The organism is Micromonospora sp. NPDC005215, from assembly GCF_040607915.1.
In the GTDB taxonomy this organism is placed as follows: Bacteria; Actinomycetota; Actinomycetes; order Mycobacteriales; family Micromonosporaceae; genus Micromonospora.
Map to the genome: position 1 here is coordinate 1 of NZ_JBEXHQ010000053.1, position 52,404 is coordinate 52,404.

The 52,404-nt window shown below is 70.7% G+C and carries 43 protein-coding genes and 1 pseudogene; 20 read left to right on the forward strand and 24 right to left on the reverse strand.

Annotation, left to right across the window (positions count from 1 at the left end; all coding sequences use genetic code 11):
* Both ABZU25_RS28940 and ABZU25_RS28945 read right to left on the reverse strand, forming a co-directional pair.
* Window positions 1-326, reverse strand: a 326-nt coding sequence (locus tag ABZU25_RS28940; protein WP_355032522.1) for a C39 family peptidase, incomplete at its 3' end; no start/stop codon positions are given.
* A 931-nt stretch (window positions 327-1,257) separates the two neighbouring features.
* The gene (locus ABZU25_RS28945) at window positions 1,258-3,141 is read right to left on the reverse strand and encodes a Xaa-Pro dipeptidyl-peptidase (protein WP_355032523.1); all 1,884 of its coding nucleotides are present in this window, start codon (window positions 3,139-3,141) and stop codon (window positions 1,258-1,260) included.
* Window positions 3,142-3,471: 330 nt separating this feature from the next.
* On the opposite strand from ABZU25_RS28945, the gene ABZU25_RS28950 reads away from it, so the two are divergent.
* Together ABZU25_RS28950 and ABZU25_RS28955 are read left to right on the forward strand one after the other, a co-directional pair.
* Window positions 3,472-6,816 (forward strand): S8 family peptidase, encoded by a 3,345-nt coding sequence (locus ABZU25_RS28950; RefSeq protein ID WP_355032524.1) that lies wholly within the window; start codon window positions 3,472-3,474, stop codon window positions 6,814-6,816.
* A 142-nt stretch (window positions 6,817-6,958) separates the two neighbouring features.
* Entirely contained in the window at window positions 6,959-7,615 is a 657-nt protein-coding gene (locus ABZU25_RS28955) for a DUF998 domain-containing protein (RefSeq protein ID WP_355032525.1), read from the forward strand.
* 3 nt (window positions 7,616-7,618) lie between these two features.
* On the opposite strand, the gene ABZU25_RS28960 is transcribed toward ABZU25_RS28955, so the two are convergent.
* The 5 genes from ABZU25_RS28960 to ABZU25_RS28980 form a co-directional block, all read right to left on the reverse strand.
* A complete protein-coding gene (locus tag ABZU25_RS28960; protein ID WP_355032526.1) occupies window positions 7,619-8,119 on the reverse strand; it encodes a DUF2231 domain-containing protein in 501 nt (166 codons plus the stop codon).
* 154 nt (window positions 8,120-8,273) lie between these two features.
* Window positions 8,274-9,533, reverse strand: coding sequence for an SGNH/GDSL hydrolase family protein (locus ABZU25_RS28965; RefSeq protein ID WP_355032527.1), 1,260 nt, complete (start codon window positions 9,531-9,533; stop codon window positions 8,274-8,276).
* Between the two features lie 25 nt (window positions 9,534-9,558).
* On the reverse strand, window positions 9,559-10,308 hold the full coding sequence (locus ABZU25_RS28970; RefSeq protein WP_355032528.1) for a hypothetical protein: 750 nt from the start codon (window positions 10,306-10,308) through the stop codon (window positions 9,559-9,561).
* A gap of 42 nt (window positions 10,309-10,350) precedes the next feature.
* Window positions 10,351-11,397, reverse strand: coding sequence for an SEC-C metal-binding domain-containing protein (locus ABZU25_RS28975; RefSeq protein ID WP_355032529.1), 1,047 nt, complete (start codon window positions 11,395-11,397; stop codon window positions 10,351-10,353).
* A gap of 73 nt (window positions 11,398-11,470) precedes the next feature.
* Window positions 11,471-12,301, reverse strand: coding sequence for an NAD(P)H-binding protein (locus ABZU25_RS28980; protein ID WP_355032530.1), 831 nt, complete (start codon window positions 12,299-12,301; stop codon window positions 11,471-11,473).
* Window positions 12,302-12,404: 103 nt separating this feature from the next.
* Here ABZU25_RS28980 and ABZU25_RS28985 point away from each other — a divergent pair, with 103 nt between their 5' ends.
* Window positions 12,405-13,331: an AraC family transcriptional regulator gene (locus ABZU25_RS28985; protein WP_355032531.1), complete on the forward strand. Its 927-nt coding sequence runs from the start codon at window positions 12,405-12,407 to the stop codon at window positions 13,329-13,331.
* A 79-nt stretch (window positions 13,332-13,410) separates the two neighbouring features.
* A complete protein-coding gene (locus ABZU25_RS28990; protein WP_355032532.1) occupies window positions 13,411-15,480 on the forward strand; it encodes a phosphocholine-specific phospholipase C in 2,070 nt (689 codons plus the stop codon).
* A gap of 154 nt (window positions 15,481-15,634) precedes the next feature.
* On the opposite strand, the gene ABZU25_RS28995 is transcribed toward ABZU25_RS28990, so the two are convergent.
* The 7 genes from ABZU25_RS28995 to ABZU25_RS29025 all read right to left on the reverse strand — a co-directional run bounded on the left by ABZU25_RS28995 (window position 15,635) and on the right by ABZU25_RS29025 (window position 22,556).
* Window positions 15,635-16,471 carry an aldo/keto reductase gene (locus ABZU25_RS28995; protein WP_355032533.1) on the reverse strand — a complete coding sequence of 279 codons (837 nt, stop codon included), beginning with the start codon at window positions 16,469-16,471 and terminating at the stop codon, window positions 15,635-15,637.
* 10 nt (window positions 16,472-16,481) lie between these two features.
* Entirely contained in the window at window positions 16,482-18,296 is a 1,815-nt protein-coding gene (locus tag ABZU25_RS29000; RefSeq protein ID WP_355032534.1) for a glycoside hydrolase family 15 protein, read from the reverse strand.
* A 31-nt stretch (window positions 18,297-18,327) separates the two neighbouring features.
* Complete coding sequence (locus ABZU25_RS29005; RefSeq protein WP_355032535.1) at window positions 18,328-18,804, reverse strand: hypothetical protein; 477 nt, start codon at window positions 18,802-18,804, stop codon at window positions 18,328-18,330.
* Between the two features lie 227 nt (window positions 18,805-19,031).
* Window positions 19,032-20,939: a DUF2075 domain-containing protein gene (locus ABZU25_RS29010; RefSeq protein WP_355032536.1), complete on the reverse strand. Its 1,908-nt coding sequence runs from the start codon at window positions 20,937-20,939 to the stop codon at window positions 19,032-19,034.
* 140 nt (window positions 20,940-21,079) lie between these two features.
* Window positions 21,080-21,415: a nucleotide pyrophosphohydrolase gene (locus tag ABZU25_RS29015; protein ID WP_355032537.1), complete on the reverse strand. Its 336-nt coding sequence runs from the start codon at window positions 21,413-21,415 to the stop codon at window positions 21,080-21,082.
* A gap of 54 nt (window positions 21,416-21,469) precedes the next feature.
* Window positions 21,470-21,676, reverse strand: coding sequence for a DUF397 domain-containing protein (locus ABZU25_RS29020; RefSeq protein WP_355032538.1), 207 nt, complete (start codon window positions 21,674-21,676; stop codon window positions 21,470-21,472).
* Complete coding sequence (locus tag ABZU25_RS29025) at window positions 21,669-22,556, reverse strand: helix-turn-helix transcriptional regulator (protein ID WP_355032539.1); 888 nt, start codon at window positions 22,554-22,556, stop codon at window positions 21,669-21,671. The genes ABZU25_RS29020 and ABZU25_RS29025 overlap by 8 nt, the downstream gene beginning before the upstream one ends.
* Before the next feature lie 232 nt (window positions 22,557-22,788).
* On the opposite strand from ABZU25_RS29025, the gene ABZU25_RS29030 reads away from it, so the two are divergent.
* The 4 genes from ABZU25_RS29030 (at window position 22,789) to ABZU25_RS29045 (ending at window position 30,280) form a co-directional block, all read left to right on the forward strand.
* The gene (locus ABZU25_RS29030) at window positions 22,789-23,097 is read left to right on the forward strand and encodes a DivIVA domain-containing protein (RefSeq protein ID WP_355032540.1); all 309 of its coding nucleotides are present in this window, start codon (window positions 22,789-22,791) and stop codon (window positions 23,095-23,097) included.
* Complete coding sequence (locus ABZU25_RS29035; RefSeq protein ID WP_355032541.1) at window positions 23,094-23,345, forward strand: hypothetical protein; 252 nt, start codon at window positions 23,094-23,096, stop codon at window positions 23,343-23,345. The genes ABZU25_RS29030 and ABZU25_RS29035 overlap by 4 nt, the downstream gene beginning before the upstream one ends.
* A 442-nt stretch (window positions 23,346-23,787) precedes the next feature.
* On the forward strand, window positions 23,788-24,204 hold the full coding sequence (locus ABZU25_RS29040; protein ID WP_355032542.1) for a DUF2267 domain-containing protein: 417 nt from the start codon (window positions 23,788-23,790) through the stop codon (window positions 24,202-24,204).
* A 103-nt stretch (window positions 24,205-24,307) separates the two neighbouring features.
* Window positions 24,308-30,280 carry a DUF4011 domain-containing protein gene (locus ABZU25_RS29045; protein ID WP_355032543.1) on the forward strand — a complete coding sequence of 1,991 codons (5,973 nt, stop codon included), beginning with the start codon at window positions 24,308-24,310 and terminating at the stop codon, window positions 30,278-30,280.
* Between the two features lie 14 nt (window positions 30,281-30,294).
* On the opposite strand, the gene ABZU25_RS29050 is transcribed toward ABZU25_RS29045, so the two are convergent.
* The gene (locus ABZU25_RS29050; protein ID WP_355032544.1) at window positions 30,295-30,702 is read right to left on the reverse strand and encodes a hypothetical protein; all 408 of its coding nucleotides are present in this window, start codon (window positions 30,700-30,702) and stop codon (window positions 30,295-30,297) included.
* A gap of 154 nt (window positions 30,703-30,856) precedes the next feature.
* Between ABZU25_RS29050 and ABZU25_RS29055 the strand changes: the two genes are divergently transcribed.
* Window positions 30,857-31,324 carry a hypothetical protein gene (locus ABZU25_RS29055; protein ID WP_355032545.1) on the forward strand — a complete coding sequence of 156 codons (468 nt, stop codon included), beginning with the start codon at window positions 30,857-30,859 and terminating at the stop codon, window positions 31,322-31,324.
* A 34-nt stretch (window positions 31,325-31,358) separates the two neighbouring features.
* Here the strand turns inward: ABZU25_RS29055 and ABZU25_RS29060 are convergent, their stop codons facing one another.
* From ABZU25_RS29060 to ABZU25_RS29075, 4 genes are read right to left on the reverse strand one after another with little or no spacing between them, the layout of a single operon-like run.
* Complete coding sequence (locus tag ABZU25_RS29060; protein ID WP_355032546.1) at window positions 31,359-31,643, reverse strand: hypothetical protein; 285 nt, start codon at window positions 31,641-31,643, stop codon at window positions 31,359-31,361.
* Window positions 31,643-32,788, reverse strand: coding sequence for a WXG100 family type VII secretion target (locus ABZU25_RS29065; protein WP_355032547.1), 1,146 nt, complete (start codon window positions 32,786-32,788; stop codon window positions 31,643-31,645). Before ABZU25_RS29065 ends, ABZU25_RS29060 begins: the two co-directional genes overlap by 1 nt.
* On the reverse strand, window positions 32,785-33,105 hold the full coding sequence (locus tag ABZU25_RS29070; RefSeq protein WP_355032548.1) for a type VII secretion target: 321 nt from the start codon (window positions 33,103-33,105) through the stop codon (window positions 32,785-32,787). The genes ABZU25_RS29065 and ABZU25_RS29070 overlap by 4 nt, the downstream gene beginning before the upstream one ends.
* Window positions 33,092-33,490, reverse strand: a complete 399-nt coding sequence (locus tag ABZU25_RS29075; RefSeq protein WP_355032549.1) for a YbaB/EbfC family DNA-binding protein — start codon at window positions 33,488-33,490, stop codon at window positions 33,092-33,094. Before ABZU25_RS29075 ends, ABZU25_RS29070 begins: the two co-directional genes overlap by 14 nt.
* Before the next feature lie 170 nt (window positions 33,491-33,660).
* Between ABZU25_RS29075 and ABZU25_RS29080 the strand changes: the two genes are divergently transcribed.
* The 3 genes from ABZU25_RS29080 (at window position 33,661) to ABZU25_RS29090 (ending at window position 38,964) form a co-directional block, all read left to right on the forward strand.
* Entirely contained in the window at window positions 33,661-35,595 is a 1,935-nt protein-coding gene (locus tag ABZU25_RS29080) for a Na+/H+ antiporter NhaA (protein ID WP_355032550.1), read from the forward strand.
* 286 nt (window positions 35,596-35,881) lie between these two features.
* Window positions 35,882-37,099, forward strand: a complete 1,218-nt coding sequence (locus tag ABZU25_RS29085) for an MFS transporter (RefSeq protein ID WP_355032551.1) — start codon at window positions 35,882-35,884, stop codon at window positions 37,097-37,099.
* 74 nt (window positions 37,100-37,173) lie between these two features.
* Window positions 37,174-38,964, forward strand: coding sequence for a gamma-glutamyltransferase family protein (locus ABZU25_RS29090; RefSeq protein WP_355032552.1), 1,791 nt, complete (start codon window positions 37,174-37,176; stop codon window positions 38,962-38,964).
* A 9-nt stretch (window positions 38,965-38,973) separates the two neighbouring features.
* On the opposite strand, the gene ABZU25_RS29095 is transcribed toward ABZU25_RS29090, so the two are convergent.
* The 4 genes from ABZU25_RS29095 to ABZU25_RS29110 are packed head-to-tail and all read right to left on the reverse strand — an operon-like array spanning window position 38,974 to window position 42,216.
* Window positions 38,974-39,600, reverse strand: coding sequence for a response regulator transcription factor (locus tag ABZU25_RS29095; RefSeq protein WP_355032553.1), 627 nt, complete (start codon window positions 39,598-39,600; stop codon window positions 38,974-38,976).
* Window positions 39,597-40,835 carry a histidine kinase gene (locus tag ABZU25_RS29100; protein WP_355032554.1) on the reverse strand — a complete coding sequence of 413 codons (1,239 nt, stop codon included), beginning with the start codon at window positions 40,833-40,835 and terminating at the stop codon, window positions 39,597-39,599. Before ABZU25_RS29100 ends, ABZU25_RS29095 begins: the two co-directional genes overlap by 4 nt.
* A gap of 5 nt (window positions 40,836-40,840) precedes the next feature.
* Window positions 40,841-41,293: an ABA4-like family protein gene (locus tag ABZU25_RS29105; protein ID WP_355032555.1), complete on the reverse strand. Its 453-nt coding sequence runs from the start codon at window positions 41,291-41,293 to the stop codon at window positions 40,841-40,843.
* Window positions 41,290-42,216 (reverse strand): hypothetical protein, encoded by a 927-nt coding sequence (locus tag ABZU25_RS29110; RefSeq protein WP_355032556.1) that lies wholly within the window; start codon window positions 42,214-42,216, stop codon window positions 41,290-41,292. Before ABZU25_RS29110 ends, ABZU25_RS29105 begins: the two co-directional genes overlap by 4 nt.
* 167 nt (window positions 42,217-42,383) lie before the next feature.
* On the opposite strand from ABZU25_RS29110, the gene ABZU25_RS29115 reads away from it, so the two are divergent.
* Entirely contained in the window at window positions 42,384-43,133 is a 750-nt protein-coding gene (locus ABZU25_RS29115; RefSeq protein WP_355032557.1) for a glyoxalase, read from the forward strand.
* A gap of 205 nt (window positions 43,134-43,338) precedes the next feature.
* A complete protein-coding gene (locus ABZU25_RS29120) occupies window positions 43,339-44,511 on the forward strand; it encodes a beta-propeller fold lactonase family protein (RefSeq protein WP_355032558.1) in 1,173 nt (390 codons plus the stop codon).
* A gap of 63 nt (window positions 44,512-44,574) precedes the next feature.
* Here ABZU25_RS29120 and ABZU25_RS29125 read toward each other — a convergent pair whose 3' ends face one another.
* Window positions 44,575-44,919, reverse strand: a complete 345-nt coding sequence (locus ABZU25_RS29125; protein WP_355032559.1) for a DUF1330 domain-containing protein — start codon at window positions 44,917-44,919, stop codon at window positions 44,575-44,577.
* Window positions 44,920-45,039: 120 nt separating this feature from the next.
* On the opposite strand from ABZU25_RS29125, the gene ABZU25_RS29130 reads away from it, so the two are divergent.
* The 6 genes and pseudogenes from ABZU25_RS29130 (at window position 45,040) to ABZU25_RS29155 (ending at window position 52,197) form a co-directional block, all read left to right on the forward strand.
* A complete protein-coding gene (locus tag ABZU25_RS29130) occupies window positions 45,040-45,852 on the forward strand; it encodes a helix-turn-helix transcriptional regulator (RefSeq protein ID WP_355032560.1) in 813 nt (270 codons plus the stop codon).
* Between the two features lie 62 nt (window positions 45,853-45,914).
* Window positions 45,915-46,589, forward strand: a pseudogene (locus tag ABZU25_RS29135) (CDP-alcohol phosphatidyltransferase family protein); the annotation flags it as partial.
* Between the two features lie 222 nt (window positions 46,590-46,811).
* Window positions 46,812-48,467: a sulfatase-like hydrolase/transferase gene (locus ABZU25_RS29140; protein ID WP_355032561.1), complete on the forward strand. Its 1,656-nt coding sequence runs from the start codon at window positions 46,812-46,814 to the stop codon at window positions 48,465-48,467.
* 34 nt (window positions 48,468-48,501) lie between these two features.
* Window positions 48,502-49,296, forward strand: coding sequence for an FkbM family methyltransferase (locus tag ABZU25_RS29145; RefSeq protein ID WP_355032562.1), 795 nt, complete (start codon window positions 48,502-48,504; stop codon window positions 49,294-49,296).
* A 121-nt stretch (window positions 49,297-49,417) separates the two neighbouring features.
* Window positions 49,418-50,182: an ABC transporter ATP-binding protein gene (locus ABZU25_RS29150; protein WP_355032563.1), complete on the forward strand. Its 765-nt coding sequence runs from the start codon at window positions 49,418-49,420 to the stop codon at window positions 50,180-50,182.
* The gene (locus tag ABZU25_RS29155) at window positions 50,179-52,197 is read left to right on the forward strand and encodes a hypothetical protein (protein WP_355032564.1); all 2,019 of its coding nucleotides are present in this window, start codon (window positions 50,179-50,181) and stop codon (window positions 52,195-52,197) included. Before ABZU25_RS29150 ends, ABZU25_RS29155 begins: the two co-directional genes overlap by 4 nt.
* The last annotated feature ends 207 nt before the right edge of the window (window positions 52,198-52,404 follow it).

Sequence of the window (52,404 nt, forward strand, 5' to 3'; positions counted from 1 at the left end):
AGCACCGGGGTGATGTCGTTGATCGAGTTCGTGCCGGCCTCGGTGGTGCCCATCTCCTTGGCCATGTCATCGACGTTGATGTTCTTACCCTGCACGCTCAGGGCGTTACGGGTCGCGGCGGGGCCGCAGTAGTAGAAGTTCGGCTGCGCCTCGTAGCGCACACCCAACTCCCGCTCACCATGACCCTTGCGGTCGGACTGGGTCTGCGAGGTCGGCTTCGCCTCCGACGCGGCGTACGCGGCGGTGACGGGTCCGGCGATGGCACCACCGGTGAACGCGAGCCCAGCAGCGGTCAGAGCGGTCTTACGGATCAGATCGGTACGCATGATGGCGTGCTCCTCTGCATCGGGGGAAACGCACACAGCACTCAACAAGGGGGGTGCGTGGCCATGCGGGGAAGTTCGAGGGGATCAGCCCGGCGGCCCTGCGGGGTCCTGCTCGGGGTGTCCCGGAGGGTGGTGCAACGGTCCGGGGCAGCGAATCATTCCGCCAGCGTTTCTTCCGAACCGGGCCGGCCGGTGATGTAACCGCGGCGACCCGGCGGGTGTTCCCAGGGGGCCGACGGCCACGGGGTGGTGACCGCGGTGACCTGGGGGTTGCCGCACGCCACGACCCGAGGTCGCGGCGGCATGCCAGGTATAACGACCCCGCCCCACCCACGATTCCGCGACCGGGGTAACCCCGACCACGGGACACGGGATGCGAAACCGGACACCCACCCCACCCGAAACCCGTGAACCGGACAGCACGCCCAGCAACCCACACCGAACACGATCCAAGATCTGAGCAACATCAGGGATAGTGCTGCCTCAGATCGCAGCGAGGCAGCACTTTCCCTGATGTTGCGCGGATCTTGGGACCGGGGTGGCGATACCGGACGCCGCCACCGGCACACCCCGGCTGACACAACCCCCACGATCGCGCTCGATCCAGGAACCAGGTCCCTCACCGTGCGGACGAGACCACTACAACCAGGATCGAACACGATCATGCAGGGAGGCTGCCTGTCGCCGCGACCGGCGACGAGTGCCCAGCGGCGACGAGTGCCCAGCGGCGACGAGTGCCCAGCGGCGACGAGTGCCCAGCGGCGACGAGTGCCCAGCGGTGCGGGCGTGCGGGTGTGCGGGTGTGCGGGTGTGCGGGTGTGCGGATGTGCGAGTGCCCAGCGGTGCGGTGTGCGGGGCGTACAGGTGCTCAGTCGCGCGGGTGGGGCAGCCCGAACGCGTCGGGCTGCCCCACCTGGATGCGGGGACGGGATCAGAACCCGAGGACGCCCCGCCCGCCGACCACCGGCAGCCGCAGTTCGCTGTCGTTCGGCGCTACCCGCAGCTCGGTGCCGCCCAACGGCAGGAGGGTGTACTCCTGGTCGCTGGAGAACACGACCACGCCGATCCGGTGCCCGGCCGGGAAGATGTAGTCCTTCGGCTCCAGGGTCCACCGGTAGTCGGCCAACGTGCCCTGCCGCACCGGCGACGTGCGGGCGGCGCTCTTGCGGTTCTGCGGGTCCATCCAGCCCCGGGTCACCACTGTCGGCGCGGCGGTCGACCCGGTCGGGCCGTAGTCGACCAGGTACGCGGTGAGGTTGGCGTCCGGCTTGTTGTCGATCGCCATCCGCAGCCGCATCTCCGGGCGTCCGGAGATGCGGACGTTCTGGGTCAGCGCGGGGGAGCGGTAGGCGAGCCGGTTCGCGCTCGCCGTGTCGGGGTTGGCGACCAGGGTGTCCGGGTGGATGGTCCGGCCCTCGTCGACGAAGCTCTGCTCGATTTTCGCCTTCGGCGGCTTGCCCGTGGTGAGCGCGCCCGGGGCGGTGGCGTCGGTGGCGGCGAACCGCAGGCCGACCGCGCGTGCGGCCGGGTCGGGCCAGTTGGCGTACGTGGTGTAGGCGCGGTCCTCGCGCTGGAGCACCGCGGTCGGCTCGTCCATGATGCCGTTGCGCACGTTCCACAGCCAGAAGTCGAACCAGCGGTTCTCGGTCTGCTTGTAGGTCCACGTCTGGCCGCTCGGCAGGGTCACCGACGCGCTGTTGCCCGGGCCACCGTGCCCGCCCTGGTGCAGCCAGATCTTGCGCGGTACGTCGCGCTTGGCGAGCTGGTCCCACCAGCCGGCGAAGTGCTCGGTCTTCACGTTCCAGTCGTTGAGGCCGTGCACCACGAAGACGCTGGCCTTGACGTTGCCGGCGTCGAGGTAGTCGCGGTCCCGCCAGAACGCCGAGTAGTCGCCGGTGACCCGGTCCTGCTCCGCGGTGATCGTCGCCAGCTCGTCGGCGCAGGGTCCCTCGGCCCGGGCCTGCCCGGCGGTGTACTGGGCCAGGATGTCGAGGTCCTCACCCTGGTACGTACCGGGCGCGACGACCAGACCGTTGGCCCGGTAGTAGTCGTACCAGCTGCTGATCGCGGAGACCGGCACGATGGTCTTGAGTCCCTTGACCCCGGTGGTGGCCACCTGGTTGGGCAGCGTCCCGTTGTAGGAGACGCCGGTCATGCCGACCGCCCCGGTGGTCCAGCCGGCGGTGATCGGGGCGCCGTTCGCGTCGTACCCCTTCGCCCGGCCGTTGAGCCAGTCGATGACCGCCTTGGTGCCGAGCGTCTCGGCCTGGTCGCCGCTGGTGGGGCAGCCGTCCGAGTCGCCGGTGCCGACGCTCTGACCGAGCACCACCGCGTACCCGCGGGGCACGTAGTAGTCGTCCAGCGAGCCGGGCAGGTTGGCCTTGGCCTGGGCCCGCTGGACGCCGGCGTCGAGCGCCCGCCGCCCGGAGTGGTCGGTCAGACCGTTCTGCGGCAGGTCGTCGACAAGCACGCTCGGGTACGGCACGTCACCCCAGGTGCCCTTGCGGTACGGGCTGTGCTCGAAGATGACAGGCACCTTGAAGCCCTGCGTGGCGGTCTCCCGGGGGCGGGAGATGTCGATCGCCACCCGGTCGAGCCGACCGTCGTGATCGGTGTCGACCGGGGTCTGGACGAACACCCGCTCCTCGATCGCGTCGGCGAGCGAGAACACCGGTTGGGTCATGCCGTCGCTGACCACGATGCCGGTGGGCGTGGTGGTCGTGGGCGGGGCCGCAGTCGCGGTGGGGGCTGCGGTCAGGACCAGGGCGCCGGACACACCGACGCTCAGTAGGGCCAGATGGCGGGGTCGACGCATGCGCGTCTCCCTTCGGTTGGGCTGGTCGCCGGGTGTCGGCAGGGGCCTATCTCGAAGATCCATTCGTGGCCATGCTAGGTCCGGGCTCGGGTCCCGTCGATCCCTTCGGAGCCAGATGTGCCATCTATCCACGATGTGCCTATCTGGAAGAGGTGGGCGGCAATCGAAACGTCATCGAACCGCGGCCCGCTGTGACACGCTGCGGAAATCCGGGCCTCACCAGCGGAAAAACCTGTCGTCGAACACCTCCGAAGATCACGTACTCGTGCATATGATCTTGCGGGAAGTCGCCCGAAGAGGCGCTTTCGTCCACATAAGACGAGGAGCAGCATGCTCAGGACAACACGGTGGCTGTTGGCCGTCGCCGTCACGGCCACGACGCTGACCGCCCTACCGGGCGGCACTGCCACAGCGGGACCCAGCGGCATCGGCCTGACCGGCCCACCCGCAACCTCGATCGACGGCAGGACGCACACCGTCACCCTGCTGACCGGGGACGTGGTGACCGTACGCAGCACCGGTTCCGGATGCCCGCACGCCACCGTCCGGCCGGCCGACGAGAACGCGGTGCTCCGCCAGACCTGTGGCCCCGACGGCCACCTGCACGTCATCCCCGCCCGCGTCGCGTCCCAGATCGGCTCGGTCCTCGACCCCGACCTCTTCGACGTCACCACGCTGATCGCCGACGGGTACGACGACGAGAACTCCGCGGAGCTGCCGCTCATCGTGCAACCCGCCACCGCGTCCGCCCGGGTCGCCGCGCTCGGTGACGTACTGCCGCTGCCCAGCATCGGCGCGGTGGCCGGCCGCGTACCCAAGAAGAGCCCGGCCACCGCGAAGCTGGCGACCAACTCGCTGCTCGCCGGCGCGAAGAAGGTCTGGCTCGACCGCAAGGTGCGCGCGACCGCGCTGACCGGCGGTGGACAGCGGCGGGACCTCGACCGCAACCTGGGACAGATCGCCGCACCCGAGGCCTGGAAATCCGGCTACACCGGCACCGGCGTCCGGGTCGCGGTGCTCGACACCGGCGCCGACTTCACCCACCCGGACCTGGTCGGCCGGGTCGCCGACCGGTCCGACTTCACCGCCGAGGGCGGTGACGCCGTCGACCACAACGGCCACGGTACGCACGTCGCGTCGACCATCGCGGGCACCGGCGCGGCCGCGCACGGCCAGCGTCGCGGCGTGGCGCCGGACGCCAAGCTGGTCATCGGCAAGGTCCTCGACGACCACGGCTCGGGCGAGGACTCCGGGATCATCGCGGGCATGGAGTGGGCCGCCTCCCGGGCCGACGTCATCAACATGAGCCTCGGCGGCAGCGACCCCGACGACGGCAACGACCCGCTGTCGCTGGCCGTCGACGGTCTGAGCAGGCAGACCGGCGTGCTGTTCGTCATCGCCGCCGGCAACAGTGGCGGAGCCATCTCCTCGCCCGGCTCCGCCGCCAGCGCGCTGACCGTCGGCGCGGTCGACCGGAACGACAAGCTCGCCGACTTCTCCAGCCGCGGGCCGCTGGTCACCAGCAACGTGGCCAAGCCGGAGCTGGTCGCGCCCGGCGTCGACATCGTCGCCGCGCGGGCCGCCGGCACCAACCTGCAGGACCCGATCGACGAGCACTACGAGGCGATCAGCGGCACCTCGATGGCCAGCCCGCACGTCGCGGGCGCCGCCGCGCTGCTCGCCCAGCGGCACCCGGACTGGACTGGCGCGCAGCTCAAGGCCGCGCTCGTCGGCGCCGCCGACCCGCTGACCGGCGTCGACGCGTACGCCGTCGGTGCCGGCCGGCTCAACGCGGCCAGCGCCCTCGGCGGCCCCACCAGCAACCAGCCGGTGGTCAACCTCGGCACCTTCGCGTACCCGCAGTCCGGGACCAGCGAGGCGAAGCTGAGCTGGACCGGTGAGTCGGCGGCTGTCCTCGACCTCGACGTGTCGATCGTCAACCACGACGGTCAGCCGGTGCCGCGGGGCGCGGCGTCGCTGTCGACGAACCGGCTGACGCTCAGGCGCGGCGCAACCGCCGGGGCGACAGTGCGGGTCAACCGCGCGGCGCTGGCCGCCCGGCCGGGCTTCTACCTGGCCACCGTCACCGCCAGCACCGCCGGCCGCAAGCTTGTCGCGACGACGCCGGTGAGCTTCTACGTCGAACAGCCCAGCTATGACCTGACGATCCACACGAAGCCGTTGTCCGGGCTGAAGGACGGCGCGGAGAGCTGGATCAACCTCGCGATCACCAACCTCACCGACCCGGTGATCTACTATGGCGGGGCGGGCGGTACGCCCGGAGACGACTTCACGCTGCGGGTACCGGCCGGCCGGTACTCGGTGCTCGGCTCCTCCGTCGCCTACTACGTCGACAGCGACGTGCTGGAGACGACGCTTGTCGGCGAGACCGACCTGAACGTCACAGGCAACCGGAGCGTGACGCTCGACCCGGCGCGCGCCAAGCCGCTGACGGCCACTGTCGACGGAGTCGCCACCAAGGCCACCAAGATTGATTTCACCAACGTCCAGACCGCGGTGAACGGTCTGTCCTGGTGGAACCAGATCAGCGGGTACGGGATCGCTACTGCCGTCCGCACCTCCGCACTGCCGAAGCCCGGTGTCGGATCGCTGCGCAGCTGGGCCGCCGTCAACCTCGACTCACCGGCCGGCACGGCCAAGCCGTACCGCTACAACCTCGTCCACGAGTACCCGCACGGCGTTCCGGCCGATCCCGCGTACCGGGTGAACGCGGCCGAGCAGGCGAAACTCGCCCGGATCGAGGAGCGGTTCCACCAGACCGACTCGGAGGGGATGGTCACCCAGCTGATCCGCAGCGGCTTCACGCCGGACGGGGTGTGGGTGACGGAGACCCACGAGGGGAACCTGCCGCCGTACCGCACCGACTACCTGTCGCCCGGCTACCTCTGGGCCGACGAGGGCGTCTACGGTGGCCTGTCGGCCCAGGAGGCGCCGCGCAGCTACCAGCCGGGCAGCCGGCAGGCCAAGGTCTGGGCGCGGCAGCCGCTGCACTCCGGCTGGTACGACGACCCGGCCGGCGCCGACTACAGCTGCGCCACCGCGCCGTCGCGCACCCGGGGCAACCTGCACATCGACCTGGTAACCCTCACCGACCAGCACCAGCGGGCCGACTGCCTGCAGGGCGACTCGATCGGCGTGAACCGCAAGCTGTCGTTGTACCGCGACGGCAAGCTGGTCGACGAGCGGAACCGGCCACTCGCCGACTTCACAGTGCCGCAGCAGATGGCGGACTACCGACTGAACCTCGACGTCGACACGAGCCTGATCCTGCCGATCTCGACCACTGTCAACACCTCCTGGACGTTCCGGTCCGCCGGGCCGGACGGAACGGGGAGCGTGCCGTTGCCGCTGCTCGCTGTGGACTACGCGCTGCCGATGGACACCACCAACCACGTCACCGGCGCGACTGCCGAGTTGGCCATCCGGCAGGCGCACGGAGTCAAGGCGCAGAAGGTGACGTCGTTCCAGGCGTGGACCTCGACGGATGACGGCGCCACCTGGACGTCGGCCCGGGTCACCGCAGGCGGCGACAGTTACCGGGTCGCCCTGCCGAAGGCCGCCGCCGGGCAGGCCGTCTCGCTGCGGGTGAAGGCCACCGCGAACGGTGGTAGCGGCATCGACCAGACCATCATCCGGGCGTACAACGCCGGCTGACGGTCACCCCGCTGGTGCGGCCCGAACCCTCCGACCGGGCCGCACCAGCACCCCGCCAGATTCGCAGCCGGGCAGTGTCGATCCGGGCTCGCCTCGTTCGTCGTGACGGGTAGAACGTGACGCCGACCCGAGAGGTACGCCCATGACGTCCCGGACGACCGTCCCCGAGACCCACCTCCCTCGAACCCGGCTCCTGCTGGGTTGCGGCACGCTGGCCGGCGTTCTCTTTCCCGCCCTGTCGTTCGGGCAGGCGTTCACCCGATCCGGGTTCGACCTGCGCCGGCACGCGGTGAGCGCACTCACCCTCGGTGACCTCGGCTGGCTGCAGTTCATCGCGTTCGCGGGCACCGGCGTGCTGGCCGTCGCCTTCGCGGTGGGCCTGTGGCGGGCACTGCGTCCGGGTCGGGCCGGGACGGTGGTGCCGGTGCTGGTCGGCGTCTACGGGGTGGCGATGGTCGGCGGCGCGGTCTTCGTCCCCGATCCGGCGCTCGGCTGGCCACCCGGTGCCCCGAGCGGGCTGCCCGAGCAGGCCAGCACGGGCAGCATCCTGCACACGGTGTGCGGCGCGGCCGCGTTCCTGTCGCTCATCGCGGCCGGACTGCTGATCGCCCGACGCTTCGCCGGCCAGGGCCGCCGGGGATGGGCGCTCTACAGCGCTGCCAGCGGTGCCGTCGCGTTCGTGCTCACCGCCCTGCCGTGGAGCGAGGAGAGTGCGAGCATCCGCTTTGCCGTCGGAGCGGTGCTCATCTCCGGCTGGCTCGTCGCGGTGTCCTGGCGGGTACGCGACGAGGTGGCCTGAGGGTCACTGCCCCTCCCAGACCGCCTTCGCGCCGGAGTCGCCGGTGCGGATCACGTAGTACACGACGATGCCGGCGGCCACCACCGACAGCACCTGCAACGCCACGGTCAGGACTCGACCCGGCCGCCCGTCGTCGGTGGCGCTCGCCTCGGCGGCCCTCGGCGGGACGAACCGGACCAGTGCCAGCGCCACGATCGCCAACCCGAGGGCCGCCCAGAACGTGATGTCGCCGAACTCCTGGTGCGCCTCGATCTTCGGGGTGAACTCGGGGGTGACCCGGTTGGCGGCACGCATCCGCTCGAAGAAGGCGTCCCCGGACAGCTTCGCCAGCAGGGCGGCGACCGGCGCTCCCACGGCGAGCAGCCCCAGCACCCAACGGGTGTGCGGCCGGATGGGCGCGACGAACGCGTAGCCGACTGTCAGGAGGGCCAGCAGCGGGACGAACACGACAGCGGCGTGCAGCACCAGAGGGTGGGCGGGAAGGCCCATGAACTCCTCGAACATCGACGGTCTCCTCCGGTGGCGTCTGGCGGACGTTCATCGTCCAGCGATGGACGTTATCGGTCCCGCCGGGGCATGTCAGCCCCCGAGATCACCAGCAGCGCCCCGCCCGGCCCGCCACGGCGACGACCGGCCGGGGCCGGGGACGTCAGATCGTTCAGCGGTCGCAGCCCAGCACGGCCAGGTCGACGGCATCGGCCATCGCCTGCATGCCCCTGTCGTTCGGGTGGAGATGATCACTGCTGTCGAAGAACGGCAGGAGCGTCCGCGGGTCGTCCGGACTGCGGGTGATCTCGTCGAAGTCGACAACGGCGTCGAACACGCCGCTGTGCCGGATCCAGTCGTTCACGCCCTGGCGCACTGCCTCACCGGCGTCGTCGTACTCGGGCCAGCCCTGGTAGGCCATGACCGTGGCGCCGACGACGCACCTGCCCGCCGCGTGCGCCCGGTCGACCAACTGCCGGTAACCGGCGGTCAGGTCGTCCACTGTGACGCCGGTGTGGGCCTTGATGTCGTTGATGCCCATGTGGACGAACACCGTGTCGACCCCGGGATGGGAGAGCACGTCGCGATCGAACCGGCCCAGTGCGGCCGGTCCGGCGCCGCCGGCGAGCACCTTGTTGCCGGAGATGCCCTCGTTTGCCACTCCCCGCACCGTGCTGCCGGGCGCGGCCCGGAGTCGCCGGGACAGGTGGTCGGGCCACCGCCGGTTGGTGTCCGTGCTGGAGGCGAACCCGTCGGTGATGGAGTCGCCAAGGACGACCACCGAGCTGATCGCCGTGGACGTCAGCACGCTGACGGCGTCCAACCAGTACCAGGAGTTCAGCGTCTCGGTCCAGTTGGTCGCCGCCTCCTCGGCGGCGTGATCACCCGCGGTGGCGTACGACGTCTGCAGGGCCAGGAGGTGGCCGCTGCGCATGCCCAGCGCGCCGGTGACGCGGAGGCTGACGACGAGGTTGCTCTCGGGGGCCAGCTCGCCGGGCAGCGGGTCGCTCAGGATCATCTCGCCCGCCGGAACGGTGACCGAGGCCTGCCCGCCGAACGTCAGCGCCCGGTTGCTGCCCTGAACCAGCTCCGCACCCTGGCGCTGCAACCCCGCGTAGGCGCTGGCGAAGGTGACCGGGTGCTCGCCGAACGCATTGGTCAGCCGGATCCGCAGGGCATCCCCACCGACGCTGGTCCGGACGACGAGCCGGTAGCTGCGCTCGGCGGGCCCGGCGCCCTGCCGCTCGGCACTGGCGGCCCAGGTGACAGCGAAGTGCTGCGTGTCGCGACCCGCAGCCGGAGCCGGGGCCTGCCGCGCCGGAGCCGGGTCGTGCCGCTCCCGCGCCAGGTGCACACCCAGGGGTACGCAGAGTGCCGTCAGCAGCGCCGCGACGGTGGACGCCGCCACGCGACGGGCCGACCCGGACCGCATCAGCGGGCTCCCGGGGAGGCGAGGCTCACCGAAGCCCCTTACCGAAGTTGCTGCTCAGGGCGACCCGCGCGGCGCACGACAGCTCACCCGGGGCCAACTGGGTGTGCGCCGGCCGCCACAGCTCCGCACCGTTGCCGGTGACGCGGGCCAGGAGGCAGTCGTACTGCGCGGCCCGCAGGGCGACGCCGACCCTGCCGTCCTGTGCGGTCACCTCCGTCACGATGGCAGGGTCCAGCTTCAGGTCGTCGAGCGCCGCGCGAACCGCGGCCTCGTCCGGGCCGACGGCCTGTAGAGCGCTCTTCAGCCGGTCGTCGACTCCGTCGAGCGACGGGTCCTCGGCAACCTGGAGGGGATCGTCGGGCGGGCACTCGATGTCGTCGTCGCGGCGGTCGTCGCGCGGGCCGAGCCGGAGGCGGAAGCAGATCGCCTCGTCACGTTCGTCGATCGTCGAACCGTCCGCGCCGATCTCCACCCCGTGCCCCGTCACCCGCAGCACCAACGTCACGCCGGTCTGCCAGTGCGTCTCACCGGTGACCGTGAGAACCGCGACGTCGGGGTCCTGGCTGGCGGAGTGGACGTACTTGTCCGCCTGGTAGAGGTGGTCGGCCTCGAATCTGGACTGGACCCGGTCGACCTTCTGCGCGGCGTCGGTCACGGCACTGTCGTGAGTCGGGTCGTCCTGGCGGTGGACGTAGTGCCACAGACCGGCACCGACAAGCGCCACCACCAGCAGCGCGACCCCGCCGAGAATCCCCCGCCGTTTCCCCTTCAGCACAGACGGGATTATGTCGCAGCCGGGACGACGCCGATGCCCCCGCTACCGCGAGCGCGGCAGGCAGTCCTTCTTGTACTTGAGGCCCGAGCCGCACCAGCAGGCGTCGTTGCGCTCCGGGGGCCAGGGGATCCGCGCGCTGGGTCGTGCCTGCACCTCGGCCGCGTACCCCGCCCGGACCGCCGTGTCGGTCGGGTCGCCGTCACGTCGACCGGCGAACGCGTGCAGCCCGTCCACTGTGGCGCGGAACACGCCCAGCCCGGCCTGACCGGCACCCCTCAGCCGGACCAGCTCCTTCTCCAGCCGGCCCCGATGCGCGTCCCAGTCCGGCCCGTACACCTCGCTCAGCGTCGCGTGCTCGGCCAGCAGCCGATCGAACTCGGACCGTGGCCAGAAGAGCAGATCCGATCCGGCGTCCCGGCGCTCGCCGGCCCGGCGCACCAGCTGGGTTTCCAGCCGGTCCGCCAGGTCGTCCTGCCGATCGTGTGGCAGGTTCAGATTCCGGCGTACCCGGTGTCGCTGTTGCAGGAGGAAGAAGAGGACACCGGGCGCGTCCGGCGGACCGAGATCCGCCACCGGGTCGGTCGCGGTGATCGCCTGCGCGGATTTCCCGGCCGCGGTCGCGCGGTCGGCCAGCAGGGTGTCGGCCGCCTCGCTCAGCCACGTCTCGGCGGTCGCCGAACGACCACCGGCGTCCAGCGCGGCACTCACGTAGGCGGGGGCGTCGGGTTGCACGAGCAGCAACGGGCGCAGCGCTGTCAACTCCGCCATCGCCTCGTCGTCGCGACCCCCCGCCCGGAACAGGGCCCGGGACCGCAGCGCCCGGGCGAACCCGGCGCGCGGGTCGTCCCCGGACGGGTACGCGGCCAGGGCCTGCTCCGCGTACCGCAGGGCTGCCTCGGGTCGCGCCCGGATCTCGGCGATCTCGGCGGCCAGGGTCAGGGCGTCCCCGGCGTCGTCCGGATCCTCCAGCCGGCCCTGCTCCGCCGCCTCGGCGACGTCGGCGGCGACACCGAGCGGGTCGGCCGTCCCGAGCGCCGAGCGGCGCAGTTCGGCGAGGTCAGCCTTGGTGAGTACGTCTCTCGTCGGCACGTTCCCACGGTACGTCGGGGTGCTCACGATATGCGGGCAGATCACCTGTTACGCCGCTCGTGCGCTCCCGGAGCTACGCCCAGGCCCCGGCCGCCGCGGCCCGGGCGGCGTAGCTGTCGAAGTCGATCGGGTCGCGTCCGAGAACCCGACGCACCCCGTCGGCCGGCTCGGCGAGGTGGCCCGCCCGCATCCCGGCGAACAGGATGTTCAGCGCCGTGGCCGCCTCCTCCGGATAGCCCTCGGCCAGCAGTTCGGCCTGGTACTGCTCCGGAGTGAGTTCCACGTAGCGCATCGAACGGCCGGACGCCGTGGCGATCGTCGCCACCGCTGCCGCGAAGGTGAGCCCGCGCGGACCGGACAGGTCGTACACCTGTTCGTGGTGACCGGGTGCCGTCAGGAGCGTCGCGGCCACGTCGGCGATGTCCTGGGCGTCGACGAACGGCTCCGGGGTGTCGTCCATCGGCAGCGCCAGCCGACCGTCGAGCAGTGGTTGACGAAACAGGTCCTCGCTGAAGTTCTGACTGAAGTTGTTCGGCCTGATGATCGTCCACTGGACGCCGGACTTCCGTACCGCCTCCTCGGCGGCGACCATGCCCGGGGAGAAGCCGCCGACCTGGTCGATCCCGCGCCCGGACAACGCCACGAAACGACCGACGCCCGAGTCGACCGCCCGCGCCACGAAGTCGGCGGCCAGCGCGGGGTCCTCCGGTGCCAGCAGATAGACCGCCGAGACTCCCTCCACCGCCGGTCCCCAGGTGGCCTGCCGCGACCAGTCGAACCGCACCTCACCGGAGCGGGAGGCGGCCCGGACCTGCTGACCCGCCGCCCGCAGCGTCCGGACCAGCCGCCGTCCGGTCTTTCCGGTCCCGGCCAGCACGAGTATCGAACCTGCGTCTGTCGTCATGACCACAAGTCAACCGATCCGGTCGCGGACGGTACATGTGCCGTCGTACGCCGCGCATGTCCGATCGTCCGGGCACTGTCGTCGGCGATCTATCGTCGATGTCATGGACCCGTTCGACAGTCTGCTGCGGGGCGTGCACGCCGACGGCGCGGCCTTCGGCCGGTCGGTGCTGACGCCGCCGCGGGCGCTGCGGTTCGTCGACGGCGCCCCGCTGACGCTCTGCGTCCCCATGCGCGGCGAGGGGTGGATCTCCCATCCCGAGAGCGACAAGCCCCGCCTGGTCCGGGTCGGGGAGGCCGCCACCGTGCGCGGCCCAGCGCCGTTCGTCTTCTCCGCCGAGCCACGGTCGAGCTTCGCGCCCGGGGAACTGCGGGACGTTCGGCGTGGCCACACCGGCCCGGCCGACCCGGCGGGCACTGACCACACCGACCACCTCGTGCTGCTGGTCGGGGTGTACCACGTTCGGAATCTGGTGCCCCAGCGGCTGCTGGGCGCGCTGCCGCCGGTGCTGGTCGTACCGGACGACCACGACTGCGCCGCGCTACGCGACTACCTGGACGCGCAGCTCGACGCGGGTCGGCCCGGCCGGCAGGTCGTGCTGGACCGCCTCCTGGACTGGCTGTTGGTGTGCACGGTGCGGGACTGGTTCGACCAGCCGGACACCGAGGCTCCCGGCTGGTACCGCGCGTTGAGCGACGACACGGTCGGGCCCGTGCTGCGCGCCATGCACGACGCGCCGGGCCGGCGGTGGACCCTGGCCAGCCTGGCCACTCGGGCCGGAGTCTCCCGATCCACACTGGCCAAACGGTTCACCTCGTTGGTCGGCGAACCACCGCTCACCTACCTGACCGACTGGCGCATGACCCTGGCCGCCGACATGCTGGCCGGATCCACGGCGACCGTCGCCGCCGTGGCACGACACCTCGGGTACGCGGACGCCTTCGGCTTCAGCGCCGCCTTCAAACGGGTGCACGGGATGAGCCCGAGCGCGGCCCGCAGCCGGTCGTCGAGTGGTCGCAAAACCAACTAATCACCGTCATCTGCCGTCAACCCGCCGTCGGTAGCGTCCGGTCGCCAGTTTCTCGACCAGGTCGCACAAAGGCGGAGTTATGGGCACGGTAGATCGACGTACCTTCCTCAAGGCGATGGGCGTTCCTGCGATCGGCGCGGCGCTCCCGCTGGACCTCAGCAAGGCACTCGCCATCCCGGCGAACAATCGGACCGGCTCGATCAAGGACGTCGAGCACGTCATCATCCTGATGCAGGAGAACCGCTCCTTCGACCACTACTTCGGCACCATGCGCGGCGTACGCGGCTTCGGTGATCCGCATCCGGCCACCCTGCCGTCCGGCAAGGACGTGTGGCACCAGCCCAACGGGGCCGGCGAGCTGCTGCCGTTCCGCCCCGAGGTGCAGGACCTCGGCCAGACCTTCCTGCCGGACCCGCCGCACGGCTGGAACGACGGGCACGCCGCCTGGAACGACGGCCGGTTCGACAGGTGGGTGCCGAACAAGGGCGTCACGGCGATGACCTACCACACCCGCCAGGACCTGCCCTACCACTACGCGCTCGCCGACGCGTTCACCGTCTGCGACAGCTACCACTGCTCGCTGATGGGCCCGACCGACCCGAACCGCTACCACATGTGGAGCGGCTGGGTCGGCAACGACGGCAGGGGCGGCGGCCCGGTCATCACCAACGCGGAGGCCGGCTACGACTGGTCGACCTACCCGGAGCGGCTGGAGCGCAACGGCATCTCCTGGAAGATCTACCAGGACGTCGGCACCGGCCTCAACGCCGCCGGCTCCTGGGGGTGGACGAACGACCCGTACATCGGCAACTACGGCGACAACTCGCTGCTCTACTTCCACAAGTACCAGAACGCGCAGCCAGGAACGCCACTGGCCGACAAGGCGAAGACCGGCACGGAGATCAGGACCCAGGGCCGCGACCCGGAGGCGCTGCTTGCCGACTTCCGCGCCGACGTCGAGGCGGGACGCCTGCCGGAGGTCTCCTGGATCACCGCGCCCGAGGCGTACAGCGAGCACCCGAACTGGGAACCGGCGTACGGCTCCTGGTACATCTCGCAGGTCATCGACATCCTCGCGGCGAACCCCGAGGTGTGGAGCAAGATGGCGCTCTTCATCACGTACGACGAGGAGGGCGGCTTCTTCGACCACGTGGTCCCGCCGACGCCCCCGCAGACCCGCGCGCACGGGCAGTCGACAGTGCCGACCACCAACGAGATCTTCCCGGGCGATGCCGAGCACCCGGCCGGGCCGTACGGCCTCGGTATCCGGGTGCCCATGGTCATCGTCTCGCCGTGGACGCGCGGCGGTTACGTCAACTCGCAGGTCTTCGACCACACCTCACTGATCAAGTTCCTGGAGGCGCGGTTCGGGCACGGCCGTCCGGACCTGATCGAGAAGAACATCACCCCGTGGCGACGGGCCGTCGTCGGCGACCTGACCACGGCGTTCGACTTCCGGCACCCGAACCGCTCGCGCGAGGTCAGGCTGCCCGACACCGACGACTTCAAGCCCGAGGAGCTGGTCCGGCACCCCGACGAGGTGCCGGTCCCGCCGGCGGACCAGCGGCTGCCACAGCAGGAGCACGGTGTACGCCCGGCGCGGCCGATCCCGTACACCCTGCACGCCGACGCCCGGGTCGACGGCGACGCGCTCCGGATCGATTTCCGCAACTCCGGTGGGGTTGCCGCGGTCTTCCAGGTCCGCCAGGCCAGCAGCGCGGACGCCCCGCGCAGCTTCACTGTCGAGCCGGGCAAGCACCTCACGGACACCTGGCAGGTCGAGTCCTCCTACGACCTGTCGGTGCACGGCCCGAACGGGTTCTTCCGCCGGTTCGCGGGCGGCCGGTCCCACCTCGACGTCACCCCGTCGTACGACGAGCGCGATTACCGGGTCGCCCTCACGTTCAAGAACCGTGGGTCGAAGCGGGTTGAGGTGACCGTCCGGGACGGGTACAACGCTCGTCCGGTCAAGCTGTCGCTGCGCCCTGGTGGCACCGAGCGCGCGACGTGGGCGCTCGCCCGCACCCACGGCTGGTACGACCTGACGGCCTCCGTCGCCGGTGACGGCGACTTCGCGTACCGCTGCGCGGGTCATGTCGAGAACGGCAAGGACAGCATCAGCGACCCGGCCCTCGGCGGGCTCGTGTAGGTGCCCGGGCCGGCGTGCCGATGACGGTCGGCGGTCGGCGGCGGACGTGGTGGTGAGCGTTATGACTCAGCGGTATATTTATACCTCAGAGTCATAACGCTCAGCACGGCATCCGCCTGCCCGGCCCTACCGTTCCGCCGCGGCCCGGGGTTCGTCAGAACTCCTCGTACACCGCCGGGTCCTGGTCCGCGAGCCGCCCGTCCGGGCGGCCCAGCGCGGTGATGGCCTCGACCTGCGCGTCGGTGAGCTTGATGCCGAAGACGTCCAGGTTCTCGGTCTGCCGTTGCGGGGAGGCGGCCTTGGGCAGCGGGATCACCTGCCGGGCCACGTGCCAGGCGAGGATCGTCTGCGCCGGGCTGATGCCGTGCACGGTCGCGATCTCCACGACGACGGGATGCTGCTGGAGGTCGTTGCCGTGGCCGAGCGGGCTCCAACCCTGCACCAGGATGCCGTGCTCAAGGTGGTAGTCGAGCGCTTCCTGCTGCGGGAAGTACGGGTGCACCTCGATCTGGTTGACCACCGGGGTCACCCCGGTCTCGGCCACCAGCCGCTCGATGTGCTCCGGCAGGAAGTTGGAGAGACCGATGTGCCGCACCAGCCCGCGCTCGTGCGCCTCGATCAACGCCCGCCACGCCTGCACGTACAGGTCGACCTTGGGGTTCGGCCAGTGGATCAGGTACAGGTCGATCCGGTCGAGGCCGGTGCGGAAGACGCTCTCCTCGATGGTGGTCAGCGCCTCGTCGTAGCGGTGGTGCCGCCCCGGCAGCTTCGAGGTGACGATCAACTCGTCCCGCATGTCGCCGGCCGAACGGGCGGCCCGGCCAACGGCGCCCTCGTTCTCGTAGTTGACCGCCGAGTCGATCAACCGGTAACCCGTCCGGATCGCCTGACCGATCGCGTCGACGCCCGCCGAGCCGTTCAGTCGGTACGTGCCGAGTCCGATCGCCGGCAGGGCGGTGCCGTCGGCGGCCGTCAGGTGCGGAATCGTCATGATCGGAACCCTACCGGTGCGGGGCGTCTCGGATGGCGAGTGCGGCTTGGATGAGCGCGGCGTGGGTCAGCGTCTGGGGGTAGTTGCCGAGGTGCGCACCCGTCGCGGGGTTCATTTCTTCGGCGTAGAGGCCGAGTGGGCTGGCGTGGTCAACCATGGCCTGGAACAGCTCGACGGCCTCGCGGCGACGCCCGGTGCGGGCAAGGCTCTGAACGAGCCAGAACGAGCAGGGCAGGAACGCGCCCTCGGTGCCGGGGAGGCCGTCACGTCCGGGCGGGTAGCGGTAGAGCAGTGGACCGCCGGCGGACAGCCTGTCCCGGATGGCGTCGATGGTGCCCTGCACCCGGGGTGACTCGGCCCGGTCCATCTCCAGCAGCGGCAGGACGAGCAGGGCCGCGTCGAGATCCCGGGAGCCGTAGCTGCGGACGTAGCTGGCCGCCGTCGGGTCGAAGCCGCGCGTTCGGACGTCGGCGGCGATGGCATCTCGGGCCTTCCGCCAGCGTCGACGTTGACGGTCCGGCAGGGAGTGCGTGTCGGCGATGGCCAGGGCGCGATCCAGGGCGAGCCAGCCCATGAGCTTGGAATGGACGTGTTGGGCGGGCTCCCGTACCTCCCAGATACCGGCATCAGGCTCCTGCCAACAACCGGCGACCACGTCGGCGAAACCGCGCACCGCCCGCCACGTCTCGGCGTAGAGGAGGTGTCCGGCCTGAGCGAACGCCCAGGCGGCGTCGATCACCCAGCCGTAGCCGTCGAGCTGGTGTTGACCGGCGGCACCGTTGCCCATCCGTACCGGAAGGCTGTCGAGGTAGCCGGGCCAACCGGGTAGTTCTCGTTCCGCTGGTACGTGCCTGCCATACAGGGTGAGCAGCGCCGGCAGGCGTGGCCGTTGCAACCGGCTGGCATGCAACAGCCACGCGAGGAAACCGCGGGCCTCGTCGGTCTTGCCGACGCTGAGGAAGGCGCTGACGCCGATGCTGGCGTCACGGGGCCAGACATAGCGGTAGTCCCAGTTACGTCCCCCGCCGGGATCCTCGGGCAATGACGTGGTGGGTGCGGCCACCGGCGCTCCCGAGGGCGAGTAGGTCAGCAGCCGCAGGGTGAGCAGGCTTCGTGTGACGTGTTCCCGGAACGGCAGCCGCTCGTCGATCTCCCCGGTCCACGCCCGCCAGCGGGCCTCGTCCTCAATGAGCAGTTCCCAGGCGGCCGTCGGCTCGACGTGGATCACCGGTTCGCGGTGGGCCACGGCCAGTACGAGGGTGACCGGACGACCCGGCCGGACCGTGATTGAGGTGGGCCGACCCGGTTCGATCCTGAACGTGGGCGTGCTGTCCAGCGCCACCGCGAGCGCCCCCCACTCACACACCAGGCCCTGGCGCCGGTGCTGCGCGCGGGGCCGGCGGTGCCGTTCGCCAAGGCGGGGATCGAACTCCACCACCGCGTCGACCGCTGCCTGCTCGGCCGACAGCCGTCGCACGATCAGCGTCGTGGGCAACAGGCGACCGCTGACCTCGGCCACCATCGCCTCCGTGAGGCGGAGTCGGCCGCTGCCCACCGCCCAGGTGGTCTCCAGGGTGGCGGTGTGCTGCCGGTACCGTCGATCGACGACAGTGGCCGGCCGGGCCGGGCCGACCCGGAACGTTCCGGCGTCCGGGCCCCCGACCAGCCGGCCGAACAGAGGGTCGCCGTCGAAGCGGGGCACGCAGAGCCAGTCCATCCCGCCGTCACTCGCGACCAGCGCGGCGGTGCGCGTGTCGCCCAGCAGCCCGTAGTCGCTGATCGGTGGCAAGGGCCGCGGACGCATCGTGTCAGGCCCACCAGTCATGGAGATCGCTCCTCGACGAGCCGCGCTGGAGTCACCTGGCTTGGAGGAGCAGCCCGAGAAAGACTCCGTAGACGACGTGGACGACAGCCGTGACCAGCGGGGTCTGGATGCCGTAGTTGACGGCGAACAGCCCGGGCGGCTCCAACACCGCCGTGCTGGCCGGCCCCGCCCGTTGCGAGGCCATCCGCGGGTGGACACCAGGAAGCAGCGGCAGAATCACCGTCAGCGCGATCCCGACGTGCACAATCCCGAACAGCGCCCCGATCCACCAGGTGGCGCTGTGCAACAGCGCGAAGGCGGCCGCGTAACCGAGGGCGAAACCCTGACCGGCGCAGAGGTGGAGGAAGAACCCGACGACGCGGGCCCGATCGGGATCCTCGCTGACGAAGGCCCCGAGCACCAGGGGAAGGTCGAGCCGAGTGAGGCCGGCCAGTTGAGCGGTGATCATCGCCGCGGTGAGCGCCGCGGTGGCAACCAACCCGAACAACGCCCATCCGGCCCAGTCCATCTCAGCAGTCGTCGGCGTCGCGGGCGTACTCGGTCATCGGTCCACCCTCCGGCTGAACAGCGTGAATTCCACGGCCCGGACCGGACCCCGCCTACCGGATGCCCGATTTCTCACCATAGGCCACCGGAGTCGTCGCGCTGACCTGCTCGCCCAGACGTCCCTTGACCAGTTGGCACCGGATCGCGAGCGTTTTTCGCACGTGTCGTGCTGCCGAGCCCAACCCGTCGTCAGCCGAGATCGTCTCCGACGGCCGTCTCGTAGACCGTCTCGACCGGCCGAATCACCTTGACCACCGAGGCGAGGTACTCCCGTGTCTCGTGATCGGTCGAGTAGACGATCGTGCCCTTCATCCCACGCGTGAGCAGGACCTTGTAGGTGTTGCGAATGAGCAGATCCGCTTGGGCGTCGCTGACCGACCTGCGACTGCGGAACGCTGGATCCTTCGACTCATCGCGTCGGGTCACCAGATGGCCGTCCCTGGCAACCAGGTCCGGCCCGATGATGACGCCAGACCAGTCGTATTCGAAGCCCTGCGCGGTGTAGACGCAGCCCACCTGGCCGAAACCGTTCGGGTCGGTCGCCCAGAACGCGCTGCCTGGTGCATCGCCGACGCTGCGGTCGCTCTTGACGTTCCAGGGTCGCGACCAGCCGCCGAGCAGCACGTCCGGTACCAGGCTGTCGTCCGGACGCGGATCACTCCACGGCCAGCAGTACCCGGCGGACATTCTGGCGTTGACGCCGGACGCCTGTTTGTTGGCGAGGAAGGCTTCCATCTCCTCCGGCGACTCGGCGAGGCGCAGGTCGACCCTCCCGTCGCCGGTCCAGACCGACGGCTCACCGCCGTCGAGACCGAGTAGGTCGACGACCCATCGCTCGTACGTCTCGCTGCCCCCGCAGCGGAACTGGCTGTGCAGCGACACGACCTCGATCTCAAGGTCGAGCTGCCTCGCGTACGACGAGATGACCTCGACACTGCCCAGCTCGCCCGGCTTCACCACCTGGTGCTCATCGAGCAGGAACACCGGCACCCTGGCCGCGGCGATAAGTTCGTCGATCTGCGGACGAGCCTTCTCCCGCTTAGCTTTCGGCGTGAACCGGTTGACGGAGGTTTCCCGGATGCGGTGGGCCTCGTCGCAGATCAGAACGTCCAGTCCATTGCGATCGGCGGACATGAAGCTGTTGAAGTATCCAAAGAGATTCTTCAGCCGGGTCGACCCCTTACCGGCGTACCGACGCAATGTCTGGGTGAACGACCGTGAGCCCGTCGCGTGCATGACGGAGCGGTTCTGGCGCGCCAACTCACCGAGCACCGACAGCGCGATCACGCTCTTGCCACTGCCCGGTCCACCCGAGACGACCACGACCGACTTGCGATCCGCCGATCGCGCCCGCTCAACGGCGTGCAGCACCAACTCGTACGCCACGAGCTGTTCGTCCAGCAGCGTGAAGTGCGAACGGTCCTTCAGTTCCTGCGCGGCGTACCGCAACAGGTGGCGGCTGGGTTGTACGGAACTGGAAAGGAAGCGGTCCGCCGCCCCAGCACCTGACGTCGGTGCCAGGTGAGTGCGGAGATAGTCGAGGAACTGGCCACGCCGCTGCTTCGTGAAGATCCGGCTCTGCTCGGTCGCTCTGCGATTGAACAGGTCACTGATGTCGCGGTCGGTCGCGTTGTGCAGGTACGCCACCCCACGCACCGGGTCGTGATGCCCGGCGAGGATGCCGAGGAAGTCGGTCAGGTACTCGCAGTACTGTTCAACCTGAACGCCGGGATGGAGCCGAGGGCCGCGCGCGTGCTCCACGGCCACCAGGGTGTCGGAGCCCTCGTAGGACTCGGCGTAGGACCACTGCTTCAGTTCCACGACCACGTAGGAGTCGTCGGTGGTCGTCGGGTCCACGCCAGCGAGAACCACATCGACCCGCTTGCTTGTCAGCGGCAACTGATACTCGACAAGCATCTCGACCTGGCCGAGGCCCGCGTCGGCGAGATCCTGCCCCAGTACCTCAAGGCTCCGCGACCAGGCGCGGCGTTCCGCCGGACTCACGTTGCGACCGATCTGCTCCACGATCCGGTCTTCGAGCATGCCGCCGCCAGCCAAGCGCAGCAGACCAACGGCGGACGTACGGAATGCTGACAACACTTGCCCCCGGGCAGCACGAAATGATCGTGCGCATGGGGGGCGTGTCCGGCAGTCGCCGGAAGCCCGTCGTGACGCGCTCCTACGTGATGGACTCTAGCGAAGAGATCAACTCAGCGCCATGCTGACGCTACCTCCCGCTATCGCTTCGCCGCCGACCCGCGAGCCTGGTCGACCGGGTAGCGACGAGCCACCTCCTCGAGTTTGGTCGAGGCCGCCTCGACCAGGTCGATGTCGAGGACATCGGCGAGCCGGGTCAGATAGATCATCACGTCGCCGATCTCGGCCTTGACCCGGTCACCGGCCTCTCGGTCGGACATGACGGCCGCGGCCTGCTCAGGTGTGAGCCACTGGAACTCGGCGATCAGTTCACCGACCTCGCCGGCGAGGGCCATGGCCAGGTTCTTGGGCGTGTGGAACTGCTGCCAGTCCCGCTCCTCCGCGAACGCCCGCACGCGGCCCTTCAGATCGTCCATGGCGTGCAGCATCGCAGACGACACGTCGCGTCGACGGCCGCGCGGGGGTCCGGCTCATCGGTTGCTGAGACCCGCAGACGTCACAGCGCCCGTAAACCGGAGCCAGGAGCGACGTCCGAACCGAAGAGTCGGCCCCTCGGCGTCCTTGGAGTCGCGGACGGCGACTACCTCAGCGAGGTTCGTGGCGACCTCGACGCAGTCGCCGCCGTTGTCGCCGCTGCGGGTGCTCTTGCGCCACACGGCGCCGCTCAGGTCAGTCATGCCGCATCTCCCCAGCGATCCGCTTGATCATGTCAGTCGATTCTGCCTCGCCGAGGGCTAGCGCATCCAGCCCTCGCCAGACGCGCTCGTAGGCGGCCAACTCGTCGGGCTTGTCGAGGTACAGGGCACCGGTCAACGACTCGCTGTAGACCACGGACGGTTCCGGCGCGGCACGGCCTCCCTTGGTCGCCGGAAAGTCGAGGATCACGAAAGACCCCGCGACCGCACCGGGCTGTGGACCGACCGCCAGCGGCAGCACCCTGACACTGACGTTCGGCAGCTCGGACTGCTTGGTCAGGTGATTGAGCTGCGCGATCATGATCGACGGGCCACCAACGGCCCGGCGGAGCACCGCTTCGGACAGCACAGCCTCCAACCTGGGGGCAGTCGGCAACCGCCGGAAGAGCAACGCCTGTCGTTGAAGCCGGACCTGGACCGCGCGCTCACGTTCATCCTCGCTCAGCATCCCGCCGAGCCGGTAGAGCGCGTGGGCGTACCCCTTGGTCTGCAGAATTCCAGGGATGAGGGACTCGTCGTAACGACGGAGGCGGGAGGCGGCGGATTCCAGCCCCACGTACAGCTCGAACCAGTTCGGCACCGCATCGCCGTACGCGTGCCACCAGCCCTTCGACTTCGTCTCCGCAGCCAGCCCGCGCATCGCCTCGGTCATTTCGGGCGACACCCCGTACAACTCGCACATCGCCTTGACGTCGAGGACCCGGACTGAGCCCTGGCCGCATTCGAGGCGCCAGATCTTCTGCCGGCTGTATTCGAGGGCTTCGGCGGCGGCGTCGAGCGTCACCCCGGCCTCGTTGCGGAACTGCCGCAGCAGTCGGCCAAGTTGCCGGCGCGGCACTGTCGATCCGATGTCATCGGGCATCCGCACACTCCCTGGTTCCAGGACGCAACGCTGCGTGACCTGCTCCTGCAACTCCTACGGGTTTCAACAAAGAAAGTCAATGCACAACAGCGAAACTGCGGTTTAGAACGTTGCGTTTCCACTGCGGACTGTCGCAGGCTGATCACAGCACGGCGGCCGGCCGGTCCCCCCGAACGGTCGCCGTGCTTCCCCGAACACCCCTCGCCCCTCCGCGCTAGGAAGGCAGGCCGACATGGACACGAACGCCAGAAACCAGCGACCAGGGACGGCGAGTAGTGGTGCGACCTACCGCTCCGCGGCGTACACCAGTCTGCTGCCGTGGCAGGTGCGTGAGCGCCGATTCGTGCCGACCGGGCTCGGACGTCGCGGTCTGAACCCCGACGACGTGTACGCCTTCCTCGACCGGGTCGCCATCGACATGGCCGCCGTCTACGCCGCGCTTGCCGAGAGCCGCCGCGAGACCGCCCGGATCAAGGCCGGGCTGCGCCGCTGGCAGACCGACCAGGCCCGTGCCCGCAACGAGCGGGACCAGGCCCGATGAGCCAGCGGTACGTCATCCACCTGCCCGTCGTCGCCACCGACCTACCTGCGGCGCAACGTCTGGCCCGGGTCATCGGTCGTTGGATGCTGGTGCTGCCGATGGCGGACCCGGGGGAGACCACCGTCTCCGAGGAGGATCAACAGTTCCTGCGCCACCGGGTGTTCTGCGACCTGCGGCTGCCTGGCGGCCGGCGCTGCCTCCTGCGCGACGGCCACGACGGCCACTGTTCTCGTCGCTTACGCCGATGACGCGGACGATGCCGGCGAGGAACCGTCGTGGACACGCCTTCGGCGAACACTCGGCGAGGTGACAGCCGCCCTGTACCAGAGCCGGCAGGCGTGGCGAAACCACCACTCCTGACTCGCCCGATCGGGATGAGGCACGGTCACCCCCGGTTCCGACAGGCTGACGAGGCACCAGGGCGCTCTGCGACAACCAGTTGGGGATCACGGGCGAGCTCAAGGAGCGGGAACGCCAGGGAATCCTTCCTCCGCCGCCGGGAACCCAGGGGCCAGCGAGTTCGAACACGTCGTGACGCCCATCAGGCGACATCGACCCGAACAGCGTCGAGCGCCGGCCTTGACCCTTACGCGTGGGCAAGACGCACCGAACCCCGAAACACGGCGCATTGAGGTCAGGGGTGCACCTAACCGACGGTTCGACGGCGATCGGGCCGGAGAGGAGAATCAGGTGGAATACGAGGATTTCATCAACGAAGTGGCCACGCGGGCGAAGGTGTCGACTGATCAGGCGGCGACGCTCACCAGCGCCACGCTGGAGACATTGGCGGATCGGATCAGCGCCGGCCAGGCCGAGGATCTTGCCTACCAGCTTCCCGACGGGCTGGACGATCACCTGCGCAAAGCGCCACCGCATAGAAGGCAGGAACATGCCCAGTCGTTCGGGCTCGACGAGTTCGTGCGCCGGGTGGCGGACCACCCGGCCGTCGACCGTGCGCTCGCCGGTGCCGGGGTCCGCGCGGTGCTCACCACGTTGCGTGAGGCTGTTTCCCGTGACGAGTTCGACGACGCGGTGGCCCAGCTCCCGAAGGAGTTCCGGCAGGTGATCGAACCGGTGGGTACCGGTAGCCGGCGGCGTCCCGGGTAGCACGCTCAGGCGGCAGCGCAGCCGTCGTACGGGCGGGGCCCTCTTCACCGGTCGGTTGACCGCTAGGCTGGCTCTCCACGGTCTCCCCACCTGGAGAAACCCCATGTCCGACAGCGTCTTCGCGCAGTTCACCGCCGCCGACGACCAGCTCGAAGTCGGGCTGCTCGTGCAGCCGGCGATCAACGCCGCCCTGGTGCACAACCGGGTGCCGCTGGTCCGTCACCTCACCCTGGTCAATCGGGGCGCGGTGCCGCTGACCGACGTGACGTTGACGCTCGAACTGCGAGGCCCGGACGGCGCGCTGACCGAACCGTGGACCCGCACGCTGACCGCGCCGTTGCGGCCGGGGGCGAGCACGAGCTGGGACGACTTCCGCGACTTCACGCCCGACCGGGTGCTGCTGTACCGCACCGACGAGGCGTTCCCGGTCGACTACACCCTCCGGGTGCGGGCGCAGGAGCAGACACTGCGGCTGGTCGCCCCGTCGAGGGTGTTGGCGCACAACGAGTGGTTCAACAGCCCCGCCCTGTACGACAGCCTGGCGGCCTTCGTACAGCCGAACACACGGGCGGTGGAGGCGGTGCTGCGGGCTGCCGCGCAGCTCCTGCTGGCGAGGACGGGCTCCGGCTCGTTGCAGGGCTATCAGGAGGGTTCGGAGCGAGCGGCGCTGATCGCCGGCGCTGTCTACGAGGCGCTGCGCCAGCTGGAGATCACCTACCAGACGCTGCCGGCGTCGTTCGAGAACACCGGCCAGAAGGTACGGACGACAGCCGCCGTCCTGGATGGGCGACTGGGCAACTGCCTCGACCTGTCCGTCACGTACGCCGCATGTCTGGAGGCGGCGGGTTTGCATCCGCTCATCTTCGTCAGCGCGGGGCACGCCTTCGGTGGCTTCCTGCTCGCGGAGGAGCGGCTCGGCTCGGCCGCGGTGACCGAGACCAACCTGCTGATCTCGATGGTCGACTCCGGTCGGGCCGTGCCGGTCGAGCTGACCCGCGTCGGGCCGGGCGCGCAGTCGGCGACCTTCACCGAGGCGGTACGCGTCGGGCTCGGCCACTTCCGCGGCGACGGCGAGCGCATGCAGGGTGTCGTCGACGTGCACCTGGCCCACCGCTCGGGGATCCGCCCGTTGCCGTCGGCCGACGAGCTGGTCGCGCCCGCCGCGGTCGACGCCGAGGCGACGCCAGAGATAACAGCGTCCCTCGACCTGCCACCCGGCGTGGCCGCCGCGAAGTTGCGTCAGTTCGCCGACGACGGCGAGGAGGTGCCGCAGCAGTCCGACGGGTCGCCGGCCCGGATCCAGCAGTGGAAGAAGTCGCTGCTCGACCTGAGCCTGCGCAACCCGCTGCTCAACCTGCCCAAGCGCGGGCGTGGCCTGGACCTGCACGTGCCGGCGGGTGCGCTGGCGCTGCTGGACGACCTGATCCACGACGGCAAGCAGGTGCAGGTCATCCCGCAGGACAACATCAGCCACGTCCACGAGCTGGCCGGGGCACGTCGGGCGCAGGACCTCGACGCCGAGATCCTGACCCGGGAGCTGCGCACCGACCGGCGGGTGTACGGCGCGGTCACCGACGCCCGGTACAAGACGGCGATGCGCGCGCTGCAGCGCGAGGCGCGCACGATGGAGCAGGAGACGGGCAGCAACTACCTCTACCTGACGATCGGCACCCTTGTGCACACCAAGGCGACCGGGGGAGAGGCGTACGCGCCGCTGTTCCTCCTACCGGTACGCATCGAGGGTGGCAGCGGCCGTCGCCCGTACGCGATGGTCATCGACGGCACCGAGGTCGCCAGCCCGAACCACTGCCTGATCGAGTGGTTGCGGGTCAAGCACAGCGTGCGGATCCCGGAGCTGGAGCGGCCGGTCCTCGATGAGCACGGCATCGACATCGCCAAGACCCTGGCCGCGATCAACACCGGGTTGCTCGACAACCGGCTCAACTACCGTATCGACGAGACCGCCAGCCTCCGCCTGTTGCAGTTCTCCACCTTCCAGATGTGGCGGGACCTCACCGACCACTGGCTCCGGTTCATGGAGAACCCTGTCGTCCGGCACCTGGTCGAGTCCTCCGGTGCCACCTTCGACGACCCGGCCCGTCCCGACGACGCCGAGGTCATTGTCGACGAGGCGGACCTGCACCTGCCCATCCCCGCCGACGGGTCGCAGATGCAGGCCATCGTGCGCGCCGAGCGCGGCCACTCCTTCGTCCTGGAGGGCCCGCCCGGCACCGGCAAGTCCCAGACCATCACCAACATGATCGCCCGGGCGGTCGGCGCCGGCCGGTCGGTGCTCTTCGTCGCCGAGAAGCAGGCCGCGCTGGAGGTGGTGAAGCGTCGCCTCAAGCAGATCGGCCTCGGGCCGTTCGCCCTGGACCTGCATGGGCGCAAGCAGTCCCTCAACGCGATCCGCCAGCAGCTGCGCGACGCCCTCGACCAGTACGACCAGGGCGGCGACGGCACCTGGACGGCTGTCGAGACGGCCTACCGGACGCGGCTCGCCCCGCTGGCCGAGTACCCGGCCCAGGTGCACACCACCAACCCCGTCGGGATGTCGCTCTGGTCGGCCTACGAGCAGACCCTGGCGTACGGGGACGGCGCGGTCGCCCCGATCCCGGTGGCCTACCTGCACGCACCGGCCGAGGCGCGCGCCCAGGTCGAGACGACACTGCGGGAGTTCCCGGCGGCAGCCCGGTCGGCCCGACTGCGGGCCGCGCACCCGTGGGCGCTCAGCGGCTGTCGCACACTGGACGGGTTGCACGGCGCCGCGGTCACCGAGATCGCCGGTGAGCTGGAACGCCTCCGCGCCGACCTCGCCGCGTACCCCCGCCTGGTCGAGCTGCTGCGGACACTGCCCGCCCCGGAGACCGTGAGCGAGTTGCAGGCTGGCGCCTGGCTCGCCGTACGCGGACTGCTGCCGGACCGACCGACCACAGTGCACGCCACCGACCGACGCTGGGACGAGGCGATGGCCCGGCTCCAGGCGGACCTGGCGGCCTTCCGGCAGGGCTTCGCCGGTGAGCTGGGCACCTTCCGGCCGGACGTGTTCGCCCGACCGGAGCTGACCGCCTGGCACGGTGCGGCCCAGGAGGCGGCGAAGCGGTTGTTCGGCAAGCGCAAGCGCCGCCAGGCCATCGCGGACCGGTTGGCCGTGCATGTGGTCGCGAGTGCCCCGCTCGACGTGGAGCAGATGGAGGTGCTCACCGGCCGGCTGGTCGCAGCCCAGGCGCAGGCCGCCGCGCTGCACCACCACCTGCAGGGGCTCGGTGGGCTGCGGCTGTCACGGTGGCTGCCCACGGACCCCGACTCGCAGGAGCGGCTGGCGGAGGCGATCGAGGCGACCCGGGTTGGCCGGACGCTGCTGAGCCAGCACCCGCAGGCCTGGGAGCTGTTCCAGAGCGCATTCGCCGATGTCGACGCGGCAGTGCTCGACAGGTTCGCCTCGCGGTGGCGGGCCTGGCGCGGGGTGCTGCGCTCCGGCGGGCCGGAGCTGACCCTGTGGGCCGCCGGTTCGCACTGGACCGACGCCTGGCAGCGCGACGGTGCAGCCTGGCTGCACGAGCTGCAGGCCGAGGAGTTGTTCCCGCTGCGCCGATGGGCGACCGTCCTGGCCCACGCCGACGTGCTCGCCTCGGCCGGTATCACCGACTACCGCGACCAGCTGCTGCGCGCCGAGGTGCCCGGTCACCTCGCCGAGGAGGTCTACCGGCGGGGAGTCGCGACGGCGTCCCTCGCCGAGCGGGTACGGGCCGGAGGCCTGCAGTACTTCGACCCGGAACTGCACGACGACGAGATCAGCCAGTTCGAGGCGGCCGCCGGCGAGCTGCGGTCCGCGCTGCCGACGCAACTGCCGTCGGTGCTGGTCCGTCGCCGCCCCTTCAGCCCGACCGACCGGCGCGGCCGCTTCGCCGACTTCGCGGCGGAGCTTCGCCGTAAGCGGGGCGGACGGTCCTTCCGGGAGCTGTTCGAGCAGTACCCGGACGCGGTGCTCGCACTGACCCCGTGCGTGCTGGTCAGCCCGGCGTCGGCGGCGAACTTCCTGGCACCGGGCAGCCAACGCTTCGACCTTGTCATCTTCGACGAGGCCTCGCAGATCCGCGTGGCGGAGGCGATCGGCGCGATGGGTCGGGGCAGCGCCGTGGTGGTGGTCGGCGACTCCCGGCAGATGCCGCCGAGCAGCATCATGCAGGCCAGCCACAGCGTGGACGAGGTCGACGAGGGCAACGGCCCGGTGCCGGAGGACCTGGAGAGCATCCTCAGTGAGGCCGTCGAGTCGGGGCTGCCGCAACGCTGGCTGTCCTGGCACTACCGCAGTCACGACGAGTCGCTCATCGCCTTCTCCAACCGCTACTACTACGACAACAAGCTCTCCAGCCTCCCGTCGCCCGGCGCCGCCAGCTCGGCGGGCGTCAGCTGGCGGCGTGTCGAGGGCCAGTACGACCGGGGCGGCTCCCGCACCAACGAGGTCGAGGCACGGGCGATCCTCGCGGACATCACCCGGCGGTTGCACGACCCGGCGACCGCCACCCAGTCCGTCGGCGTGGTCACCTTCAACATCCAGCAGCGGGACCTCATCCTCAACCTGCTGGAGGAGAGCACCGATCCGATCATCCGCGAGCAGCTCTCCGGTGCGGTCGCGGAGCCGATCTTCGTGAAGAACCTGGAGAACGTGCAGGGCGACGAGCGGGACGTCGTCCTGTTCTCCCTGGCCTTCTCCACCAACCTGGAGACCGGCCAGCTCCCGCTGAACTTCGGCCCGCTCAGCCAGGCCGGCGGCGAGCGGCGGCTCAACGTGGCCATCACCCGTGCCCGCCGCCAGGTCGTTCTTTATTCGTCCTTCGACCCGTCCGACATCGACCTGTCCCGTACGTCCGCGCTGGGCACGCAGCACCTGCGGGCGTACTGCGAGATGGCCGCCGCCGGAGCGGAGCGCCTGGGCGACCTCGCCACCGACCGCACCGAGCGGCGTAGCCGGGTCCGCGAGGAGGTGGCCGCGGCGCTGCGCGACCGCGGTCACGAGGTCCGTACCTCGCACGGCCTCTCCGACTTCACAGTGGACCTCGCCGTACGCAGACCAGGCTCACCACGGTGGCAGGTGGCCGTCATGCTCGACGGCCCGGACTGGAGCGCACGCCCGACGGTGGCCGACCGGGATTCGGCGCCCGCGCTCCTCCGTTCGATCATGGGCTGGCCGGAGGTCGTGCGGTTCTGGCTGCCGGCGTGGATCCACGACCGGTCCGTGCTGCTCGACCGGGTCGACGAAGCGGTCAGCCGGGCTGACGTCCCCACGACCGCCGAGCCGGAGCCCGAGTCGTCCGCGGTCACAGAGGGCATCGACCTGCCGCGGCCGCGCCCCGTAACGGACGTGGAGCAGCCACGCTCGGCACCGGCCACCGAGGTGCCACAGCCGCGTCTCGGGGCGGACGAAGAGCCGCTCCTGAGCGCGTCGGCGCCACCCGTCACCGCACTCGCCGCGCTGCCGGTCACGGCGGCCTCGGACGCTGACACCATCACGGTGAGCCCATTCGTTCCGTACGTGCCGGCCTCGCTCGGCGACCAGGCAGACCTCGACCTTCTGGCCACCGATCGGCGGGTACGTGATCTGATGCGGACCGCGCTCCGCGAGATCATCGAGGCGGAGGGGCCCATCGAGCAGCACCGGCTCGCACGCCTCGCCCTCGCCCGGTTCGGGTTCCTCCGGACCCGGGAGGACCGGCGTAACGCTGTGCTGTCGCTCGTCGACTCCCGCCGCCTGTATCCGCACCCGACAGTGAGCCGGTACGCCTGGCCCGAGGGCGTCGACCCGCTGACGTACCGCGCGTACCGGGTCACCCAGGCGAGCAACGACCGCGCGTTCGAGGAGGTGCCACCCGAGGAGGTGGCCAACGCCTTCGTGCACGTACTAGAGGGCGTGCCGAGCATGGACGAGGAACGGCTGCTGCGCGCCGGCCTGGATCGGCTCGGCTACCGCCGCCGCACCGAGAAGATCGACAAGCTGCTCCGGTACGGGCTGCACGTCGCCGTGACCGGCGGTCGCGTCCGCTTCGACCAGGAGGGCCGCCTCACCCTCGGCTGACGAGAGCGTCCGGATCAGACGTGACCGCCGTGGAGTGCTTGGGCGTGGATGCCGGCGACGACGCTGGTGTTGTGTCGTTCGACGGCACGGGCCGCGAGGAGGGGACCGAGGACCAGGTACGCGATCCAGGTCAGGGGCATCGTTACGAGGCCGATAACAGCGAAGATGAGGAGGACGTTGATCCAGAAGAGCCCCCAGAAGGACAGCATCAGAATCACGCCGTGAGCCGTCCGGCCGGCATACAGGTTGCCCACACCGAAGATGCCGAAGAGGCCCAGGACCAGCTCGAGGGCGATGGCAGCACCGGCAGATTTCTGCGGTACGAGCACCGCCTGAGGTCCGACGTACACCGGCTGCACCAGAGCCGGCAGGCGCTCGGTCGGCGGCAGTTGCCACTGTTGGTAAGGGTCGGGATGAGTCACCGCACGAGTCTCGCGTGGGGACGGTCGACGAGTCACCCGCCGTTTGGTTCCGTGCACCGGCTGCAAGGGCCGGCCGCACGTCCGTGTGGCCACGAGGACATCCGACTTCAGCGGGCCAGCGAGTCGCTGGGGCACCGTCGATGGGAGACAGGCGTTGCGCTATCAGATCCACTTCGAGCGGGAACTGCCCGCCGAGGCGTTGCGCCGATTTCTGCGCGAGGTCTACGGCATCGCGCCGGACGCGGTCTACGTGGGGCGGATCGCGGACCGGGCGGTCGACGACCCTCGGCCGGTCGTCATGCTCAATCCTCCGGACGAGGACGAGGAGTTCGGCTGGATCCTGACCGGTGACAATGAGCTCGCCGACGCCACTGGTCAGGATGAACGAGAGCTTGCGGAAAATCTGGCCCGGACCTTCGGCGTGCGGGCGTTCGTCGACGACGGTGGCATCTACCCCGATCGGTGGGTGTTGGTCAGCGCCGACGGCAGCAGTGGTCGGGTCCTGACCGACGAGGACGCCGCGGCCGACGGGCACCTGCGGGTCGTGCACGCCCTCGAACCGATAAGTGGAGAGCCGCACCTCGCTGTCGTACCGCCGCCGGACTGGGCCCGTGACTGGTGAGAACCGAGGAAACCGCACCCGGGTTGCCGGATTCCTACGTCGCGAGACGGTAGTCGGGGATGCCACGGTTGCGTTCCTCTGTCGGATCCTCCGTCGATCGGGCGGTGACTCCAGCCGGAACAGGGGCACGGGACACGTAGATCCCCTCCGTGCAGGTGTCGCACCAGAACGAGACGTAGCCGTATTCAGCTGCGGGTGGTGCCGTGAAGACGATCCGTAGGGTTCGGTGACCGCAGTTCGGGCAGGCAAGATCGGACGTCGAGGGCAGCGCGCGGTATACGACGTCGTATGCCGTCAACCACTCATCGAACGTGGCCATCAGTCCACTCCTTCCGGCCTGACCGAATGGTTGGTCCACCACTGTTCCTCATGGGCGTAGGCCCGATCCTCGAATGCGTCGATCTCATGACGGGTGGCCGGGTACGGGCGCCCCTGGCGGAGCTCGGCGACATGGAAGCGCTCATGTTCGAGCGTACGGGCCAGGTCCTCCTCACTGCGGAAGGCTTCTCGGCATAGCATGACCGACTCGTCAGGCTTCGTCAGTCCGCACACACCAGAAACCCGATTGTTGATGGTGAGCCGGATGTCGGAGGTATCAATCCCGTACTTGGCGGCGAGGGTCGTTACCGCCTCCATCCTCATCGGCATTCGCGGACCAGTTCCGCGACCGCGAACCCGACTGAGGTCGCCCGGGTCTGCCCCCGCATGCTGGAGTCGCCCCAGCGCCTGCTTGAGTTTCTCGATGAGGTCGCCGAGCCTGCGTACCTCCGGGATCAACCGCCGCAGACTGGCCAGCAGGCCCCGCAGCAGCCGCGCGATCCGCGCCCCCCACGACGCCACCAGCGTCGTGACCTGCTCCACGACCAGCGGTGCGGCCAGTCCGCCGGTGACGACGAGTTCGCCCGCGTACACGATGAGACGGGACACGCAGGTGGCGATGGCGTCGCGGACCAGGAGCCGGACGGCGGCCACCAGGCCGGCGGTGCCTTCGGTGATCGCGGCCATGGTGTCGGCGCCCTGGGCGAGGCCGGTGATCGCCTGCTGTTGTTCGCCGGCCCAGGCGCGGTAGGCGGGGCCGGCGCTGCCGCCCCAGCCGGCGACGTCGTTGCGGACGGCGCGGGTCAGCGCGCCGGCCTCCTCGCGGAGCGATGCGGCGACGTTGCGCCAGGTCTGGGCGTGTGCGGTGATCTGCGCCGGGTCGCCGGCGAGCCAGTCCAGCGCCTCACTGAGCGGCTTGACGTGCTCGATGAGCCAGGCGATCCCGTACTGGAGGAGGGCGCCGACCGGGTCGGAGACGAAGGCGAGGGCGTCCAGGCCGGCGCTCACCACACCGAGGCTGCCGTCGATCCAACTGCCGTTGCGGACGCCCTGAGCGATGAGTTCGATGTCCTCGCAGATCCACACACCCGCCCAGGCGCTGGGCGGTGTGTCCGCCGCGGCGGCGACAAGAGGATTGGACGTCACGGGCGCTGCCGCACCCCGTCGAGCAGTTGCTGGGCGTGGGCGTCGGAGTGTCGGTAGTGCTCTGCCCCGGCCCGCAGCTTGCCGGCGGTGTCCCGCACCGACGCGGCGGCGGCGCCGATGCCGTCGACCAGGGTCCGCTGGAGGCCGTCGAGCAGTGTCGGCATCAGCGCGCAGAGCTGACCGTACGCGTCGGTGCCCAACCGAACGTGCTGAGCTGCCTGTTGGGCGGTGCCGAGGCTGCCGGCGCAGAGAACGAGGCGGGCGGCGTGGGCGGTCAGGTCGTCGGGGTCGACGTGGATGCCGTCACCGGTCGGCATCGCTCGAACCCTGGTCACCGGCCAGCCGGCTGCGGTACGAGTCGACGATGGCCCGGGCGCTCGCGTCGTCGCCGAGGAACTCCACTGTCAATTCGCGGACCTGGCGCAGCAGGTCGGTGCGCGCGGCTCTGGTGGTCTCCAGGATCTGCTGGGCGGTGCGCGCGGCGGGTTGCTGCCGGATGCGTTCGTCGAGCCGTAGGCCGATCAGCAGGCCGGAGCACTCGACGGTGACATCGACCGTCCGGTCGGTGTTGCGGGCGGTGCCAGTCAGCTCCTGCATCCTCGCCGACAGAGTCTTCGCCCGTTCCGCCCGCTCGGCGAGCGACGACTCCCATTCGTCGAGCCGGCGTCCGGCCGCTTCGAGCGCAGCGTCGTCCGCCCACATGTTGACCCTCCCCAGGGGACCACCGCCAACGGCAGCCGGCGGGATCACCGGCACGTTACCAACTGGTGGCGCTCCGTGCATGCCCCTGAATGGGGAGGGACGCCTCACCGACCATCGCCAAGTGCCCCAATCCGAACCACGTGACGATCCGGTCAACGAAGATTGTCTCCGTGACGAGCAACAACACGCACCGGGGATGGAGCAGCCGGACCGCCTGGGAGGGGCGGTTCAACGCTCCGCTGCGCGCGTTCCTGCGCACCGAGACCGGCGGTGCCCGGGTGGTGCTGGTCGCCGCGGTGGTGGCTCTCGGCTGGGCCAACCTGCACATGTCGTCGTACGAGTCGGTCTGGAGCACGTCGTTCTCGGTCCGACTCGGCGACTGGTCCCTGGCACACGACCTGCGTACCTGGGTGAACAGCGGCCTCATGACCTTCTTCTTCCTGGTAGCCGGGCTGGAGTTGCGCCGCGAGTTCGACATCGGCGAGCTGCGGGAGCGGCGTCGACTGGCGTTGCCGATGCTCGCCGGGTTCGGCGGCATGCTCCTGCCGATCGCGATCTATCTCCTGATCAACGCCGGGCGCACCACGGCCGGGGGTTGGGGAGTGGTGATGGCCACGGACACGGCGCTCGCGCTCGGTGCGCTGGCTGTCTTCGGGCCACGCTTCTCGGATCGGCTGCGGGGTTTCCTGCTGACCGTCGCCGTCGTCGACGACGTGGTCGCGATCGCGGTGCTGGCCATCGCGTACCCGCATCATCCCTCGCTGTCGGCGCTGCTCATCGCAGTGGTGATCTTCGGTGTCGTGCTGCTCGTCCGGGCCTTGGGTGTGCAGTTCGGGCCGGTCTACGCGCTGCTGGGGGTGGCCGCCTGGGTGGCGGTCTCGGAGTCCGGTGTCGACCCGGTCGTGGTGGGTCTGGTGATGGGGTTGCTGTCCTACGCCTACGCGCCCGGCCGCGGCGACCTGCAACAGGCGAGCGACCAGTTCCGCCTCTTCCGGGAGCAGCCCACCCCGCAGCTCGCCCGGATGGCGCGGGCCGGGCTCACCTCGGCGCTGTCGCCGAACGAGCGGCTCCAGAGCATCTACCACCCGTGGGCGAGCTACCTGGTCGTACCTCTCTTCGCGCTGGCCAACGCCGGGATCGTGATCGACGGCGACCTGCTGGCCCGGGCCGTGGTCTCGTCGGTCACCCTCGGCGTCGTGGTCGCGTACGTCGTCGGTAAGCCGGCCGGGATCGTGGCCACCTCGTGGTTGGTGGCCCGGCTGAGCGGTAACCGGTTCCGGCCACCCGTCGGCTGGGTCGCCGTCGCGGGGGTCGGCACGGTCTCCGGCATCGGGTTCACCGTCGCGCTGCTCATCGCCACCCATGCCCTGAGCGGACCGGCCCTGGACGAGGCCAAGCTCGGCATCCTCGTCGCGACAGTTGGTGCGTCCCTCGTCACCTGGCTGGTGTTCCGTGCTGTCGAGCGACTGTCGCCGGCACGGCGTGCGCGGGCGCTGCTGGGCGTCACCCAGGGAATCGTCGACCTGATGCTGCCGGTCGACCCGGAACGCGACCACCTGCGCGGGTCGCTCGACGCGCCGGTGACGGTCGTCGAGTACGGCGACTTCGAGTGCCCCTACTGCGGGCAGGCCGAGCCGGTGGTCCGGGAACTGCTCGCCGACTTCGCCAACGTCCGGTACGTCTGGCGGCACCTGCCGCTCACCGACGTCCACCCGCATGCCCAACTCGCCGCCGAGGCCGCCGAGGCGGCGGGGGAGCAGGAAGCGTTCTGGGAGATGCACGATCTGCTGCTCGCGCACCAGGACGCCCTCGACCCCACCGAGGTGCTCGGCTATGCCGAACAGCTCGGCCTGGACCTCGACCGGTTCCGGGAGCACATGGCGAAACGGATGGGCGTCGACCGGGTCGCCGAGGACGTCGACTCCGCCGACCTCAGTGGTGTCACCGGCACGCCGACCTTCTTCATCAATGGCCAGCGGCACCATGGCGCGTACGACATCACAGCGCTTTCGGCGGCGGTGAAGGGGGCGTTCGCCAGTGCGAAGCTCCGTCCCGAGTACCACCCTCGACCTCCCGGACGGCGCGAGGGCGGGCCGGCGAGTTGACCGTGCCGGCCGGCCTTGTCGGGGCGAGCGGAATCGTTCACGACATCACTGACCGGGCTGCGGGCTTCCGGACGGGTAGCGCCGGCCGGTGGCTCTGAACCGAGCCGCGTCCGCGGGTGTCGGTGGCCACCGCCGGGTGGCGGGGCGGGGCTGCCCGTACGCCACCTGATGAGGGGCGTTTAGGGCCGTTGTCGCACCTGCGCGGCGGGCCAGGACCCATGCTGCACGGGGGGACAGGAGCCGCGATGGCCCGCCGTAGGGGCGTCCGAGCCCGAAGGGACCGATCATGTCCAACGCCAGCCGTGCCGATGGCGCAACGACACGGTCGGGCTTCACGTCCGGCGCGGTGCGGGTCGCGTTCGCCTTCTGGATCACGCTGGTGGGCACCACCGTGCCGACTCCGCTCTACCCGCTCTACGAGATGGAGTTCGGCTTCGCGTCGTTGACCGTGACAGTGGTCTACGCGCTGTACGCGTTGGGCGTGGTCGTCGGGTTGCTGGTCTTCGGTCGACTCTCCGACCAGATCGGCCGACGCCCGGTCATCCTCGTGGCGCTGCTGCTCTCGGTCGCCGCGGACGCCGTGTTCCTGGCGGCCGTGGACCTGGCGATGATCATCGTGGGTCGGATCCTGGCCGGTCTGTCCGCCGCGCTTGTCATCGGCGCGGCGACCGCGGCGCTGGCCGAGTTGATCAGCCCGCGGCATCCGAAGCGTGCCGCCACCGTGTCGATCTTCGCGAACCTGGGCGGCCTCGCCACCGGCACCCTGCTCTCCGGGATCGTGGCGGACGTGGCGCCCGACCCGCTGCGGCTGCCCTGGGTGATCGTGCTGGTCCTGGCGGTGATCGCGATCATCGCGTTGCGCGGCGTACCGGAGACAATGCGGGAGCGCTCGCCGGTGACGCTGCGGGTGCAACGGTTGTACGTGCCGGCGAACATCCGCGGCGCCTTCGTCCGTTCGGCGATCACCGCTGGCGCGGGGTTCGCCGCGCTCGGGGTGCTCACGTCGGTGAGCGGGCTGTTCCTCGGCATGGTCCTGCACGAGACCTCGCACACCCTGGCCGCGCTTGTGGTCTTCGTGGCGTTCGCCGGTGCCGCGTTCGGGCAGTTGCTGACCCGCGTCCTGTCGCAGCGCGCCGCGCTGGCCAGCGCCTGCGTCGGTCTGATCGTGGGGGCGGGCCTGCTCGCGTTCAGCATGTGGATGGCGTTGCTGGGGACGCTGGTGATCAGCGCGACGATCATCGGGGTGGCGTCCGGGGTGGCGGTCGGCGACGGCATCGCGACGATCACGATGAAGACCGAACCGCGGCATCGGGCCGAGGCGGTGTCGACCTTCTTCGCCATCCTGTTCGCCATGCTCGGCGTGCCCGCCGTCGGGGTGGGCCTGCTGATCCAGGGCACCGGTCTGCGTCTCGCCGGCGAGGTCTTCAGCGCGGTGGTGGCGGTGCTCGCCCTGGTCGTCCTGCTCAGTCTCGTCCGCGGCGGCCGACCCCGGCCCGCGCACTGAGCACCGGCCCGGCCGCTGTGCGGGCTTACCCGGAGGTCTTGCGTTCGCACCGCGGATCCGAGTGAGGTGTGGTCATGACCTTCACCACCCGGCCCACGCTTCACGGCACCTTCGGCATGGTCTCCTCGACGCACTGGCTCGCCAGCCAGTCGGCGATGGGCATCCTGGAACGCGGCGGCAACGCCTTCGACGCGGCGGTCGCCGCCGGGTTCGTCCTGCACGTTGTCGAACCGCACCTCAACGGGCCGGGCGGCGAGGTGCCGGCCATCGTGGCCACCGCGAAGGACCCGAGGCCGAAGGTGCTGTGCGGGCAGGGTCCCGCGCCGGCCGGTGCCACCATCGCGCACTTCCGGTCCCTCGGGATGGACCTCGTCCCGGGCGCCGGACCGCTCGCGGCGGCCGTACCCGGCGCCGTCGACGCCTGGCTCCTGCTGCTGCGCGACCACGGCACGCGCACCCTCGCCGAGGTGCTGGAGCCGGCCATCGGCTACGCCGGCGCCGGACACCCGCTGGTGGGCCGGGTCGGTGCCACAGTGGCGGCCGTCCGGTCGCTGTTCGAGGACCACTGGCCCACCTCCGCCGCGCTCTGGCTGCGGGGCGGCCGGCCACCGGCGGCGGGGGAGTTGGTCGCCAACCCGGCGTACGCGGGCACCCTGCGCCGGCTGGTCGAGGCGGGAGAGGCGGCCGGCGCGGACCGGGAGGCGCAGATCGAGGCCGCGCGCCGGGCCTGGAGCACGGGTTTCGTCGCCGAGGCGATCGAGACGTTCAGCCGGCAGCCGTTCCAGGACTCCAGTGGACGGCCGCACGCCGGGCTGGTCACCGGCGACGACCTGGCCGCGTACTCGGCGACCTGGGAGGCGCCCGTCACCCTCGACTGGCACGGCTACTCGGTGGCGAAGACCGGTTTCTGGGGCCAGGGTCCGGTGTTGCTGGAGACGCTTGCCACCCTGGACGCGCTCGACGATCCCGGGGCGTACGACCCGGCGACCGCGGCGGGTGTGCACGCCCAGGTCGAGGCGCTCAAGCTCGCCTTCGCCGACCGCGAGGCCTGGTACGGCGACGGCGTCGACGTGCCCGGCACGGCGCTGCTCTCCCGGGAGTACGCGCGCGAGCGGGCGGCCCTGATCGGTGATCGCGCGTCGGCGGAGTTGCGGCCGGGGCGTCCCGACGGGGCGCGGCCACGCCTGCCGGCCCACGTCCGACCCGATGCCGCGCGGCGGGCACCCGCGACGGATCCCACGACGGGGGAGCCGACGGTGCGGGCCGACGGGGTGACCCGTGGCGACACCTGCCACGTGGACGTGGCCGACCGTTGGGGCAACATGATCTCCGCGACCCCCAGTGGTGGCTGGTTGCAGAGTTCGCCGACCATTCCGGAACTCGGCTTCCCGCTGGGCAGCCGGTTGCAGATGTGCTGGCTGGAGGAGGGGCTCGCCTCCTCGTTGGCGCCGGGCCGTCGACCGCGTACGACGTTGAGTCCGACGATGGTGCACCGCGACGGCGAGCCGGTGCTGGCCTGCGGCACCCCCGGCGGCGACCAGCAGGACCAGTGGCAGTTGCCGTTCCTGCTGCGGCATCTCGTCGCTGGTCAGCCGCTCCAGGAGGCGATCGACGCGCCGGCGTGGCACACGCTCAGCCTGCCGGGGTCGTTCTATCCACGCGACATGGAGCCCGGCGTCCTGGTGGTGGAGGACCGGCTCGACGCGGGCGTGCAGTCGGCCCTGCGGGCGTACGGGCACGAGGTGCGGGTCACCGACGGGTGGAGCCTGGGTCGGCTCTGCGCGGTGACCCGTGATCCGGCGACCGGCGTGCTGTCCGCCGGTGCGAATCCCCGGGGGATGCAGGGCTACGCGTGCGGCCGTTAGGCCGGGCCGTCAGACGCCGCGGGCGAACAGGGCGAGACGGACCCGGTTGGGGCTGCTGGTCTTGGTCATCAGGCTGGTGATGTGGGTCTTGACCGTGGTGACACCGACGTGCAGCCGGTCGGCGATCTCGGTGTTGGACAGGCCGTCGGCGACCAGGTCCAGCACGTCGCGTTCGCGGGCGGTCAGACCCTGCACCAGCCGTGGTGTCTCGGGTCGGGCGTGCACCGCGCGCTTGACGAGACGCCGCAGCACCTCCGGGCTGAACGGGCTGTCACCGACGGCGGCCCGCCGGATGCCGTCGAGCAACTCGGTCGGGGGCGCGTCCTTGAGCAGGAACCCGCAGGCTCCGGCGGTCAGGGCGGGGTAGAGGTGGTCGTCGTCGCCGAACGTGGTCAGCACCAGGATGCGGGTGCTGGGGCGTTCGGCGAGGATCCGGCTGGTCGCGGTGATCCCGTCGACACCGGGCATCCGCAGGTCCATGACGACGACGTCGGGCCGGAGCCGCCCGGCCAGCGGGATCGCCTCACGGCCGTTGTCGGCCTCACCGACGACCTCGATGTCGGGTTGGGCGTCGCAGAGCATGCGCAGCCCGGCGCGGATCAGGTGCTGGTCGTCGACAAGCAGCACCCGGATCACGCCGGCTCCGGCGCGGGTGACCCGGCGGGGGCCGTGCGGTCCCGGGGCGCCGGGGGGCCGGACGGCTCGGCGGCGGGGGCCGGGAGCACGGTACGCACCCGCCACCCCGTCGGGGTCGGGCCGGCCTCCAGCCGACCGCCGAGGACCTCGACGCGTTCGCGCATTCCGGTGATGCCGTGCCCGCCACCGGTCGGCACTTCCGCCGGCACCCCGCCGTGTCCGTTGTCGGCGACCTCCCAGTGCACGGATCCGTCGCGGACGGCGACCGCGAGGTGCGCGAGCGCGGAGGTCCCCGCGTGTTTGGCCACGTTGGTCAGCGCCTCCTGGGTCAGTCGCAGCACCGCCATGCCGCGTACCGCGTCGAGCGAACCGATCGCCGGATCGAGGTCGGCCTCCACAGTGACACCGGCCTGGCGGGCCCGGTCGATGGACGCGCCGATCGCCGCCGGCAGCGCGGCGGGTTCGATCGCGGTCAGCGCCGCGTCACCGCGTACCCCGTCGGGGTTGCGCAGCACCGCGACCAGCCCGCGCAGCTCCGCCAGGGCGGCGGTGCCGGTGCCGTGCACGTCGTCGAACACCTCGCCGACCCGGGGGTCCAGGTCGGTGAGCACGTGCCGGGCCACGCCGACCCGCAGCACCATCGACGCCACGTGGTGCGCGACGACGTCGTGCAACTCGCGGGCGATGGCGCTGCGTTCGTCGGCGCGGGCCGCGCGGCTCTCCGACGCGTGCTGACGTTGCTCGGCCACGGCCCGCTCGACGGCCTGCCGGCTCAGCTCCCGGTTGGTGCGGATGACGAGGCCGAGCAGCACCGGCACGCCAACCTCCAGGGCCAGGCCGACCACACCGGAGGCGACCTGGCTGAGCGTGTCGCCGAGGGAGTCGGTCAGGTCGACCACGACCAGCAGCGCGGTGGCCAGCCAGATGACCCGGGGGCGGTGCGCCCGCATGGTGACCTCGAGCAGCGCCCAACTGGCACCAACCTGGTTGATCGTGAAATCGTCGACCAGTTCGATCGCGACCGCCAGCAGGGCGGCCTGAATCACCAGGTTGACCACCGGCCGACGGTGTGCCGCCAGCGCCACCGCGAACGCGAGCACCGCGAGGATCCACTGCGTCGCGGTGGCGGCGCGGGTGTGGGGGACGACGAGCAGGAAGCCCAGCCCACTGAGGTCGAGCAGCACCATCCGCACGAGCGTGTCCCGCAGGTCGAACAGTCGCCCCAGCCATCGCACGGTGGTCAGCCTAGGTGCTGTGCGCCGGTGGCGGCGGCCGACGGCCGCCGCCACCCGGTCCGGACCGCGAGGTACGCGGCCAGGCCGAGCGGTCCGAGCAGGATGGTCAGCAGCAGCACCGGAGCCATCACCAGCGCCGGCACCCCCCGTTCCCTGCTGTCCAACCACGCCCAGCGCCCGACGAACAGGTCGAACGCGATCATGTGCGCCCAGCCCGCCGCCGCCCCGGCGGAGGTGCCGAGCAGGTCACGTACCCCGGCCAGGGTCGGCGATGTCACGGCCGGCAGCACGTCGCCGAACGCCGGGAGCACCAGTAGCGCGTAGATCACCACGACCGGCAGCACGATCAGCGGCGAGGCGATGATCCGGGCGGTCCACGACCAACGCGGCAGCAGGATCATCAGCGCCCAGAACGGCGCGGCCACCGCGAACGTAAGGGAGAACAGCGTCGCGGTCATGCGGCCAATGCCAGTTCCGGGCGGCGTCGCCGGGCCAGCACCAGCCCGCTGGCGGTCGCCGTCGCGACCACCAGGGCCGCGACCGCGATCAGCGTGCCGGTGTCCGGGCGCAGCAGCGGCTGTCCACGCAGCGCCTGCCAGGTCAACAGCACGGTGAGTACGCCGTACGCGCCGCCGGCGACGACCAGCAGCCGGACCCGGGTGCGCTCGTCCAGCCGGGTGGCGAACCGGCTCAGCAGGATCGCCAGGATCGGCAGGGCCTGGAGGGCGTGCAGCCCCACGAAGTGTCCGATCCGCAGGTCACCACCGGTGGTGCTCCAGCCGACCACGGGCAACCCCGGCCCACCGTCGGGCACCCCGACGCTGTGCGCGCCACCGATCCCCTCGATCCCCGGGTCCTGCATCGGCAGCGTCATCGGCACCGCCGCGAGCATGCCCAGCAGGGACAGGCCGAGGCCCCAGCCGACGGCGGTCGCGGCGACCCGGTCGGGGATCCGCTGGATCAGGACCACGATCCCGATGACGAGGTGGGCGAGGAACAGCACCATGATCGACGCGCCCATCGCAGCGAACAGCGCGGTGTTCAGGGAGGTGCTGTCGTTGAAGTGGCTGGTCTGCCCGCGAAGCACCTGGGCGACGATGATCGCGTTCTCGACGACCGCCACGGCGACGATGACGATGGCCGCCCGCTCGACGGCCCGGCTGCGTCGGGGCAGCAGGGAGAGCATCCAGGCGAGGGTCGCGCCGTACAGCACGAAGGACACCCCGAACTTGAGCGGCTTGAGCCAGATCGGCGCCCCGGTGAGGACGCGTGCGTCGAGGAGGATGCCCACCGCGGCGACGACGGTGAGCACCGTCATCGCGGCTACCAGGATCGTCAGGGGGCGGTTCCAGTGTGTTGCCCGGCGCAGGAAGGTAGTCATGTCTGTAGATGCTGGTGGTCGGGGCGGTCGAGAGCGTCCGACCGGGAGCCCCGGTTGCGGCCGAGGGTCGGAGCGGCCCTCCTCCCTGGGTAGGAGACGAAAATCGGCGGCGCTCGTCGCTGCTGCTGGCACAATGGCCGACCTGCCGAGCGGACGGGGAACGATCAGTGCCGACACATGAGGGCCGGGTCCAGCCGAACGAGACGGCGGTGCCGCTGCTGCACTGCGCGGCGCCGGAGGAGACCCTGGCGTTCTGGCGGGCTCTCGGCTTCGAGGTGGCCTACGAGCAGCTCAAGCCGTACCTGTATCTGGCTTTCAGCTGGAGTGGGTTCCAGCTGCACTACGGGCCGGCGCCGAAGGATCTGGACCCGGCGAAGGAGACGTCCGGTGGCTGCCTGGTGATGGTCGACGCGGTCGCGGCGTACCACGCGGCGTTCACCGAGGCGATGCGGCGCGGCTACGGCAAGGTGCTGGTCAAGGGCCTGCCCCGGATGACCCGCTACCGCGCCGGGGCGTCCCGGTTCAGCATCGTCGACCCGTCGGGCAACACCATCATCTTCATCCAACGGGACGAGCCGAAGGATCTGGAGTACGGCGGATCGTCGGAGTTGGCGGGTCTGACGCGGGTGCTCGACAACGCGCGCATCCTGCGCGAGTTCAAGATGGACGACCGGGCGGCCTACCGGGCGCTCGACTCGGGAATGCGCCGCCGCGCCGAGGACGCTCCGGTCGTCGAGCAGGCGATGGCGTTGGCCGCCCTGATCGAGCTGTCGATCGCGCTGAACAAGACCGACCGGGTGCCCGAGTGGGGTGCCCGACTCCGGGCGCTGTCCCTGCCCCCGGAGCAGCGGACGCAGGTGGCGCAGTACGTCGCCGACCCGACCCTGCTCACGCCGTGGATGCCGCCGGAGCGTTGATCACTTGGCCGCCGAGTTTCATCCCTGTCGGGCTGGCCGTCCGCTTTGCGATATGCCATCTGGGCGCGTACGTCTGCTCATTCCATGGATCGGCACGAAATTACCGCTTTAGGGTAACAGTGCCCTTCACGACTACATCCTCCGATAGCTTTCGAAGTAGAGGAAAACTCGTATTCCTCCCTTCGTGTGCGTAAAGGAGTCAGTGATGAAGCGCAGCGTTGCGCTCGCGGCAGCCCTCCTGGCGGGTCTGGCCAGCATCGGATCGCCCCCCGGGACCGCTCTCGCCGACGGTGGCGGCCCTGGGCACCACGACGACCGCAAGGGAGGTGAATACCACAACGGCGACGAGGGCGCGCTCTTCGTCCAGACCAACAAGGCCGAGGGCAACACCATCAAGGTCTACGACCGCGACGAGGACGGCCGTCTCACCAAGGCGGGTGAGTACGAGACCGGTGGGCTGGGCGGCTTCACCATCGGCGCGCCGCTCGACGCCCTCGCCTCGCAGGGGTCCCTGATCTACCACAAGGGGTTGCTCTTCGCCGTTAACGCCGGCAGCAACACCGTGACCGTCTTCGGTGTCGAGGGCACCAAGCTGCACAAGCTTCAGGTCATCTGGTCCGGGGGCCTGCTGCCGGTCAGCATCGCGGCCCGTGGCGACCTCGTCTACGTCCTCAACGCCGGCGGTGAGGGTTCGGTGCAGGGCTTCGAGCTGCACAAGGGCCGCCTGTCGCGGATCGAGGACGCCAACCGGTCGCTCGGGCTGCACAACGGCAACCCGCCCGCGTTCGGCACCGCCCCGGCGCAGGTCAAGATCGACCCGGACAGCGAGTTCGTCCTGGTGTCGACAAAGGGCGCCAACGTGATGTTCAGCTACGAGATCGGTCGCCACGGTGAGCTGGCCTCGAACCCCGTCATCAGCGACGCGGGGAACACCCCGTTCGGCTTCACCTTCGACACCGAGGACTCGCTGCTGGTCACCGAGTCGGGTGCGAACGCGGTCAGCCGGTTCGAGTTGGAGGACGACGGCACGCTCGACCAGGTCGGGCCGTCGGTGCCCAACGGGCAGCAGGCGCCGTGCTGGATCCAGCGCGTCGGCGACTACTTCTTCGTCGCCAACGCCGGCAGCTCCACCATCAGCTCCTACCGGGTCAACGACGACGGCAAGCTCGAACTCGTCAAGGCCGTCGCCGCCGACACCGGCGGCGGGTCGATCGACATGACCACCAGCGACGGCTTCCTGTACGTACAGAACGCCACCGCCGGCAACGTGCAGGGCTACGAGGTGAACGAGGACGGCTCGCTGAAGCTCGTCACCACCGTGGAGGGCCTGCCGAAGTTCGAGAACGGCATCGGCATGGAAGGCATCGCCGCCTCCTGACCCGTGTCACCCGCTGGTCCCGGTCGCTCGCCGACCGGGGCCAGCTCCCTGTGGTGCGCGGCGCTAGGAACCGTCGGCCCGTCGGATCGCGGCAGCCATCTCCGCTGAACTGTGGTCGGCGTCGACCCCCTCGACGAGGATCACCTCGCCGGCCAGGTGCCTCGTGCGCAAGGGCTTGATCTCCTGGTACGCGCCGGAGTGGTACCAGGAGCGGGCCTTGGTCGAGTCGGGAAACCCGATGACGACCAGATCGCCCGGCCAACTGCCTTCCAGCACCTCGACGGACCCACCGTGGACGATGAACCGACCTTCGAAGGGCGCCAGGGTGGCTTCGATGCGCTCCAGATATTCGAGCACCTCGGCATGGACGGGGGCCCTGCGCAGATGAGCGAGCGCGTACGCGGTCATGATTCTCCGATCGTTGCGGACGGTTCCTTGCCGTCGAGAAGATGATCGCGAGCGCTGGCGCGCGCTGTCGATTACGTCGCAGGTAATGGGCGTACCCGGTGTGGTCACTAGGCTCGGGGGGTGACGACCAGGACCAGGCCGGGCCGACCGGTGGGGCAGCTGCTGCGCGACTGGCGTCGACGTCGCGGAGTGAGCCAGCTCGACCTGTCGATCGAGGCGGGCGTGTCGGCCCGGCATCTGAGTTTCGTGGAGACCGGGCGGTCCCGGCCGAGCCCGGACCTGATCCTGCGGCTGGCGGAGCGGCTCGACATGCCGCTGGCCGAGCGCAACACGATGTTGCTCGCCGGCGGCTACGCCCCCGCCTACCCCAGCCACGAGCTGACCGACCCGGAACTCGCCCCGTTCCGGGCCGCGGCACGGCAGATTCTCGACGGGCACAGCCCGTACCCCGCGGTGCTCGTCGACAAGCACTGGCAGCTCGTCGAGGCCAACCCCGCCGTCGCCCTGTTCACCGCCGACGCGAAGCCTCACCTGCTCGCCCCACCGGTCAACGTGCTGCGGCTCAGCCTGCACCCCGACGGCATGGCCCCGCGAATCCTCAACCTCCCCGAGTGGCGGGCCCACCTGCTCGCACGGTTGCGCCAGCAGGCCGCGACGACAAGCGACCCGATCCTGTCCGACCTGCTCGAAGAGCTTCGGGGCTATCCCAGTGGCGACGACGTCGTGGCGCCGACCAGCCACGACCTGTCGCGTGTCGTCATCCCACTGCGGTACCGCCACGGCGACCGGGAGCTGTCCTTCATCAGCACCACCACCCTCTTCGGCACCCCGCTGGACGTCACCGTCTCCGGGCTGGCCGTCGAGGCGTTCTTCCCGGCCGACCCGGTGACCACCGCCACTCTCCAGCACCCTGTGAAGTCGTGTTCAGAATGAACCGATCGGTCATGTTTTCCGTGATGACGGTCAGGGTCACCCACCAGAGTCACGGAGGCACGATGTCAACGGTTCGAACTGGTCCGCTCGTCGGACTGATCGTGCAGAGCGCCGTGCTGGCGGTGCTTGCCGGGACAGTCGGTCTCGGCGCTGCGGGGTGGGTGGCGGGGCTCGCGTACGGGATGGTCCTGTGCCTCCTGCTCGGCCGGGGGTTGTCCCGCTCGGGTGCGCGTGGCCTGGGCCCGGCCGACCAGGTCACCCTGAGCCGGGCGATCCTCGTCGGCGGCGTGACGGCCCTGGCCGCTGACGCGTTCACCCGGCCGGCGCCGATCACGTTGATGGTCGTGCTGACCGCCGTGGCGCTGGCCCTCGACGCTGTGGACGGGTACACGGCCCGACGCACCGGGACCACCAGTGAGCTGGGCGCGCGCTTCGACATGGAGATCGACTCTTTCCTGGTGCTGGTGCTCTGCCTCCACGTCGCCCCGGCGGTGGGCGGCTGGGTGCTCGCGATCGGCGCGATGCGCTACGTCTTCGTCGCCGCGAGCTGGGTGCTGGGATGGATGCGCGGGTCCCTGCCGCCGCGCTACTGGCGCAAGGTCGTCGCGGCGATCCAGGGCGTGGTGCTGATGGTGGCCATGGGAGACAGGCTGCCCGGACCGCTGACGACCGTCGTGCTGATGGCGGCACTGGCGCTGTTGATCGAGTCGTTCGGCCGCGACGTCACGTGGCTGTGGGCGACCCGGCACCGTCGCCGTACCCCGCTCCACGGCACCCCGGGCGTACCGGCCACGATGGTCCACGTGAGCAGCCACCGCCCGACGGTCGCCGCGGCCCGCGGCGGCATCGCCCGCGTCTGAGCCGCCCGTACGCCGCACTCCGTAGTGACCATGGAAGGGATGCCCGGGTTGTCGCTCTTGACGCGAGTACGTGAGCTGCCGAGCCAGAGACGAAAGGCGGTGAGGGACGGACTCCCGGGTGGTACCGCCGACGACGGCACCGCGGGCGCGGGTCGGGCGAGGCACTCCATCGCCGCCCGGCTGACGACCGTCCTGGCCGCGCTGCTCGTGCTGTTCGTCCTCACCGTGCCGTACGACTTCGGCCGCCTCACCCCGGCGGCGTTCGCGCGGATCCCCCTGGAGGCGCTGCTGGTCGTTGCCCTCCTGCTCGCCCTGCCGCCGCGTGGCAGCCGGCTGGTCGCCACCCTCGCCGGCGTGGCCCTCGGCCTGCTCGGCCTGCTGAAGCTGCTCGACCTGGGGTTCTCCGCCGCGCTCAGCCGGGCGTTCGACCCGGTGCTCGACTGGGCGTTGCTCGACGAGGGGTTCGCCTTCCTCAGCGAGTCGTACGGCCGGCCCGCCGCCATCGGCGTCGCGACAGTCCTGGCGGTGGTGCTCGTGGGACTGCCCGTCCTGGTGACGCTGTCGGTGCGGCGACTGCGGCGGCTGGCGGTCCGGCACCACACCGGGACCACCCGGATGGTGGCCGCGCTGGTGGTCGTCTGGGTGGCCTGCGCCGCGTTCGATGTGCGGGTGACGCCGGGCGTACCGGTCGCCGACACGTCCGCGACGACCCTGGCCAACGGCCACGGCTTCCAGGTACGCGTACGTCTCGACGACCGGAAGACGTTCTCCACCCTGATCGAGGCCGACCCGTTCCGCGACACCCCGGGCGACCAGCTGCTGACCGCGCTGCGGGGCAAGAACGTGGTCGTCGCCTTCGTGGAGAGCTACGGCCGGGACGCCGTCGAGGACCCGGAGTTCGCGCCGCAGGTCGGTGCCGTCCTCGACAGCGGCACCAGCCGGCTGGGCGCGGCGGGTTTCGCCGCGCAGAGCGGCTTCCTCACCTCACCGACGTTCGGTGGTGGCAGTTGGCTCGCGCACGACACGCTGCTCTCCGGTCTCTGGATCGACAACGACCAGCGTCACCGCACGCTGCTGGCGAGTGACCGGATGACCCTCAACGGCGCCTTCCGGCGGGCGAACTGGCAGACCGTGGGAGTGATGCCCGCCGTCAGCAGGGCGTGGCCGGAGGGGTCCTTCTTCGGCTACGAGCGGTTCTACAACGCCAAGGCGCTCGCGTACCGTGGCCCGAAGTTCAGCTTCGGCACGATGCCGGACCAGTACACCCTGGCCAGCTGGCAGCGCCTGGAGCAGGCGAAGCCTGCCGGCAACGTGATGACGGAGCTGGCGCTGGTGTCGAGCCACGCGCCCTGGACGCCCGTCCCGCCGTTGCTCGACTGGGCGACCGTCGGTGACGGGGCGGTCTTCCGCGCCGCCGGCGCCGGCGACGACGACCGGCGCCGGAGCACCACCCAGATCCGAGCCGACTACCGCACGTCCATCGAGTACACGCTGAGCACGCTCATCTCCTACGTGCAGACCTACGGAGACGACGATCTCGTGTTCGTCTTCCTCGGCGACCACCAGCCCGCCGCGGTCGTCACCGGCGAGAACGCCAGCCACGACGTCCCGATCACGATCATCACGAAGGACCGGGCCGTCCTGGACCGGATCTCCGGGTGGGGCTGGCAGGACGGGCTCAAGCCGGGACCGCAGGCGCCGGTCTGGCGGATGGACACCTTCCGGGACCGGTTCCTGACCGCCTTCGGACCGTAACCCCGGCCACCTCTCACGGACTGGACCCAGACAGATGACGGCTGCCACCGACACCAGGATCGCCGCGCTCCGCAGCGATCCGGAAATGTCCCTGCTGCACCGGTCGCTGGACGTCTACTACGGCGATCCCGAACGGGACGCGCGGATGGACGCCTTCTACTCCCGGTTCGTCAGCAGTGGGGATCTCGTCTTCGACATCGGCTCCCACGTGGGCGACCACATCGGCAGCTTCCGTCGCCTCGGAGCCCGGGTCGTCGCCGTGGAGCCGCAGCCGCTGTGCCTGCGCGCCCTGCGTGCGATCTACGCCGACGACGATCAGGTGACGCTTGTCGAAGCCGCGTGTGGCGCGCTCCCCGGCAGCACCCGGTTGCACGTGAACTCCGCCAACCCCACCGTGTCGACCGCCTCGCCCGACTTCGTGCGGGCGGCCCGGGGCGCGGGCGGGTGGGAGGGCGAGGTGTGGGACTCGGTCATCGAGGTCCCGGTGGTCACCGTCGACGCGCTTATCGACGAGTACGGCACGCCACGCTTCACCAAGATCGACGTGGAGGGGTTCGAGGACGAGGTGCTGGCCGGCCTGAGCCGGCCGCTGCCGGCGCTCTCGTTCGAATTCACCACGATCGCGCGTGCGGTTGCCGGTCGGTGCCTCGACCGCCTGACCGTTCTCGGTTTCGACGGCTTCGACGTCGCGCTCGGCGACAACAAGTCGATGACCTTCGAGCGGTGGCTGCCCGCGAGCGACATGGCGGCACACCTGCGCGACCTGCCACACCGGACGAATTCCGGCGACGTGTACTGCGTGACCGGTCGGCGCCAGACGGGAGCCTGACTGACGATACGCGACAGCCTCATCGGCGCGGTCCTCCCGGTGCGAAGGCGTCGATGACCGGCCCGCTGGTCGCATTGCCGGGGGTCCACCGTGGACCGGAGGGGTCCCCTATGCTCGGCGCGTGATCACCCCAGCACTGGAGATTCGCGGCCTGGTGAAGACCTTCGGGACGCATCGCGCGGTGAACGACATCGACCTGACGGTCCGCTGCGGCACGTTCCACGGCATCGTCGGTCCCAACGGTGCGGGCAAGTCCACCACCATCGGGATGGCCGTCGGACTTGTCACTCCGGACGCCGGTGAGATCCGGATCCTCGGGCACGACGCGCTGCGCGACCGCGGCCTGACCCGCGCACTGACCGGGGTGTTGCCCGACGGCCTCGACTTCCCGGAGCGCCTCACCGGCGCCGAACTGCTGCGCTACAGCGCCGGCCTGCGCGGGCTGCACCGGGCCGCGGCCACCGAACGCGCCGCCGAACTGATCGAGGTGCTCGGCCTGGCCAAGGGCGCCGGCACACCACTCGCCGACTGCTCGACCGGCACCCGCAAGAAGCTCGGCCTCGCCCAGGCGCTGCTGCACGCGCCCCGGCTGCTCGTGCTCGACGAACCGTTCGAGGCGGTCGACCCGGTCTCCGCGGCCACCATCCGCCGGGTGCTGCGCCGGTTCGTGGCCGGCGGCGGCACCTGCGTGCTGTCCACCCACTCGATGCTGCTGGTCGAGCAGATGTGCGACGAGGTCACCGTCATCCATCAGGGCCGGGTCGCCGCCGCCGGGCCGGTCGCCGAGGTCGCCGCCGGCACCAGCCTGGAGGAACGGTTCGTCGAGTTGGTCGGCGCCGACGCCTCCGGCAGCGCCGGCCTGGACTGGCTGACCGAGGCACGATGAGCGCGCAACCTGACGCCGCACTGGCCGGAACGCTGCACACGATCGCGGTACCGGCCCGGATGCGCGCGGCAATGCTGCGTCGCTCGCTGCGCGAGCATCCGGGACCCACGGTGGCCGGCCTGGCCGGTCTGCTCGCCGCCGGCTGGCTGATCCGGTACGCGCTCCGCGGTGACCAGCACACCCTCGCCCTGCTCGTCGGGGCGTGGGTGCTCGGCTGGATCGTGTTGCCGCTGCTGCTCGGCGGCGGGCGCGGCCGGGTCCGCCCAGCTCACCTACGGTTGGAGCCGATCGGCGGCGTGCCGGCCGCGACCGGTCTGCTCGCCGCGTCGGCGATCGGCATCGGCCCGGCCGTCTCGCTGGTGGCGCTCGCCGCGCTGCCGGTGCACGCCGCTCGGCACGGCTCCGTCGCGGTCCTCGTCGCCGCCGTTGGCGCGGTGCTGCTCTGGCTGCTCGGGCTGATCGGCTCGGCGATCGCACTGGAGATCGTCGGCCACGCCGGCGGTCCGGCCGGGGCGCTGCTCACCGGCGTCTTCACCGGCACGGCGATGGGTGTCGCCGGGTCACTCTGGGCGGTCTTCCCCTGGGTGTCGGTCCTGCTCGTCGGTGCACCGGACGAGGTCGTGCGGGCCATGGGGTACGTGCCGAGCGCCTGGCCGGTCTCCGCCGCCTCCGGACCAACCGGGCAAGGGGTGCGACTGATGGCGACCCTGGTGGGCATCGTGGCGCTCTGCGCCGCCGCGTACCTCATGCTGGTGCGAAGGGTGATCACCACGGGCGTGCCGTTCCGGCCGCGCGGGACCACCGCGCTCCCGCTCGTCCGGCGCGGCGGCGGCGAGCCAACCGCGCGGCGCGAAAGCACTGCGGCGTCACCGGTCGGAGACGGGCGTGCCCAGCGCGGGAGCACTGCGGCGTCGCCGGCCAAAGACGGGCGTGCGCGGCGCGGGAGCACTGCGGCGTCACCGGCCGGAGACGGGCGTGCGCGGCGCGGCTGGCGGGCGTGGGTGCCGGCCGCGACGCGGGCGGTCGCGGGCCGCGAGTTGCGGGCCTGGATGCGGCATCCGCTGCGGTTGCAGTATCTGGCGTTCGCTGTGGTGTACGGCGCGCTGCTCGCCGGGCTGCCGCTACTGTCCGACGTGGACCTGCTGCTGCCGTGGGCCGGGCCGTTCGCCGTGCTCGGCGCTGCGGCGATGTCGGCCGGGCTGGTCGGGCTGGACGGCACCGCGCTGTGGCTGCCGCTCACCACGCCGGGCGGCGAACGGGCCGAGGTCCGGGGTCGGACCCTGGCCTGGCTGGTGCTGGTCACCCCGATCGGGGTGCTGCTCGCCGTCGTTGGCGTCATCCTCGCGCCCGACGTCGACCCGCTGGCCGCGCTCTCCACCCTGCCGGCTCTGCTCGGCGCGGGCGCGTCGGTGCCGGTGTGGGTGTCGCTGCTGCGGGTGCGACCGGTAGCCGACCCACGGCACCCCACCTCGGCCGACAACCCCACCGACATTGTCAGCGTGCTGGTCGCCACCGGGTCGGGGCTGGTGGCCGCCGCGCCGGTGCTCGCGCTGGTGATCTGGGGTCCGCCGGAGGTGACGCCGCTGCTGCCACTGGTCGGGCTGCTCAGCGGCGCTGCGGCCTGGCGGGGTGGCATCTGGTTGGCCGACGAACGCCTCACCCGGCGCGGGACCGACGTGCTCGCCGCAGCCGGCCAGCGGAGCCGGCCACCGGAGACGGTGCTCCCGCTGACGTGGGACGCCGAGTGGTACCGGGAGAACAAGGCGACCGCGTGGGCACTCGGACTGCTCACGGTGGGGTGGATCCCGGTGATCCCCCAGGGGGTGATGCCGTTGGCGTTCGGGATCGACAGCGGGTGGATCGTGGCCGGTCACCTGAGCGGGAGCGCGCACACGGCGGTGGGGCTGGCCATGGTCGGGCTGGGCGTCGCGATGCTGCTCGCCGGCCTGGTGCTGTGGGACCGCCGACCACAGCCAGCCGGCCCTCCCCAACCTGCTCCTGGACAGCACACCTAGACGGTAAGTCCGCACTCGGGACGGGGCTGCGGACGCAGCTAAGGCGCTCGGCATCCGCTGTGGCTGGCCGACCATGTGATGTGCTGTTGAGCGGTATACCTCTGAGTCATAGTTATGGGTCTTGTGTTGGATGTGTGGGTCGCCGGTGATCATCTTCCGGGGAGTTGGGGTTGGTGGCCGCCGAGGTTGAGCATGGCCAGGGCGATG

Bases quoted from the DNA above. Each gene is read 5' to 3' on its own strand.
- ABZU25_RS29145 (WP_355032562.1), top strand. From the start codon at position 48,502: ATGACGGCTGCCACCGACACCAGGATCGCCGCGCTCCGCAGCGATCCG.
- ABZU25_RS28990 (WP_355032532.1), top strand. From the start codon at position 13,411: ATGGGCACGGTAGATCGACGTACCTTCCTCAAGGCGATGGGCGTTCCT.
- ABZU25_RS29120 (WP_355032558.1), top strand. From the start codon at position 43,339: ATGAAGCGCAGCGTTGCGCTCGCGGCAGCCCTCCTGGCGGGTCTGGCC.
- ABZU25_RS28950 (WP_355032524.1), top strand. From the start codon at position 3,472: ATGCTCAGGACAACACGGTGGCTGTTGGCCGTCGCCGTCACGGCCACG.
- ABZU25_RS29125 (WP_355032559.1), bottom strand. From the start codon at position 44,919: ATGACCGCGTACGCGCTCGCTCATCTGCGCAGGGCCCCCGTCCATGCC.
- ABZU25_RS28965 (WP_355032527.1), bottom strand. From the start codon at position 9,533: ATGCGGTCCGGGTCGGCCCGTCGCGTGGCGGCGTCCACCGTCGCGGCG.
- ABZU25_RS29005 (WP_355032535.1), bottom strand. From the start codon at position 18,804: ATGGACTGGGCCGGATGGGCGTTGTTCGGGTTGGTTGCCACCGCGGCG.
- ABZU25_RS28945 (WP_355032523.1), bottom strand. From the start codon at position 3,141: ATGCGTCGACCCCGCCATCTGGCCCTACTGAGCGTCGGTGTGTCCGGC.
- ABZU25_RS29030 (WP_355032540.1), top strand. From the start codon at position 22,789: ATGGACACGAACGCCAGAAACCAGCGACCAGGGACGGCGAGTAGTGGT.
- ABZU25_RS29090 (WP_355032552.1), top strand. From the start codon at position 37,174: ATGACCTTCACCACCCGGCCCACGCTTCACGGCACCTTCGGCATGGTC.
- ABZU25_RS28985 (WP_355032531.1), top strand. From the start codon at position 12,405: ATGGACCCGTTCGACAGTCTGCTGCGGGGCGTGCACGCCGACGGCGCG.
- ABZU25_RS29155 (WP_355032564.1), top strand. From the start codon at position 50,179: ATGAGCGCGCAACCTGACGCCGCACTGGCCGGAACGCTGCACACGATC.
- ABZU25_RS29035 (WP_355032541.1), top strand. From the start codon at position 23,094: ATGAGCCAGCGGTACGTCATCCACCTGCCCGTCGTCGCCACCGACCTA.
- ABZU25_RS29060 (WP_355032546.1), bottom strand. From the start codon at position 31,643: ATGGCCACGTTCGATGAGTGGTTGACGGCATACGACGTCGTATACCGC.
- ABZU25_RS29025 (WP_355032539.1), bottom strand. From the start codon at position 22,556: ATGCCCGATGACATCGGATCGACAGTGCCGCGCCGGCAACTTGGCCGA.
- ABZU25_RS29085 (WP_355032551.1), top strand. From the start codon at position 35,882: ATGTCCAACGCCAGCCGTGCCGATGGCGCAACGACACGGTCGGGCTTC.
- ABZU25_RS28980 (WP_355032530.1), bottom strand. From the start codon at position 12,301: ATGACGACAGACGCAGGTTCGATACTCGTGCTGGCCGGGACCGGAAAG.
- ABZU25_RS28960 (WP_355032526.1), bottom strand. From the start codon at position 8,119: ATGTTCGAGGAGTTCATGGGCCTTCCCGCCCACCCTCTGGTGCTGCAC.
- ABZU25_RS29045 (WP_355032543.1), top strand. From the start codon at position 24,308: ATGTCCGACAGCGTCTTCGCGCAGTTCACCGCCGCCGACGACCAGCTC.
- ABZU25_RS29110 (WP_355032556.1), bottom strand. From the start codon at position 42,216: ATGACTACCTTCCTGCGCCGGGCAACACACTGGAACCGCCCCCTGACG.
- ABZU25_RS29075 (WP_355032549.1), bottom strand. From the start codon at position 33,490: ATGTGGGCGGACGACGCTGCGCTCGAAGCGGCCGGACGCCGGCTCGAC.
- ABZU25_RS28955 (WP_355032525.1), top strand. From the start codon at position 6,959: ATGACGTCCCGGACGACCGTCCCCGAGACCCACCTCCCTCGAACCCGG.
- ABZU25_RS29015 (WP_355032537.1), bottom strand. From the start codon at position 21,415: ATGGACGATCTGAAGGGCCGCGTGCGGGCGTTCGCGGAGGAGCGGGAC.
- ABZU25_RS29105 (WP_355032555.1), bottom strand. From the start codon at position 41,293: ATGACCGCGACGCTGTTCTCCCTTACGTTCGCGGTGGCCGCGCCGTTC.
- ABZU25_RS29070 (WP_355032548.1), bottom strand. From the start codon at position 33,105: ATGCCGACCGGTGACGGCATCCACGTCGACCCCGACGACCTGACCGCC.
- ABZU25_RS29000 (WP_355032534.1), bottom strand. From the start codon at position 18,296: ATGACTGGTGGGCCTGACACGATGCGTCCGCGGCCCTTGCCACCGATC.
- ABZU25_RS29020 (WP_355032538.1), bottom strand. From the start codon at position 21,676: ATGACTGACCTGAGCGGCGCCGTGTGGCGCAAGAGCACCCGCAGCGGC.
- ABZU25_RS28995 (WP_355032533.1), bottom strand. From the start codon at position 16,471: ATGACGATTCCGCACCTGACGGCCGCCGACGGCACCGCCCTGCCGGCG.